We start from the raw sequence: 57,671 nt of genomic DNA, 5'->3' as shown, positions 1-57,671 counted from the left end.
CCGATAAACTCCAATTCATTATTATGACCCCACATCGCGGGGCGTTTGAGATTTTACTATGCTAATCAAATTATTAACGAAAGTATTCGGTAGCCGTAACGATCGTACGTTGCGTCGTATGCGTAAAGCGGTTGCAGTGATCAATGCCATGGAACCGGAGATGGAAAAACTCTCCGATGACGAACTGAAAGCGAAAACCGGTGAATTCCGTGCGCGTCTGGAAAAAGGCGAAAGCGTGGAAAGTCTGATCCCGGAAGCGTTTGCTGTCGTACGTGAAGCCAGTAAGCGCGTATTCGGCATGCGCCACTTCGACGTTCAGTTGCTGGGTGGTATGGTCCTTAACGATCGCTGCATCGCGGAAATGCGTACCGGTGAAGGTAAAACGCTGACCGCAACGCTGCCTGCTTACCTGAACGCGCTGAGCGGAAAAGGCGTACACGTGGTTACCGTGAACGACTATCTGGCGCAACGTGACGCCGAAAACAACCGCCCGCTGTTCGAATTCCTCGGGATGACCGTCGGTATTAACCTGCCGGGTATGCCTGCGCCAGCCAAGCGCGAAGCCTACGCTGCGGACATTACATACGGTACCAACAACGAATATGGCTTTGACTACCTGCGTGACAACATGGCGTTCAGCCCTGAAGAACGCGTACAGCGTAAACTGCATTATGCGCTGGTGGATGAGGTCGACTCCATCCTGATCGATGAAGCGCGTACGCCGCTGATCATTTCCGGCCCGGCTGAAGACAGCTCGGAAATGTACAAGAAAGTGAACAAAATCATCCCCCATCTGGTTCGCCAGGAGAAAGAAGACTCCGACAGCTTCCAGGGTGAAGGTCACTTCTCTGTGGATGAAAAAGCGCGCCAGGTTAACCTGACTGAACGTGGTCTGGTACTGATTGAAGAACTGCTGGTGAAAGAAGGCATTATGGATGAAGGCGAGTCTCTGTACTCTCCGGGCAACATTATGCTGATGCACCACGTGACCGCGGCGCTGCGCGCGCATGCGCTGTTCACTCGCGACGTTGACTACATCGTGAAAGACGGCGAAGTCATTATCGTTGACGAACACACCGGTCGTACCATGCAGGGCCGTCGCTGGTCTGATGGTCTGCACCAGGCTGTTGAAGCGAAAGAGGGCGTGGATATCCAGAACGAGAACCAGACGCTGGCCTCGATCACCTTCCAGAACTACTTCCGTCTGTATGAAAAACTGGCCGGTATGACCGGTACGGCAGATACCGAAGCGTTCGAATTTAGCTCAATCTACAAACTGGATACCGTCGTGGTGCCGACTAACCGTCCGATGATCCGTAAGGACATGCCGGATCTGGTCTATATGACCGAAGCGGAAAAGATTCAGGCCATCATTGAAGATATTAAAGAGCGTACCGCCAATGGTCAGCCGGTGCTGGTGGGGACCATCTCCATTGAGAAATCCGAAGTGGTTTCTAACGAACTAACCAAAGCGGGCATTAAGCACAACGTTCTGAACGCAAAATTCCACGCCAACGAAGCGGCTATCGTTGCGCAGGCGGGCTATCCGGCGGCAGTGACCATCGCCACCAACATGGCAGGTCGTGGTACGGATATCGTGCTGGGCGGTAGCTGGCAGGCAGAAGTGGCGGCGCTGGAAAACCCAACGCCAGAGCAGATTGCACAGATTAAAGCAGACTGGCAGGTTCGCCATGAAGCGGTGCTGGCGTCTGGTGGTCTGCACATCATTGGTACTGAGCGTCATGAATCTCGTCGTATCGACAACCAGCTGCGCGGTCGTTCCGGTCGTCAGGGGGATGCGGGTTCTTCGCGTTTCTACCTGTCAATGGAAGATGCGTTGATGCGTATTTTTGCTTCTGACCGCGTGTCCGGCATGATGCGTAAACTGGGGATGAAACCGGGTGAGGCCATTGAGCACCCGTGGGTCACCAAAGCGATTGCCAACGCGCAGCGTAAAGTGGAAAGCCGCAACTTTGATATTCGTAAGCAACTGCTGGAATACGATGATGTTGCCAACGATCAGCGTCGTGCGATTTATACCCAGCGTAACGAACTGCTGGATGTGAGCGACGTTAGCGAAACCATTAACAGCATTCGTGAAGACGTGTTCAAAGCGACCATTGACGCCTACATTCCGCCGCAGTCTCTGGAAGAAATGTGGGATATCCCGGGCTTGCAGGAACGTCTGAAAAATGACTTCGATCTGGAAATGCCGATTGCAGAATGGCTGGATAAAGAGCCAGAACTGCATGAAGAGACGCTGCGTGAGCGTATCCTGGCGCAGGCCATTGAAGTGTATCAGCGCAAAGAAGAGGTGGTTGGCGCAGAGATGATGCGTCACTTCGAAAAAGGCGTCATGCTGCAAACGCTCGACTCCCTGTGGAAAGAGCACCTGGCGGCGATGGATTATCTGCGTCAGGGTATCCACCTGCGTGGCTATGCGCAGAAAGATCCGAAGCAGGAATATAAGCGCGAATCCTTCTCAATGTTTGCCTCTATGCTGGAATCGCTGAAGTATGAAGTGATCAGTACGCTGAGCAAAGTTCAGGTTCGCATGCCAGAAGAAGTTGAAGCGATGGAGCAACAGCGTCGTGAAGAAGCTGAACGGTTAGCGCAGATGCAGCAACTGAGCCATCAGGACGACGACAGCGCCGCAGCGGCTGATTTGGCGGCACAAACCGGCGAGCGTAAAGTGGGTCGTAACGATCCGTGCCCGTGTGGTTCCGGTAAAAAATACAAACAGTGCCATGGCCGTCTGAGCTAAGGTCTGCATAATAGCGATGAGGCGCAGGAAACTGCGCCTTTTTTATGGACACGACAATATGAAAAAACTGAACATCGCTGTCGGGATTATTCGTAATCCGTATAACGAAATTTTTATCACCCAGCGTGCTGCCGACGCGCACATGGCGAACAAACTGGAATTTCCAGGCGGGAAGATTGAGGCCGGAGAGACGCCCGAGCAGGCGCTGAGCCGCGAGCTCCAGGAAGAGGTGGGCATTACACCGGTAGATGCCACGCTTTTTGAGAAACTGGAGTATCAGTTTCCGGACAGGCATATCACGCTGTGGTTCTGGCTGGTTGAAAGCTGGAAAGGCGAGCCGTGGGGGAAAGAGGGGCAACCTGGAAAATGGATTGCCGCCGGGACGTTGCAGGCGGAAGATTTCCCTCCGGCGAATGAACCCGTGATTGCGAAGCTAAAACAACATCACCAGGCAGGATAAGGTTAAGCTATTATCCGGTAAATCAAGGTGGGGGCATATTCATCCCCCACTCTGTCTCTGCTTACTCTTTCGTTTCGCTCCAGTCGTCGCTGTCGGAAAGATCGCCGCTGCTGGCAATGCGTTTCTCTTCAGCGGCCCATTCACCTAAATCGATCAACTGACAACGCTTGGAACAAAATGGGCGGAATGGACTGACTTCACCCCATACAACCGTTTTGCCGCAGGTGGGGCAATTAACGGTGATCGTTTCTGACATCTTAACTCCTTAACAGCAAGCCAGTTCGAAATCGAGGCGCTCAGGAACCACGCCATTGTCGCTATCTAGCGGCATAAAACGGATCGCAAAACGACTTTTGTGGCCGGAAATTTGCGGGTAAAGTTCTAAACCCAATGGCAACTGCAGGCGCAGTAAATCCGCGTCTTCCCCGTTGTCCTGATAAAAACCATTCAGGCTGGTTTGTTTACGAAACGGCGCCGAATTGCGAATTAGATCAAGGATTAGGGTCAACGCCTGATTGAGCGGATTCAGACTGGCCAGCCAGCTATCGACCTGCGCGTCGCGTTGTGCCTGTGGCATATGCAGCCAGATATGCAGCGTCGGTAAATCAAAGCTACAGCAACCGCCGGGAATGCTCAGACGCTGACGGACCAGGGCAATCAGTCTGTCCTCTCGCAAAAATTGACCCATCCGCGGGGCGGAAATTAAAATACTGCCGGCCGTTTTTAACTGCTGGCGTAGTGCATCAATACGGCTCTGGTCGACGCCCGGGACTTCGTTCCATGCCTGAAGTTTTCGCTGCTGGCGCTCAAGCTCTTTCAGTAATTCTGTACGCACTTCACCACGCTCGAATACGTCCAACAAATCTCCGGCATTGCGAAAGAAGTGCAGGGCATCTGAATGATCTGCAATCGGTAAACGTGCAGAGAGCTGTTGAATCAAAAACTCAATGCGCAACCACGTGCGCATCTTCTCATTGAGTGGGTGTTCAAAAAGGACCTGGGTGTGCATTACGGTTTTTCCTGTGAGACAAACTGCGACGCAAGCTGGAGATAACGTGCGTGCAGGCGGGCGACATCCGACCTGATGGAATCTGGTGCGCCATTATTATCAATAACATCGTCTGCAACGGCAAGGCGCGCTTCACGCGTCGCCTGGGCAGCGAGAATCTGTTCAACGTGCGCGCGCGAAACGTCATCGCGCTGCATCGTGCGGGAAAGCTGCGTCTCGGGGGTGACATCTACCACAAGAACGCGATTTGCCTGATGATATAGGCCATTTTCAACCAGTAATGGCACCACCCACAACACATATGCAGACGTCGCCTGTTGAAACTGACGTCGGGTCTCCTGCTGGATGAGCGGATGAAGCAAGGCATTGAGCCAGGCTTTCTCTTGCGGATCAGCAAAAATCCGTTCGCGAAGCAGTCGACGATGTAGCGTGCCGTCTGCGGCAATCAGTTCAGGGCCAAAATGTTTTTCAATCGCTTCCAGCGCAGGCTTGCCCGGTTCGACCACCTGGCGGGCAATAATATCTGCATCAATTATCTGAATTCCGAGGTCAGCAAAAGCATTCGCAACGGTGCTTTTACCACTGCCAATGCCGCCAGTTAAGGCTACTGTATACCTCATAAGCTCGGTTCCCGGGAATTCATCATGATAATCAATCGGTTGAAAGTTGAACGTACACTGGCGATGATGACTCAGGGCGTGCCCGCCATTCGCCAGGTAAATTTATGGGATTGTAGCGTAAAAAAAGAGAATTTCGCAGTCTTGCGCGGCATTGATTAGTGCGTATGATAGCGTCACTGGAGTTGCGCTCTCATACTAATAGCCCTTAACCCCAGGAATCCGCACATGCGTATTGAAGAAGATCTGAAGTTAGGTTTTAAAGACGTTCTTATCCGCCCTAAGCGTTCTACCCTTAAAAGTCGTTCCGATGTTGAGCTGGAACGTCAATTCACCTTTAAACACTCAGGTCAGACCTGGTCCGGCGTTCCTGTTATTGCTGCAAACATGGATACCGTCGGGACATTTGAGATGGCAACGGCTCTCGCCTCTTTCGATGTACTGACCGCCGTTCATAAGCATTACACTGTTGAAGACTGGACGGCCTTTGTTGGCGCGGCGTCAGCCGATGTGCTCAAGCACGTCATGGTCTCTACCGGTACGTCCGATGCGGATTTCAAAAAAACTCAACAGATTCTGGCGCTGAATCCGGCACTGAACTTTGTTTGCATCGATGTCGCAAACGGCTACTCCGAACATTTTGTCCAGTTCGTGTCGAAAGCGCGTGAAACCTGGCCGACCAAAACTATTTGCGCCGGTAACGTGGTCACGGGCGAAATGTGTGAGGAACTGGTTCTGTCTGGCGCGGATATCGTTAAAGTCGGAATTGGTCCGGGCTCCGTCTGCACCACCCGTGTGAAAACTGGCGTTGGTTATCCACAACTGTCTGCGGTGATCGAATGTGCTGACGCGGCGCACGGTCTGGGTGGGATGATTGTCAGCGATGGCGGTTGCACGATGCCTGGTGATGTGGCGAAAGCCTTCGGTGGTGGCGCTGATTTTGTGATGCTTGGCGGTATGCTGGCCGGTCACGAAGAGAGCGGCGGTAAAATCGTTGAAGAAAATGGCGAAAAATTCATGCTGTTTTATGGCATGAGCTCTGAATCTGCCATGACTCGCCATGTGGGCGGCGTTGCGCAGTATCGTGCTGCGGAAGGGAAAACCGTCAAGCTACCGTTGCGTGGCCCGGTGGAGAACACCGCGCGTGATATTCTCGGCGGTCTGCGTTCAGCCTGTACCTACGTTGGGGCCTCTCGTCTGAAAGAGCTGACCAAACGTACGACGTTTATCCGGGTTCAGGAACAAGAAAACCGCGTTTTCAATAGCCTTTAACCCTCCCAGGAACTGGCGCTATATTCCGCGCCAGTTCTGCTTTTGACCTCCCTTTGCTATCCCACGCCACTCATCGCATCGCCCAGATGGAAAATCGGTAAATACATCGCCACGACCAGTGTGCCGATGATAAGCCCGGTAATTACCAGCAGCGCCGGTTCCAGTAATGCCGCCAGGTTGTCAGCCATCGCCAGGGTATGTTCATCATGATGCCGGGCAAGGTTGTGCAACATGATATCCAGCGAACCCGAGGTTTCCCCTGTCCTGACCAGTTGCAGACATAACGGGCTAAATTCTTCCGCATTTTTGAGCGCCTGCCAGACGGGAACGCCGGTACTGATATCCTGCTGTACCTGTGACAGACGCAGTGCCCAGTAGGGACATTGAATCGTCGCTTTCACGCTCTCAAGCGCAGGTAAAAATGCGATCCCCGCCGTCTGTGTTAGCGCGAGGATGGTAAAAATTTGCGTGAGCTTCTGACCCCTAATCAACTGACCCATCACGGGCATGCGGAGTAACCCTCGCTGGCGCAGTATTTGCCAGCCGGGCTTTCGGCTCAGCAGGCTGTTGGCTGCAACCAGCATGACGAGCATCAGGACAATCAGCCCGCTCCAGCGTTGACTCCAGTCGGCAAACGCGATGATCCCTTGGGTGAGTGCAGGCAGCGGCGTGTTAAAGGTCCGGTAAATAGCGGAAAATTCCGGCAGGACAAAGTGGAGCATCGCCAGCACCACCATGACCGCCATCGTTAGAATAATGATGGGGTAACGCAGCGCTTTTTTGACCTTATCAGTTAACTGTTTTTGCGCCTTCTGCTGCCGGGCGAGTTCAAAGCAACATTCATCCAGTTTCCCGGTCAGTTCTCCGGTGCGTATCATCGCCTGATACAGCGGCGGAAAAACGTCTGGCCACTGCGCCAGTGCGCTGGAGAGCGGCGTACCGTGTTCCAGTTCGTTTGCAAGGCTCCTTAACAGGGCTTGCCATTGCTGGCTCGGCTGCTGTCCGGCAAGCAGTTCCAGTCCTTCAGATAGCGTTAACCCCGCTTTTAGCAGCGTCGCGAGCTGGTAAATCACTTCCGTAGATTTTTCACTGCGCCAGAGCGTACGCTTTACGCGTATAGGTTTTACGCGCAGAGGTATTATCTGGTGCCGTTCCAGTTCCTGCATCAACCGGAGCCGGTTTTCCGCCCAATGCGTTCCCTCTCCGGGCAGGCCATCGTGATGCATTCCCTGCCAGTGCCATAGCTTTTTAGCGATCATCTGGCATACCCAGAATACGCACCAGTTCCTCAAAGGTCGTCAGTCCTTGATCGACGGCACGACATCCGCTTTCAAAGAGTGAGCACATTCCTGCTCGTTTTGCATGAGCTTCCAGCGTTGTGGCTGAGGCATCGTTGGCAATCTGATGGCGCAGTTCAGCGGTGATCGCAAGCAGTTCAAACATCGCCGCACGGCCATAGAACCCGTGATAACAGCGTTCGCAGCCGACCGCCTGCCAGCGGGGCAGTGGCGTTGGGTACCATGCGGGCGGTAAGCGAATGGGATCATCGCCAAGTCGGCGGCAGTATGGACACAATTTTCTGACCAGTCGCTGCGCTACCACTAAGGTTAACGCCGAAGCGAGCATCCAGCGCGCCACGCCCATCTGCTGTAAGCGTATCAGCGCTTCACAGGTTGAGTTGGTATGCAGCGTGGAAAGTACCAGATGTCCGGTTTGTGCGGCCTTAATAGCAATTTCTGCGGTTTCGCCGTCGCGGATCTCACCCACCATGATGACATCCGGATCCTGACGTAGCAGTGCCCGTAAAACACCCTGAAAGGTCAACCCGGCACGCGGATGAATCTGCGTCTGATTGATACCGTCGAGAGGGATCTCCACCGGATCCTCAACGCTGCACAGATTCACCTCCGGCGCGTTTCGTGTTTGCAGCGCGCTATAAAGGGTTACCGTTTTACCGCTACCCGTAGGGCCGGTGACGAGGATCAACCCCTGTGGCTGTTGCAGGGCGTGGAGGAAGGCAGAGAGTTGCGTGTCGTGCATACCCAGCGTGGAAACATCCAGTGCCTGATTCACCTGATGCAACAACCGTAGCACCACCTTTTCGCCATAACGACAGGGAAGGGTGGCAATACGAAACGAGACGGCAGCGCCGTTAAGCTCAATCGTGAATTGCCCATCCTGTGGCAGACGGTGTTCCGCGATATCCAGATGACTTAGCACTTTCAGACGTGCGGTCAGGGCGACACCGGTCTCCCTGGCGATATCAGGTAGGCTATGCAGCACGCCGTCCACGCGTAAGCGGAGACGAACGTGATGCTCTGCAGGTTCTATGTGGATATCTGAGGCCCGTTTCGCCAGCGCGCTCTGTAATGTTTTATCCAGTAAAGCCGCTGCGCTGACACTGCTTTCAGGAACCACGGACGGCAACGTTGGTGAGGACGGATGCTGGTGTTGCTCCATTTGTTGGCGTGTCCAGCAGGCAATCTCAATACGGCGAGTCGTGGCGAAATGCAGTGCATCCAGCAGTTCATGAGAAGGGGCATCTTCGACGGCAATGTGTACCGCATCATTGTTGGCATCAAGTAATATTCCCTGGTAGCGCTGGCACAGTGCGCTGAGTTGCGTGTTGTTCATGGCGCGTCCTTAATTGGCATTAAAACGAAAGACGTCTTCGCAGGCCTGTTTTAACGTGCTGTCATTTTGGATGTTGCAGTTACGCGTCCAGCCCGTAATGCCGTCTGCTTTGTCCCACCCTGGGGTCATGATGACGCTAAGCCCGTTCAGACTTTCCTGGCCAGTAAGTGAAACCACCCCATTCTCAACACTCATTCCTGAAACATAGCGCGTTGTCGTGGGTGAGGGGATACCGTTGGCGCCTGCGTTGCAGGTATTGGTGCCGCCATGTTCAAGAGCGCAGAGTTCGACGGCGGTGCGGTAGGGGACAAAGGTTTGCAGCATATCGGTCAGCGCCGCTTTGCGTAGATAGTTCTGATAGGCAGGAATGCCGATGGCGCTGAGGATGGCAATAATGCCGATCACCACCATCAGTTCAATAAGGGTAAATCCGCGTTGTTTGTCCATTGTTCGCTCCTTGAGTGATTGGACGTCACTTTGGCAAACGTCATTACGCCAGGCGAGCGGCAAAAAATGAATCGGGAAGACGGGTTCAGAGGAATGTTATTGGTTTGCAGTGATGAACAATGAGATTGCGAGGCACGACGAGGATTTTAGCGATTGAAAAGGACAGGCAGGCCCGATAAGCAGCGCGTTATCGGGCCGTATAATGATTACGTGTTAGCGAAGCGCATAGACAGATCCAGGGCCCGGAGATGCTTGGTGAGCGCGCCAACGGAGATAAAATCGACGCCGGTTTCGGCAAATTCCCGCAGCGTTTCGTTGGTCACATTGCCGGAAACTTCCAGTCGCGCCTGACCATTGGTCCGTTTGACCGCTTCACGCATCTGCTCTGTTTCAAAGTTATCCAGCATGATGATGTCGGCGCCGGCTTTCAGCGCGTCGTCCAGTTCATCCAGATTTTCAACTTCGACTTCCACAGGCACATCCGGATGCAGCCAGAAGGCTTTCTCCACCGCCTGACGTACGGAACCGGAAGCAATAATGTGATTTTCTTTGATCAGAAAAGCATCTGAAAGCCCCAGACGATGATTCGCGCCACCGCCGCAGAGTACGGCATATTTCAGCGCAGTACGCAGTCCTGGCAGGGTTTTACGCGTGTCCAGTAGTTGAGTCTTCGTGCCTGCAAGGATATCAACGTACTTACGCACTTCGCTGGCAACACCTGACAGGGTCTGCACGAAGTTCAGCGCGGTACGCTCGCCGGTCAGTAGCACGCGAGAGGGACCGTCCAGCTCAAACAACGGCTGATTTGCCTTGATGCTGTCGCCGTCTTCCACATGCCAGTTGATGCTGACATCGTCGCCAGCCAGTTGAATAAAGACTTCTTCGACCCAGCGTTTGCCACAAAAAACGCCGTCCTCACGGGTGATGACCGTGGCATGAGAACGCGTGTTCTCCGGTAAGAGTTGAGCCGTGATATCGTTGCTGGCATCCACTTCACCGCCCAAATCTTCACGCAGCGCCTGGGCGACAACGTTTGGGATATCCAGGTTAATACGTTCCAGCAGCGCGTCACGTCGGTAGTCAGGGTTATAGCGGCGAGGCGGCATGAGAAAACTCCAAATTGCTAACGAATCATAAGGTAGAAACATGCTACTCTGAAGCGGCTATAAGCACCACTCAAAAGGAGATTCGGCATGTTGTTAGACAAGGGCTGGCTGGCAGAAGCGCGACGCGTTCCTTCTCCGCATTACGATTGCCGCCCGGATGATGAAGTCCCTTCTTTGCTGGTGGTGCACAATATCAGCCTGCCGCCCGGCGAGTTTGGCGGTCCATGGATTGACGCATTATTCACTGGAACAATTGATCCCAATGCCCATCCCTTTTTTGCCGAAATCGCCCATCTTCGCGTTTCCGCCCATTGTCTGATTCGCCGCGATGGCGAAATCGTTCAGTATGTTCCTTTTGATAAGCGTGCGTGGCATGCCGGCGTGTCGAGTTATCATGGGCGTGAACGCTGTAATGATTTTTCGATTGGCATTGAGCTGGAAGGGACCGATATGCTGGCCTACACCGATGTTCAGTACCAACAACTGGCTGCCATCACGCGTGCATTAATAAAGATTTACCCGGCCGTTGCCGAAAACATAACCGGACACTGCGATATTGCGCCTGAGCGTAAGACCGATCCCGGTCCGGCTTTTGACTGGGCAAGGTTTCGCGCCCTGGTCACCGCCTCGTCAGATAAGGAGATGACATGACGCTGTTTACGACATTACTGGTGCTGCTCGTTGAGCGCCTGTTTAAGCTGGGCGAACACTGGCAGTTCGATCACCGGTTAGAAGCTTTTTTCCGCCGGGTCAAACGCTTCTCGATGGCGCGTACGCTCGGGATGATGCTCATCGCGATGCTGATCACGTTTCTGTTACTGCGCGCATTGGAGGGGCTGCTGTTTAATGTGCCGACGATCGTGGTGTGGATCCTGATTGGACTGCTGTGCATTGGCGCAGGAAAAGTGCGGATGCACTATCACGCTTACCTTAACGCGGCGGCGCGCGATGATACGCATGCCCGAACGGCAATGGCCAGCGAACTGACGATGATCCACGGTGTTCCGCCGGATTGCAATGAGCGAGATTTTTTGCGTGAGCTGCAAAACGCGCTGTTGTGGATTAACTTCCGCTTCTATATCGCGCCGCTGTTCTGGCTGATCGTCGGCGGTCCATGTGGACCGGTACTGCTGGTGGGCTATGCTTTCCTGCGCTCGTGGCAGTCCTGGCTGGCGCGTTACCAGACGCCGCATGAGCGTTTACAGTCTGGCATCGATGCCATTCTTCATGTTCTCGACTGGATCCCGGTGCGTCTGGCGGGCGTGGTGTATGCCCTGATCGGTCATGGTGAAAAAGCGCTGCCCGCATGGTTTGCCTCGCTGGCAGATCTGCGTACTTCTCAATATCAGGTGTTAACACGTCTGGCGCAGTTCTCGCTGGCGCGTGAGCCGCATACTGATAAGGTTGAAACGCCGAAAGCGGCGGTTTCCATGGCGAAGAAAACGTCGTTTGCTTTAGTGGTGGTGATTGCCGTGCTGACCATTTATGGCACGTTGATTTAACGTACCGGCAGAGCGCCCGGTAAGTAGCGTGTTACCGGGCGGCGATGTCAAAACGTCTCTGCGGGCGGAATGCCGAAGTCCGGCATTCCGTTGTCATCCCAGCGAATCAGCTTCAGACGGGTATGGCGATTAGGATCGTAGAGCGGATCGCCTTCAATTTCGGTGTAGTTACGCGCGTGATACACCAGCACGTCATCACCTTCCGGCGTTTGGGTAAAGCTGTTGTGCCCGGGGCCATACTGACGATTTTCATTGCTGCTGGTAAACACCGGACGCGGGGATTTATGCCAGTTTGCCGGATTCAGCGGATCGGCGTGGATATCAATCCATAACAGTCCCATGCAGTAGTTTTCGTCCGTGGCGCTGGCGGAGTAGCTGATAAACAGCCTGTCACCGTGGGTTAATACAGCCGGACCTTCATTGACCCAAAAGCCCCGACACTCCCAGTCGTACTCCGGTTTGCTGAGCATCACCGGCTGGCCTTTAATCGTCCAGGGATTTTCCAGCTCCGCCAGATAAATGTTGGAGTTTCCGGCGATATCCGGGGATTTTTGCGCCCACAGATACCACTGTTTTCCCTGATGGTGGAACGTTGTGGCATCGAGTGCAAAGGTATCAAACGGCGTTTTCACCTGACCCTTTTCGACCCAGTTGCCGGTGAGCGGATCGGTTCCGGTGCACTCCAGCGCGTACATTCGATGCTGAAACATGCCCTGTTTATCGAGCGCCTGAGTATGCGCGGCGGCAAAGTAGATGATCCATCTGCCGTCGAGGTGATGAATTTCCGGTGCCCAGATCAGCTCGCTCATCGGGCCGTGTTCGGGTTTGCGCCAGACGACAACGGGTGGCGCCGTACGTAATCCTTCCAGCGAATCCGCCCGCCGGATTTCCAGTCGGTCGTATTCTGGCACTGAGGCAATAAAGTAATAGTCGCTGCCGTCGCGCAGGATAAACGGATCGGCGCGTTGTTCAATAAACGGGTTAGGCCAGTTTTGCATCAGGCTTTCCTTACGGTTTCAGTGGCTTTCAGTTCCTGATATTCATTGAGTTCGCGGTAGTTAGCGCGGCGTTTTTCCAGATCGCTCTGAATCTGTTTCATCATTTCGCGATCGACTTTCAACAGACGCACCACGCCGGCGGTAATCAGGTAGCCGACTCCCGGAATCACGCTAAAGAGCAACACGATGCCGTTGATCGCGGAATCGCTTTGCGCCTTCGCCCCGGCATCGTAGCCGTACCACGAGAGCAGGAAGCCGACCATCGCCCCGGCTATCGCCAGACCGAGTTTCAGGAAGAACAGGTTGCCGGAAAAGCTGATGCCGGTTATGCGCTTGCCGGTTTTCCATTCGCCGTAGTCGTCAACGTCGGCCATCAGCGACCAGTGCAGCGGCGACGGGATTTGGTGCAAAATATTGAGCAGGAAGTAGAGCACGACAATCATCATCGTAGCTTTGGGATCGAAGACGTAAAACGCGCAGGAGAAAATAGCCAGCGCGATGTTGGTCCAGAAGAAGACCTTCAGCTTGCACCAGCGGTCGGTCAGCACTTTTGCCAACACGCTACCAATCATCATGCCGACCACGCCGAGACTGATAAAGATCGTGGCGAAATGGGTGCTTTGTTCCATGACCCAGGTGACGTAGTACATGGTTGCCGCCATACGGATAAAGCCTGGGCAGACGTTGCACAGCGTCAGCAGCAGTATGCGTACCCACTGGTCGTTCTTCCACACGTCTTTGAAGTCATTTTTCATGTCGTCGTGCGTAGGAACGGCAGGGCGCACACGTTCACGAACGGTGGCAAAGCAGAACAGGAACATGCACATGCCGATAATGGCCAGCACGGTCATCGCCAGCTGATAGCCCTTCGCTTTGTTATCGCCGCCAAACCAGTCCACCATCGGCAGTAGAGTGAGTGACAACAGCAACGTTGCGATACCGACCAGTACAAAGCGGTAAGACTGACAGGCCACACGTTCTTTCGGGTCGTTGGTGATCACGCCGCCCAGGGAGCAATAGGGAATGTTGATCGCCGTGTAGGTAATCGACAGCAGGAAGTACGTGACGAACGCATAGATAACCTTGCTGCTATAAGTCCACTCCGGGGTGGTGAACATCAGAATACTGAACAGCGCGTAAGGGAAGGCAATCCAGAGTAACCATGGTCGAAAACGGCCATATTTGCTTTGGGTCCGGTCAGCAATAGCGCCCATAATGGGGTCAGTGACGGCGTCGATAACGCGTACTGACAGTAATAACACCCCTACCAGGGCCGGGGCGAGACCAAAAATATCCGTATAAAAATAGTTCACAAACAGCATGATAGCGCCAAAGATGATATTGCATCCGGCATCGCCCATGCCGTAGCCAATCTTTTCTCTTACCGACAGCTTACCTGTATCCATTGAGATGTCTCCCCATCAAGATGATGGAAAGAATTATTCGTCTGTAAGCCATTAATTGCGTTGCAGGATAGCGCCGCTGATATGGACGAAATGGTTGTTGGGGGAAAAGTGTGAGGCAGGTAACAACCCTCACCCAGGACGGGTGAGGGTTCAAGGAATTAATGTGCTTTCGCCGTCTTCGCGGATTTCTGTTTGCACAGATAACCGATGCCCAGGACAACCAGCCAGACCGGGATCAGGTAAACCGAAATCGCCATACCCGGCGTCATCAGCATAATCACCAGTACTGCCGCCATGAAGGCCAGACAGACCCAGTTGCCCAACGGGTAGAACAGCGCCGGGAAGCGGGTTTTCACTCCCTGCTGCTGCTTCGCGCGGCGGAACTTGATATGCGCAAGGCTAATCATCGCCCAGTTGATTACCAGTGCGGAGACCACCAGCGCCATCAGCAGACCGAAGGCGGATTCTGGTGCCATGTAGTTGATTAACACACACATTGCCGTCACCAGCGCCGAGACGATGATGGTATTCACCGGCACACCACGCTTATCGACGGATAGCAGTAATTTCGGCGCGTTGCCCTGTTGAGCCAGGCCGAACAACATGCGGCTGTTACAGTACACGCAGCTGTTGTACACCGACAGCGCCGCCGTCAGAACCACGATATTCAGCGCGTTTGCCACGAAAGTATCGCCCAGTTCGTGGAAGATCAGGACGAACGGGCTGGTGTCGGCGGTGACGCGCGTCCACGGTAGCAGGGAAAGCAGAACGGCAAGTGAACCCACATAGAAAATCAGAATACGGTAGATAACCTGATTAGTGGCTTTGGGAATGCTCTGCTCCGGGTTATCGGCTTCGGCAGCGGTGATACCGACCAGTTCAAGCCCGCCGAAAGAGAACATGATGATCGCCATCATCATGACCAGCCCGGTCATACCGTGAGGCAGGAAGCCGCCCTGTTCCCACAGGTTACGCACGGTCGCCTGCGGGCCACCGTTGCCGCTGAACAGCAGCCAGCCGCCGAAGATGATCATCGCGACTACCGCGATAACTTTGATGATGGCAAACCAGAACTCCATTTCACCGAACACTTTTACATTGGTCAGGTTAATGGCGTTGATCGCGATAAAGAAGACGGCAGCCGAAACCCAGGTGGGGATCTCTGGCCACCAGAACTGAATGTACTTGCCGACGGCGGTCAGTTCCGCCATTGCAACCAGTACATACAGCACCCAATAGTTCCAGCCCGACGCAAAACCCGCAAAACTCCCCCAGTACTTGTAGGCAAAGTGACTGAACGAACCGGCGACCGGCTCCTCAACCACCATCTCACCCAACTGACGCATAATAAGGAAGGCAATAAAACCAGCTATCGCATAACCCAGAATAATACCGGGGCCCGCGGACTGAATTACAGAGGCGCTTCCCAGGAACAGGCCTGTTCCTATCGCGCCGCCCAGCGCGATAAGCTGGATATGGCGGTTCTTAAGGCCGCGCTTTAGCTGCTCGCCGTGCTGCTGACTGTCCATCATGAAACCTCGTGTGTGGTTTACCCTTCAACACTCGGCCGCGTGAGGGCGACCGGGCAATTTGAGTAATTATTATTTGTCTTACGCAGTAATGCGTGTAAGTTTGCAATTCCGTCTGTTGTATTATTATGTTTACAGCAATGATTGTTAAAATGTCGCCGAAACTCTTTTGTCCGGAACAGAATAATGATATGCGGCAGGGAATGCACCTGCTTTGTGAATGGATGATGACGAGTTGACTAAAAAGAGAGCAGTTGTTTATCCCTTCTTTACCTCCTTATAACACTTCGCTCAGTCAGGAATTGAATTTTTATTTTCAATTCTTGCATTAACATTCATCTGAATCGGTTCAACCAGGATTTTTCTTCGTTTCAATAAGGTTAAAATTACCTCGAGGGTGGTAAATTTAACATTTGTGCATAGTTACATGTTTGAAACGTTATTTCTGTGATGTTGTTAAAATGTGCCTGGTTTACTGATTTCAATCAAAACCTGTATGGACATAAGGTGAATACTTTGTTACTTTAGCGTCACAGATATGAAATTGGTAAGACCAATTGACTTCGGGCAAATGGCTTAAGACAGGACATCATGGCCTACAGCAAAATCCGCCAACCAAAATTATCCGATGTGATTGAGCAACAGCTGGAGTTTTTGATCCTTGAGGGCACACTGCGCCCGGGCGAAAAGCTCCCACCGGAACGCGAACTGGCGAAACAGTTCGACGTCTCCCGTCCCTCCTTGCGTGAGGCGATTCAACGTCTCGAAGCGAAGGGATTGCTGCTTCGTCGCCAGGGCGGTGGCACTTTTGTTCAGAGCAGCCTGTGGCAGAGCTTTAGCGATCCACTGGTAGAATTGCTCTCCGACCATCCTGAATCCCAGTTTGACCTGCTTGAGACGCGCCACGCGCTGGAAGGCATTGCTGCATACTACGCAGCGCTGCGCAGCACGGATGAAGACAAAACGCGCATTCGCGAACTGCACCATGCCATCGAACTGGCGCAAGAGTCAGGTGACCGCGATGCCGAGTCTGATGCCGTCCTCCAGTATCAAATTGCTGTTACCGAAGCGGCACACAATGTGGTTTTGCTCCATCTGCTAAGGTGTATGGAGCCCATGCTGGCCCAGAACGTTCGTCAGAACTTTGAATTGCTCTATTCGCGTCGCGAGATGCTTCCGCTGGTGAGTGGTCACCGCACCCGTATTTTCGAAGCGATTATTGCCGGTAAGCCGGAAGAGGCGCGTGAAGCATCACATCGCCATCTGGCGTTTATCGAAGAGATTCTCCTTGACCGCAGCCGTGAGGAGAGTCGTCGTGAACGCGCCTTACGTCGTCTGGAGCAGCGAAAGAATTAGTGATTTTTCTGGTAGCTCGTTAGCCAGAAGATGTTGTAAATCAAGCGCTAACTTAAAGCGCGGCAACTAAACGCAGAACCTGTCTTATTGCGTTCTCTGGCGAGAACCCAATGGGACAGGTTCCAGATAACTCAACGTATTAGATAGATAAGGAATACCCCCATGTCAGAACGTTTCCCAAATGACGTGGATCCGATCGAAACTCGCGACTGGCTACAGGCGATCGAATCGGTCATCCGTGAAGAAGGTGTTGAGCGCGCTCAGTATCTGATTGACCAGCTTCTTTCTGAAGCCCGCAAAGGCGGCGTGAAAGTAGCGGCAGGTACAGGGGCAAGCAATTACATCAACACTATTGCCGTTGAAGATGAGCCGGAATATCCGGGCAATCTGGAGCTGGAGCGTCGCATTCGTTCTGCAATCCGTTGGAACGCCATCATGACCGTGCTGCGTGCGTCTAAAAAAGACCTCGAGCTGGGCGGTCACATGGCATCTTTCCAGTCTTCTGCGACGGTATACGATGTTTGCTTCAACCACTTCTTCCGCGCCCGCAATGAGCAGGATGGCGGCGACCTGGTTTACTTCCAGGGTCACATTTCCCCGGGCATTTACGCTCGCGCATTCCTGGAAGGTCGTCTGACTGAAGAGCAGATGGACAACTTCCGTCAGGAAGTACATGGCAATGGCCTGTCTTCTTACCCGCACCCGAAACTGATGCCGGAGTTCTGGCAGTTCCCGACCGTTTCTATGGGGCTGGGTCCAATCGGTGCTATCTATCAGGCTAAATTCCTGAAATATCTGGAACACCGTGGCCTGAAAGACACCTCCAAACAGACCGTGTACGCCTTCCTGGGCGACGGTGAAATGGACGAACCGGAATCCAAGGGTGCTATCACTATCGCCACCCGTGAAAAACTGGACAACCTGGTCTTCGTCATCAACTGTAACCTGCAGCGTCTGGATGGCCCGGTCACCGGTAACGGCAAAATCGTTAACGAACTGGAAGGCATCTTCGATGGCGCTGGCTGGAACGTGATCAAAGTGATGTGGGGCGGTCGTTGGGATGAGCTGCTGCGTAAAGATACCAGCGGTAAACTGATCCAACTGATGAACGAAACCGTTGACGGCGATTACCAGACCTTCAAATCCAAAGATGGCGCGTATGTTCGTGAACACTTCTTCGGTAAATACCCGGAAACCGCTGCACTGGTTGCAGACTGGACTGATGAGCAGATCTGGGCGCTGAACCGTGGTGGTCACGATCCGAAGAAAGTCTACGCTGCACTGAAAAAAGCGCAGGAAACCAAAGGCAAAGCCACCGTAATCCTGGCCCATACCATCAAAGGTTATGGCATGGGTGACACCGCTGAAGGTAAAAACATCGCGCACCAGGTGAAGAAAATGAACATGGACGGCGTGCGCTATATCCGCGACCGCTTCAATGTTCCGGTCACCGACGAGCAGGTTGAGAAACTGTCCTACATTACCTTCCCGGAAGGTTCTGAAGAGCACAAATATCTGCACGAACGCCGCCAGGCACTGCATGGCTACCTGCCGAGTCGCCAGCCGAACTTCACTGAGAAGCTGGAACTGCCGACCCTGGAAGACTTCGGTGCGCTGCTGGAAGAGCAGAACAAAGAGATCTCCACCACTATCGCTTTCGTGCGTGCCCTGAACGTGATGCTGAAGAACAAATCGATCAAAGATCGTCTGGTTCCGATCATTGCTGACGAAGCGCGTACTTTCGGTATGGAAGGTCTGTTCCGTCAGATCGGTATTTACAGCCCGAACGGCCAGCAGTACACCCCGCAGGACCGCGAGCAGGTTGCTTACTACAAAGAAGACGAGAAAGGCCAGATTCTGCAGGAAGGGATCAACGAGCTGGGCGCAGGTTCTTCCTGGCTGGCGGCGGCGACCTCTTACAGCACCAACGATCTGCCGATGATTCCGTTCTACATCTACTACTCCATGTTCGGGTTCCAGCGTATTGGCGACCTGTGCTGGGCAGCAGGTGACCAGCAGGCGCGTGGCTTCCTGATTGGCGGAACGTCTGGTCGTACAACACTGAACGGTGAAGGTTTGCAGCACGAAGATGGTCACAGCCATATTCAGTCTCTGACTATCCCGAACTGTATCTCTTACGATCCGTCTTACGCGTACGAAGTTGCGGTCATCATGCATGATGGTCTGCAGCGTATGTACGGTGAGAAACAAGAGAACGTTTACTACTACATCACCACGCTGAACGAAAACTACCACATGCCAGCCATGCCGGAAGGTGCTGAGGAAGGTATCCGTAAAGGTATCTACAAACTCGAAACCCTGGAAGGTAGCAAAGGTAAAGTACAGCTGCTGGGCTCCGGTTCTATCCTGCGTCACGTTCGTGAGGCCGCACAGATCCTGGCGAAAGACTATGGCGTGGGCTCTGACGTCTACAGCGTGACCTCCTTCACTGAACTGGCGCGTGACGGCCAGGATTGCGAGCGCTGGAACATGCTGCACCCGCTGGAAACCCCGCGCGTTCCGTATATCGCTCAGGTGATGAACGACGCGCCGGCTGTAGCATCAACTGACTATATGAAACTGTTTGCTGAACAGGTTCGTACTTATGTACCGGCTGATGATTATCGCGTACTGGGTACCGACGGTTTCGGTCGCTCTGACAGCCGTGAAAACCTGCGTCACCACTTCGAAGTGGATGCTTCCTACGTGGTGGTAGCGGCACTGGGCGAACTGGCTAAACGTGGCGAAATCGATAAGAAAGTGGTTGCGGATGCAATTACCAAATTCAACATCGATGCAGAAAAAGTTAACCCGCGTCTGGCGTAAGAGGTAAAAGAATAATGGCTATCGAAATCAAAGTACCGGACATCGGGGCAGATGAAGTTGAAATCACCGAGATCCTGGTCAAAGTGGGCGACAAGGTTGAAGCTGAACAGTCGCTGATCACCGTAGAAGGCGATAAAGCCTCTATGGAAGTCCCGTCTCCGCAGGCTGGCGTTGTTAAAGAGATCAAAGTCTCTGTTGGCGACAAAACCGAGACTGGCGCACTTATCATGATATTCGATTCCGCTGACGGTGCAGCAGACGCTGCACCTGCTCCGGCAGAAGAGAAGAAAGAAGCGGCTCCGGCAGCGGCGCCGGCTGCAGCGGCTGCGAAAGAAGTACACGTACCGGATATCGGCGGCGACGAAGTTGAAGTCACTGAAATCATGGTCAAAGTGGGCGACACCATCGCCGCTGAGCAGTCCCTGATCACCGTGGAAGGCGACAAAGCGTCCATGGAAGTACCGGCCCCGTTCGCGGGTACCGTGAAAGAGATCAAAATCAACACCGGCGACAAAGTGTCTACCGGTTCTCTGATTATGGTCTTTGAAGTCGCAGGCGCAGCGCCTGCTGCCGCGCCTGCTCAGGCAGCCGCTCCAGCTGCCGCTGCGGCTCCTGCAGCCACTGGCGCGAAAGATGTTAACGTACCGGACATCGGCGGTGACGAAGTTGAAGTGACCGAAGTGATGGTGAAAGTGGGCGACAAAGTGGCCGCTGAACAATCACTGATCACCGTTGAAGGCGATAAAGCTTCTATGGAAGTCCCGGCGCCGTTCGCGGGTACCGTTAAAGAAATCAAAATCAGCACCGGCGATAAAGTGAAAACCGGCTCTCTGATTATGGTCTTCGAAGTGGAAGGCGCAGCACCTGCTGCTGCCGCGTCACAGCCAGCAGCCGCACCGGCTGCGGTCGCTGCACCTGCGCCAGCTGCCGCAGCTCCGGCAGCGAAAGCCGAAGGCAAATCTGAGTTTGCTGAGAACGACGCTTATGTTCATGCGACCCCGCTGATTCGCCGTCTGGCGCGCGAGTTCGGTGTGAACCTGGCGAAAGTGAAGGGCACAGGCCGTAAAGGTCGTATCCTGCGCGAAGACGTTCAGACTTACGTGAAAGACGCTATCAAGCGTGCGGAAGCCGCTCCGGCCGCCGCAGCAGGTGGCGGTATCCCGGGCATGCTGCCGTGGCCGAAAGTCGACTTCAGCAAGTTTGGTGAAATTGAAGAAGTGGAACTGGGTCGCATCCAGAAAATCTCTGGTGCTAACCTGAGCCGTAACTGGGTGATGATCCCGCACGTTACCCACTTCGACAAAACCGATATCACCGACCTGGAAGCGTTCCGTAAACAGCAGAACGCTGAAGCTGAGAAGCGCAAACTGGATGTGAAATTCACCCCAGTGGTCTTCATCATGAAAGCGGTTGCTGCGGCGCTTGAGCAGATGCCTCGCTTTAACAGTTCGCTGTCTGAAGACGGCCAGCGCCTGACGCTGAAAAAATACATCAACATCGGTGTGGCGGTTGATACGCCAAACGGTCTGGTGGTTCCGGTCTTTAAAGACGTGAACAAGAAGAGCGTTACCGAGCTGTCTCGTGAACTAACGGCTATCTCTAAGAAAGCGCGTGACGGTAAGCTGACCGCGGGCGAAATGCAGGGCGGTTGCTTCACCATCTCCAGCATCGGCGGCCTGGGTACCACCCACTTTGCACCGATTGTGAACGCGCCTGAAGTGGCGATCCTCGGTGTGTCCAAGTCGGCGATGGAGCCGGTGTGGAACGGTAAAGAGTTTGTACCGCGTCTGATGATGCCGATCTCTCTGTCCTTCGACCACCGCGTGATTGACGGTGCTGATGGTGCGCGTTTCATTACCATCATCAACAATATGCTGTCTGACATTCGCCGCCTGGTGATGTAAGCAAAAAAGCCGGCCCGACGGCCGGCTTTTTTCTGGTAATCTCATGATGGTTTTGGGGTTATTAGTGCTAAAGATAAATCGTTGCCGTTTTGTTGTTTCAAAATTGTTAACAATTTTGTAAAATACGGACGGATAGAACGACCCGGTGGACGATGGGCGACAAGACCAGGGATCGCCGGAAATAAATTAAGAGGTCATGATGAGTACTGAAATCAAAACTCAGGTCGTGGTACTTGGGGCAGGCCCCGCAGGTTACTCTGCAGCCTTCCGTTGCGCTGATTTAGGTCTGGAAACCGTAATCGTAGAACGTTACAGCACCCTCGGTGGTGTTTGTCTGAACGTCGGCTGTATCCCTTCTAAAGCACTGCTGCACGTTGCAAAAGTTATCGAAGAAGCCAAAGCATTGGCGGAACACGGTATCGTCTTCGGCGAGCCGAAAACCGATATCGACAAGATTCGTACCTGGAAAGAAAAAGTAATCACTCAGCTGACCGGCGGTCTGGCGGGTATGGCGAAAGGCCGTAAAGTGAAAGTGGTTACCGGTCTGGGTAAATTCACCGGGGCGAACACCCTGGAAGTGGAAGGCGAGAACGGCAAAACCGTGATCAACTTCGACAACGCAATCATCGCGGCGGGTTCCCGTCCGATCCAGTTGCCGTTCATTCCGCATGAGGATCCGCGCGTGTGGGATTCCACCGACGCCCTGGAACTGAAATCCGTACCGAAGCGTCTGCTGGTCATGGGTGGCGGTATCATCGGTCTGGAAATGGGTACCGTGTACCACGCGCTGGGTTCAGAGATTGACGTGGTTGAAATGTTCGACCAGGTTATCCCGGCCGCTGACAAAGATATCGTTAAAGTCTTCACCAAACGCATCGGTAAGAAATTCAACCTGATGCTGGAAACCAAAGTGACTGCCGTTGAAGCGAAAGAAGACGGTATTTACGTTTCCATGGAAGGCAAAAAAGCACCGGCTGAAGCGCAGCGTTATGATGCCGTGCTGGTGGCCATCGGTCGTGTACCGAACGGTAAAAACCTTGACGCGGGCAAAGCGGGCGTGGAAGTGGACGATCGTGGCTTCATCCGCGTTGACAAGCAGCTGCGCACCAACGTGCCGCACATCTTTGCTATCGGCGATATCGTCGGTCAGCCAATGCTGGCGCACAAAGGTGTCCACGAAGGTCACGTTGCCGCTGAAGTTATCGCCGGCATGAAGCACTACTTCGATCCGAAAGTGATCCCATCCATTGCCTACACTGAACCAGAAGTGGCATGGGTTGGTCTGACGGAGAAAGAAGCGAAAGAGAAAGGCATCAGCTTTGAGACCGCCACCTTCCCGTGGGCTGCTTCTGGTCGTGCTATCGCTTCCGACTGCGCAGACGGTATGACCAAACTGATTTTCGACAAAGAAACTCACCGCGTTATCGGTGGGGCGATTGTCGGCACCAACGGCGGTGAGCTGCTGGGTGAAATCGGTCTGGCGATCGAAATGGGCTGTGACGCAGAAGACATCGCGCTGACCATCCACGCGCACCCGACTCTGCACGAGTCCGTGGGCCTGGCGGCAGAAGTGTTCGAAGGTAGCATCACTGACCTGCCGAACGCGAAGGCGAAGAAGAAGAAGTAAGCTTCAGCCTTCCAGCGACAAAAAAGCGGCGTAAATGCCGCTTTTTTTATGCCTGTTACTCCACCGGTTTCCAGGGATCGTGTGGCGTAAATTTATCTATGGCGATGGCTTTTAGCCCACTATCTTCCCCTAAATCCGTCTGATACACGCGGTCATCCTGGCTAACCATAAAGCTCATCACGCCCGTTTCGCCCCAGGTAACCGGCCATGCCAGCAACGCAAAGCCTTTCGCGTTGTCGCTGGCAATAATGCGGAAATAGTAGCCGTGATACCCTTCACCCGGTGAGACAGGGCTAAAGGCTGGGCCTAATGGGCTGGGGAGCTCACCCGGTTTTACCGGCCAGTACAACCCATCCTGTTGCCCATTATGACTGATAATCCGCGTCGCAAAGGTCTGCTTACGCTGCCAGTAGTCATACTGGGCATCGACATAGGCGCGCATGGCCTGAATCGCTGATAATTCGTTGCGACCAATCGCGCGTGTCAGGATCTCATCTTGCGCCGCTGGCATATCGAAATGCCAGCCGTTGTGCGTTTTCACGATAGGGATAGGCAACTGCCAGTTTTCCTGACCAACGTTCAGATGCGCCACGTTACCTTGCTGGATAATCTGATGGTGCACCTTCCAGTCACGATTAAAACGTGCGACGGCTTCCGGATCCGCGCCTTCCGGAGGTAAAAACTGACGCCAGTCATCGCCAAGCACAATAGCAAGCTCTGCGTCGTTATTTCCGGCAACCGCTTTCGCAAACGCGCTTGCGGCGGCATCGGGTGTGGCGAACATTTGCTGGGCATAGCCCATAAGCGGGGTCGAGAGCAGCAGGACGCTAAGCATGATTTTCTTCATTATGGGCTCCGGTTAACGACGGCGAAATTCGTGGTGTTCTGATACGCGATCGCGCGCGGGGGCAGGTTGCCCATGGCTGACATTACTCAGACGACGGCTTTCCTGACCGCGCTGTTGCTGCGATTGCCAGTTCGGCGAGCGACTGTCATTGCCGCTAAAGGCATTCGCCCGGTTTTGCTGGAATACCTGCTGACGCTGCTGTGGCGTGGAAGACTCGACACGTTGGCGTACCGTTTCCCGCTGCTGTTGTGAGATCGGGTGTTGCTGCGCTTTGGCCCTGAGATCGTCACGATACTGTTGTTGTGCCGGCGTGGTCGATTGTTTCAACGTCTGCTGCGCACTCTGACGACGTGTGTTGTCGTCGTCGTAGCCGCGATAGTTATTGCGCCGGGCAACCTGATTCAACTGTTGAGATGCCGCTTTACGCTGGGCATCACGCGTTGTGGCAGAGGGGGGCTGAGGCAGCGTTTTAGACGCTTCCGGATGACGCTGTTGCAGTTGTGCCATCGCTGCCTGACGCTGGCTGTCGCGGGAAGTGGTCGCTGCAGGTTGCTGTGTGGCACTGCGACCGCCGCTGACGTTGGTCGGACGGAAACGCTGCGCCGTCGCATCATTCTGATACGGAACTCCACCACGATAAGCCGGGTTGTGCTGCCAGGTCATATTCTGCGTTTTCAGATTCTGCCCGGAAATGCGGTTGAAGTTATCGACGTTGATATTGATGTTATCGCCATTGTGCTGATAACCATGACCGCCATGACGATCGTCGTCATGATGGTGATCGTCATCGTGGTGATGATCATCGTCATCCCAGTCGATATTGCTGAACAGCGCATAGGTGGTGGCGACGCCAAGGCTGTAACCGAATCCCTTAACAAAACTGCCGGCAAACTGTTCGCCAGGCGTCGGCGGTAGATACACCGGCGGATAGGCGGTGTTGGGCCAGGTCCCGTAAACCGTAGAGGGGTTATAGCTGGGGACGTACACCACCTGCGGATCTGCGGGCTCAATTTTAATCACCGTAGAGGCTGGGGCAGTGGTGACGGCGCTGGACGTTGTCGCAGAGGCCATGGTTGAGGAAGCTGCCGCGACGCTCTTTTTCGGCGTGCTGGTCACCGTCTGCTGCGGGGTGGATTTCAGCGAGCCGGTTTGCTGGGCCAGTAAGCGCAGGCGCTGCACTGAATCCATCACATCCTGCGGTTGCGCCAGAAATGCATCACCGAGGTTTTGCACCCACTCCGGGTTTTCCCCCATCAGCGTCATGAGTTGCGGAAAAGCGACCAGCGACTTCACGCTGGGATCCCACGGCTGCTTTGCGACGGCCTGAATGGCGGCATCGCCTTGCTGTGTCGGATTATCGCGCGACCATTGTACCGCCTGGACGACGCTAACCGGATAGGTCGAGGCCATCAGTACCTGAGAAAGCAGTGGATCCGGATAAAGGGCAATCGGCGCGACCCATTGATCGATTTGCGCGGTGGTAAAGCTCGTTTTCGCGACCTGAGAGGCGTCGGCAGGCGCGGGCGGTTGCGCCGCGACGGGCGTCGCGGGTAGCGCTGGGGCTTCCGGTGTGCGGCTTTTGACATACAGCACGCCTGAAGCCGCGAGTAGCCCGGCGCTACAGATCAACGCAAGCACATGGGGTTTAAAGGGCAACGTCATATTCTTACTCCCGATTTCATGGAAATCGCAATGGTCGAAGTGCTGCCACCCGCAGGTGCAGTGTTGCGTGAGTATAAAGAGACGATAGTTTAATTTTTGACGAATCTTGGGATCGGTACAGCAGAGTGATTATAAGAATGCGAAATAGTGTGACGATTCGTAACAGCGATTAATTCCCCGCTTCTGAAATCGAAAAGGGCATTAGACCATCCTTAACGATTCAGCCACTTTTTTATGTTGCTTTTTTGTAAACAGATTAACACCTCACTAAAATCCTGTTATTCTGCCCATTGCGGTACCGGGCATTTACCCTACAAACTGCTGTCTCACAGGAGCGTGAAGAGAATCGCCCATCGATAAAGCGCCGCACTATGACAATGAGAGCGAGGAGAACCGTCGTGCTAGAAGAATACCGTAAGCACGTAGCAGAACGTGCCGCCGAGGGGATTGTGCCCAAACCTTTAGATGCAACCCAAATGGCCGCGCTCGTCGAGCTGCTGAAAGCACCGCCTGCGGGCGAAGAAGAATTCCTGTTAGATCTGTTGATCAACCGCGTTCCCCCGGGCGTCGATGAAGCCGCCTATGTCAAAGCCGGTTTCCTCGCTGCCATCGCGAAAGGCGAAACGACCTCCCCACTGATTACGCCTGAAAAAGCGATTGAACTGCTCGGCACCATGCAGGGTGGTTACAACATCCATCCGCTGATTGACGCCCTGGACAATGCGAAACTGGCACCGATTGCCGCCAAAGCACTCTCCCATACGCTGCTGATGTTCGATAACTTCTATGACGTAGAAGAAAAAGCCAAAGCAGGTAACGAATATGCGAAGCAGGTGATGCAGTCCTGGGCGGAGGCCGAATGGTTCCTGAGCCGTCCGCCGCTGGCTGAAAAAATGACCGTCACTGTTTTCAAAGTTACCGGTGAAACTAACACCGATGACCTGTCTCCGGCACCTGATGCGTGGTCTCGTCCGGATATCCCGCTGCACGCGTTAGCGATGCTGAAAAACGCCCGTGAAGGCATTGAGCCGGATCAGCCGGGTGTCGTTGGCCCGATCAAACAGATCGAAGCCCTGGCGAGCAAAGGTTACCCGTTGGCTTACGTCGGTGACGTCGTCGGGACGGGTTCTTCACGTAAATCCGCCACCAACTCCGTGCTGTGGTTCATGGGCGATGACATTCCGTATGTGCCTAACAAGCGTGGCGGCGGTCTTTGCCTCGGCGGTAAAATCGCCCCTATCTTCTTCAACACCATGGAAGATGCGGGCGCACTGCCGATCGAAGTGGATGTATCAAACCTGAACATGGGTGATGTGATTGACGTTTACCCGTTCAAAGGTGAAGTCCGTAACCATGAAACCGGTGAACTGCTGGCAAGCTTCGAACTGAAAACCGACGTGCTGGTTGATGAAGTCCGTGCGGGCGGTCGTATTCCGCTGATCATTGGTCGCGGTCTGACCACCAAAGCGCGTGAAGCGCTGGGCCTGCCGCACAGCGACGTGTTCCGTCAGGCGAAAGACGTAGCGGAAAGCAGCCGTGGTTATTCACTGGCACAGAAAATGGTTGGCCGTGCGTGCGGCGTCGCCGGTATCCGTCCGGGCGCGTACTGCGAACCGAAGATGACCTCCGTGGGTTCTCAGGACACCACCGGCCCAATGACCCGTGACGAACTGAAAGACCTGGCGTGCCTGGGCTTCTCTTCCGACCTGGTGATGCAATCTTTCTGTCACACTGCGGCTTATCCGAAACCGGTTGACGTCACCACGCACCACACGCTGCCGGACTTCATTATGAACCGTGGCGGCGTGTCGCTGCGTCCGGGCGATGGCGTGATCCACTCCTGGCTGAACCGTATGCTGCTGCCGGATACCGTCGGTACCGGTGGTGACTCTCATACCCGTTTCCCAATTGGTATCTCTTTCCCGGCAGGCTCCGGTCTGGTCGCGTTTGCTGCGGCGACCGGCGTTATGCCGCTGGACATGCCGGAATCGGTGCTGGTGCGATTCAAAGGCAAAATGCAGCCGGGTATTACCCTGCGCGATCTGGTTCACGCCATTCCGCTGTATGCGATCAAGCAGGGCCTGCTGACCGTTGAGAAGAAAGGCAAGAAGAACATCTTCTCTGGCCGCATCCTGGAAATTGAAGGTCTGCCGGATCTGAAAGTTGAGCAGGCGTTCGAGCTGACCGATGCGTCAGCAGAGCGTTCCGCTGCCGGTTGCACCATTAAGCTCAACAAAGAGCCAATCATTGAATACCTGACTTCCAACATCGTACTGCTGAAGTGGATGATTGCGGAAGGTTACGGTGACCGTCGTACGCTGGAACGTCGTATTCAGGGCATGGAAAAATGGCTGGCGGAACCTGAACTGCTGGAAGGCGATGCGGATGCAGAATATGCCGCAGTGATCGACATCGATCTGGCCGATATCAAAGAGCCTATCCTGTGTGCACCGAACGATCCGGACGATGCGCGTCTGCTCTCCGATGTGCAGGGCGATAAAATCGACGAAGTGTTCATTGGTTCCTGTATGACCAACATCGGTCACTTCCGTGCGGCCGGCAAGCTGCTGGATGCGCATAAAGGCCAGTTGCCGACGCGTCTGTGGGTCGCGCCGCCAACCCGTATGGATGCGGCACAGCTGACTGAAGAGGGCTACTACAGCGTCTTTGGTAAGAGCGGGGCGCGTATTGAAATCCCGGGCTGTTCACTGTGTATGGGTAACCAGGCGCGCGTCGCAGACGGCGCGACGGTGGTATCGACCTCTACGCGTAATTTCCCGAACCGTTTAGGTACCGGTGCGAACGTTTATCTGGCCTCTGCGGAGCTGGCTGCCGTTGCTGCGCTTCTCGGCAAACTGCCGACGCCGGAAGAGTACCAGACCTATGTGGCGCAGGTTGATAAAACGGCAGTCGACACCTACCGTTATCTGAACTTTGACCAGCTCTCTCAGTACACTGAGAAAGCGGACGGTGTGATTTTCCAGACAGCGGTGTAATGCGCTAACGCATTTCGCGTGAAAAAGCATCAATGCCCGGTGAAGCGTGCTTCTCCGGGCATTTTTATTTCCATTCCTTATACGCGATCCGCTTTTTTTCTGCGTCCAGGCTGCGATAATTATGACAAGGCGCAATGCGGTAATGGCGCATTGCCGGGAGCAGAGGACTACATTATGGATTACGAATTTCTGCGCGATGTTACCGGGCGGGTTTTGGTGCGCATGTCCATGGGTCACGAAGTGGTCGGGCACTGGTTTAATGAAGAAGTGAAAGAAAACCTGGCTCTGCTGGACGAAGTGGAACAGGCGGCACACGCGGTGAAAGGCAGCGAGCGTTCCTGGCAACGGGCGGGGCACGAATATACGCTCTGGATGGATGGCGAAGAGGTGATGATCCGTGCCAATCAGCTGGAGTTTACCGGCGACGAAATGGAAGAAGGGATGAACTACTACGATGAAGAGAGCCTGTCGCTGTGCGGCGTCGAGGATTTTTTACAGGTAGTAAACGCCTACCGGAAATTTCTGCGTCAATCCTGAATGTTTTCAATCATCAATGGAGCCGGGCGTCTGCGTCCGGCTTTTTTTTTACCCGTAAAATGAGCGTTTGATTTTTATTAGTCATTTTAAAACTGTGATCTGCCCCATTTGTGATCTAGAATTGATTAAATATAATCGTTATGATTTTATTTAATCACAACATAACAACAGGCGGGAAGACCATGAACATCAAGAAGGCAATAGAACGCGTACCCGGCGGCATGATGGTCGTGCCATTGGTTATCGGTGCCATTATCAATACCTTTGCCCCGCAGGCGCTGGAGATCGGCGGATTTACTACCGCGCTGTTTAAAAACGGCGCTGCGCCGCTGATCGGTGCATTCCTGCTGTGCATGGGCGCAGGGATCAGCGTCAAGGCGGCACCTCAGGCGTTATTGCAGGGCGGTACCATCACCCTGACCAAACTGCTGATCGCCATTGCGATTGGTCTCGGTGTTGAACACCTGTTCGGGGCTGAAGGGATCTTTGGCTTAAGTGGACTGGCGATTATTGCTGCCATGAGCAACTCGAATGGAGGGCTGTACGCGGCGTTAGTCGGCGAGTTCGGTAACGAGCGTGACGTCGGCGCAATCTCTATTCTGTCTCTAAATGACGGTCCTTTCTTTACAATGATCGCGCTGGGCGCCGCGGGAATGGCCAACATTCCGATCATGGCGCTGGTGGCGGTACTGGTTCCGCTGGTGGTTGGCATGATCCTCGGCAACCTCGATCACAACATGCGTGATTTCCTGACCAAGGGCGGGCCGCTGTTGATTCCGTTCTTTGCCTTTGCGCTGGGTGCCGGCATCAACCTCGAAATGCTGTTGCAGGGCGGTCTGGCGGGTATCCTGCTGGGAGTGTTGACTACATTCGTTGGTGGTTTCTTTAACATCCGCGCTGACCGACTGGTGGGCGGTACCGGAATTGCCGGAGCGGCAGCCTCCAGTACCGCCGGTAATGCCGTCGCAACGCCGCTGGCGATAGCCCAGGCTGACCCTTCGCTGGCGGAAGTCGCTGCCGCCGCCGCGCCATTGATTGCCGCTTCGGTGATCACCACCGCGATTCTGACGCCGATCCTAACCTCTTGGGTCGCAAAAAAGCAGGCCCGTCAGGTTGCTCAGGAGAATAAAGCATGAAAATGATCGTCATTGCCGATGATTTTACGGGCTCTAACGATACCGGCGTGCAACTGGCGAAAAAAGGCGCGCGTACGGAAGTGATGCTCACCCCGGCGCAGAAGCCTTCCCGTCGTGCTGATGTGCTGGTGATCAACACCGAGAGCCGGGCCGTTCCGGCGGAGCACGCTGCGCAGGCGGTTCAACAGGCGTTAGCGCCCTGGTGTGAAGGGGTCACTACGCCGCTGGTGTATAAAAAAATTGATTCTACATTTCGTGGCAACGTGGGCGCAGAGGTGACGGCGGCGATGCGTGCTGCTAACCGGACGCTGGCCGTGATTGCCGCGGCGATCCCCGCCGCAGGACGCACAACACGTGATGGACTGTGCCTGGTCAACGGCACCCCTTTACTGGAGACTGAATTTGCCAGCGATCCCAAAACGCCGATTATCTCTTCGCGCATTGCGGAACTGGTCACGCTACAAAGTGACATTCCGGTGCATGAAGTGGCGCTCGATGATGTCCGCCGTGGACGACTGAGCGCGCTGTTAGCTGCTTTCGCGGCAGAAGGCGAGTGCATGGTGGTGGTGGATGCAGTTGAAGACCGTGATTTGTCGATAATTGCGCATGCCATCTGCGAGCAGAAGGTACTGCCGTTGCTGGTCGGTGCAGCCGGACTCGCCAATGCGCTGCCGGTTAGTCTGTTCATGCAGGAAAAACAAGAGTTGCCGGTGCTGGTGGTCGCGGGTTCGATGAGTGAAGCCACGCGACGTCAGGTAGACAAGGCGCTGTGTCAGGACAGGGCAAAGGTTGTCGATATCGATGCCGCGCGGCTGGTTTCTGCCGATGTCGAGCTGGAGGTGGCGTCGGTGGTGGAGCAGGCCTGCGCGCTACTGAGCCGCCAGCATCATACGATTTTACGTACCAGCCGCAGCGCGGAAGACCGACAGATGATCGACACGCTGTGTGCCAGCGTGGGGATGAGCCGTCAGGCGCTTGGCGAACGGTTAAGCCAGCGTCTTGGCCTCATCACATTACGCATTATTGAGCAGGCGCGTATTGGCGGCCTGTTCCTGACAGGAGGGGATATTGCGACCGCCGTTGCCAGTGCGCTGGGGGCGGAAGGCTATCGCATTCAGAGCGAGGTGGCGCCGTGCATTCCGTGTGGAACGTTTGTGAACAGCGAGATTGACGATCTGCCGGTGATCACCAAAGCGGGAGGATTCGGCTCCGATAGCACCCTTTGTGATGCGCTTTATTTTATTGAGGAGATGTACAGTGGTAACTAAAACCGTCGCGATTACGATGGGCGATCCTGCGGGGATCGGCCCGGAAATTATTGTTAAAGCGCTCAGTGAAGATGAACTTAGCGGTGCGCCGCTGGTGGTGGTGGGGTGCCTGCAAACCCTGAAGCGGTTACAGGCCAACGGTCTGGCGGAAGGCGTGACGTTTCGCGCCATTACCCAGGTGGCGGATGCTCGATTTGCACCAGGCGTGATTCATGTAATTGATGAACCGCTGGCGCACCCGGAGGCGCTGGAGCCGGGTAAAGTACAGGCACAGGCGGGCGATCTGGCCTATCGTTGCGTAAAACGGGCAACGGAACTGGCGATGAAAGGCGACGTCCATGCCATTGCCACCGCGCCGTTGAACAAAGAAGCCCTGCACCTTGGCGGACACCATTTCCCGGGACATACCGAGCTGCTGGCGACGCTGACGGAAAGCCGCGACTACGCGATGGTGCTTTACACCGATAAGCTGAAAGTCATTCACGTTTCCACCCATATCGCCCTGCGTAAGTTCCTCGATACCCTGAACGGTCAGCGCGTGGAAACCGTCATTGGTATCGCCGATACCTTCCTGAAGCGCGTGGGTTATGCGCAGCCGCGTATAGCCGTGGCTGGGGTGAATCCGCATGCCGGTGAGAACGGGCTGTTTGGCGACGAGGAGATCCGCATCGTCGGTCCGGCGATTGAGAACATGAAAGCAAAGGGAATGGATGTTTACGGCCCATGCCCGCCGGACACGGTGTTTTTGCAGGCGTATGAAGGTCAGTATGACATGGTGGTGGCGATGTACCACGATCAGGGCCATATCCCGCTGAAGCTGCTGGGTTTTTATGATGGCGTCAACATCACCGCAGGTTTGCCGTTTATTCGCACCTCTGCCGATCACGGAACGGCATTTGATATCGCCTGGACGGGAAAAGCAAAATCTGAGAGCATGGCCGTATCGATTAAACTGGCAATGCAACTGGCATAATTCCCTGTTATGAAAGGACAACACCGTCTGGATCAGATTGTGGCGTATTTGAAAAATCATACGCTGGTTACCGTGGAACAACTGGTGGACGCCGTTGACGCCTCTCCGGCAACGATCCGCCGCGATCTGATCAAACTGGATCAACAGGGAGTGATCAGTCGCAGCCACGGCGGTGTGGCATTACGGCGCTTTGAAGCGGTGCAACCGACGACCAACGAGAAGCAACTGCGATCGCCCGCCGAAAAACGGGCGATTGCGCGTTATGCGGCCTCGATGGTACATGCGGGCGATGCCGTCGTTCTCGATGCCGGCACCACGATGCTGGAGCTGGCAAAATGTTTAACCCATCTTCCCCTCAGAGTCATTACCGTTGATCTGCACATCGCCCTGTTTTTATCCGAGTTTCGCCAGATAGAGGTGACCATTGTCGGTGGGCGAATTGATGACAGCAGCCAGTCATGTATCGGCGAGTTTGGCCGCAAAATGCTGCGCAGCGTCTATCCCGATATCGCGTTTATGAGCTGTAATACCTGGAGTATGGAAAAGGGCGTGACCACGCCGACAGAGGACAAAGCGGGACTGAAGCAGGAAATTATTGCCAATGCGCAGCGGAAAGTGCTACTGGCCGACAGCAGCAAATACGGGGCGCATTCGCTATTCAACGTCGCTTCTCTCAGTCGCTTTACCGACGTCATTACCGATGTTAATTTACCGCAAGCCGTGCAGGCCGAACTGAAAGCGCAATCCGTCGCCCTGACGCTGGTACAGCCTGAGTAACTAACGTTGGGATAACCCCAGGAGATGAGTGATGGGTAATGAAATACCACTGAAATATTATGACATTGTGGATGAGTATTCGACGGAGTGTGCGAAACCCGTAGAGGATTCAGAACACGAGCCTCTGGCGCGCTATTTTCAGTTACTGATTACGCGTTTGATGAATAACGAAGAGATCAGCGAAGAGGCGCAGCAAGAGATGGCCAGCGAAGCGGGCATTGACGCGCAACGCATCGATGAGATCGCGGAATTCCTCAATCGATGGGGAAATGAATAGTCTCTGCTCAGGAGCGCTGACGCGCTCCTGAGCGTTTTGCTTACACGCCCGGGATATTGCGCCCGTAGTAAATCTCACGCATCTCTTTCCACAGCGCAGCGGTAATCTCTTTACGCTCGGCTTCCGTTAAGTCTTCCGGTCTGGTGTGGAACATGTAGTGCTTAAGGTCGAACTCTTTAAGCAGCATTTTGGTATGGAAGATATTTTCCTGATACACGTTCACATCCACCATGTCATACAACGACTTCATATCCTCGGACATAAAGTTCTGGATGGAGTTAATCTCATGATCGATAAAGTGCTTCATTCCGTTGATATCACGGGTAAAGCCACGCACGCGATAATCGATGGTCACGATGTCGGATTCAAGCTGGTGGATCAGGTAATTCAGCGCCTTCAATGGGGAGATCACACCGCAGGTTGAAACCTCAATATCGGCGCGGAAGGTGCATAATCCGCCTTCCGGGTGGCTTTCCGGATAGGTATGCACGCAAATATGGCTCTTATCAAGATGGGCGACCACCGTTTCCGGCAGCGGGCCGGGATGCTCGGTCTTATCAATTAACTGTGGATCGACAGGTTCTTCGCTCACCAGAATGGTGACGCTGGCACCCTGAGGTTCGTAATCCTGACGGGCGATATTCAGGATATTGGCGCCGATGATAGAGCAGGTTTCTGACAGAATTTCGGTCAGGCGGTTGGCGTTATAGAGTTCGTCGATATAGGCGATGTATCCGTCGCGCTCTTCGGCGGTTTTGGCATAGCAGATATCGTAAATACAAAAACTCAGACTTTTAGTCAGGTTGTTAAAGCCATGTAGTTTCAGTTTTTTCAATTTCTTATCTTCTCCTTAGGACGATGCTGTCGCCAGCGCGTCTTGCAGATACTGAGGTAAGGCAAACGCTGCCGTGTGGATTGCCGGGTTGTAATAGCGGCACGCCAGACCGGAGGTGTGAAAACGTGCCTGAATGATTTCAGTCGACAGGTGGCGCAAGGCTGCATTATCGGTCGCCCATGCGAAGGTCATGATACCGCCGAAGTAAGTGGGGATCGCCGCCTGGTAGAAGCCGACGTCGGCGAAGTAATGGCTGAGCTTACGATGGCTGTCGAGGGCTTCATCCTGTTGCAGGAAGCAGACGCCGTTTTGGGCGACAAAGATCCCACCCGGATTCAGGCAGCGTTTACAGCCTTCGTAAAAGGCCGAGGTGAACAGACTCTCACCGGGACCGATCGGATCGGTGCAATCTGAGATGATCACATCAAAGGTTTTCTGCGTCTGATTAACGAAGTTCACGCCGTCGTCAATCACCAGCGTAAAGCGTGGATCGTCATAGCTACCGGCGTTGTGGTTGGGCAGATACTTGCGGCAGAACGAGACCACGCCAGCATCGATTTCCACCATCGTGATGGTTTCAACGTTTTTGTGCCGGGTGACTTCGCGCAGCATTGCACCGTCGCCACCGCCGATAATCAGTACGTGCTTCGCATGGCCATGAGCCATCAACGGAACGTGCGTCATCATTTCATGATAGATAAACTCATCGCGCTCGGTGGTCTGCACCACGCCATCCAGCGCCATTACGCGGCCAAAGGCGGCGTTTTCAAAGATGATGAGATCCTGATGCGCGGTTTTCTCGTGATAAAGAACGTTATCGACGGCAAAGTACTGCCCAAACTGGTCGTGTAGCGTTTCATGCCACTGTGGTTTTTCGGCCATAGGGTGATGCCTCCTTTGTTAACACCCGTAAAAAAAGGGCGCAACATCATAGCTAACAATGACCGCTGATGCACGGTCATTATTTCAGCAATATGGCCGGAGGTTATTTGACGTAAGCCAGCAGGCTAAGGGAGTCGCGCGCCAGCGCTTTGCATTTTTTGGCAACAGGGATACCGATACCGCTGAGATCGCGATAGCTGTCTTCGCCGAGGGATTTCATATCGAAGGTGTCGTAATTGCTGAGGTCCCACTGATTTTGTTGAGCAAAAAAGACCAGCGCGCGACGAATCTGCCCATTGGGTAAATTCTGGTAGCCGCAGTCATTTTTCAGAAAGACAAAAACGGCCGTCAAATCGGCCATATCTTCGGCTTCAGATTCACTGAGCGCATAGCTGTTTGCGCATACGGCCATCAGGCTGCCGAACAACACGGTTCTGAAAAACGTCTTCATTGCTTCTACCACTGCATCACGGAAAGTCAACGTTAGCATACTGGAGACGATGCGACGACTTTTATTATCTATTAAGTGATGTCACTGGCTTGACCTTGCCGTAAGGGGAGGGTCTATGCTCAGGGATTAGCGTTATTTCGCCTGCAGCAAAATAAGGAAATAAATATGCAACGTCGTGATTTCTTAAAATATTCTGTGGCTATGGCGGTGACGTCTGCCTTGCCGCTCTGGAGCCGCGCTGTCTTTGCCGCCGAACGCCCTGCATTGCCCATTCCCGAGCTTCTCACCGCCGACGCGCGTAACCATATCTCGCTGATGGCGAAAGCCGCCCAGTCGACCTTCTCCGGAAAAACGGCAACCACCTGGGGTTATAACGGTAATCTGCTCGGGCCCGCGCTGAAGCTGCAAAAAGGTAAAGCGGTCACGGTGGATATCCACAACCAGCTTCAGGAAGAGACCACGCTGCACTGGCATGGACTCGAAGTGCCGGGTGAGGTGGATGGTGGGCCGCAGGGGATTATCCCGGCGGGCGGGAAACGTACCGTTACGTTTACGCCGGATCAGCGGGCGGCGACCTGCTGGTTTCACCCCCATCAGCATGGGAAAACCGGGCATCAGGTGGCGATGGGCTTAGCGGGTCTGGTTCTGATTGAAGATGAAGAGATTCATAAGCTGCTGTTGCCGAAACAGTGGGGGATCGACGATGTGCCGGTCATCGTGCAGGACAAACGGTTTAACGCCGACGGGCAGATTGATTATCAGCTTGATGTAATGACGGCTGCCGTAGGCTGGTTTGGCGACACGCTGCTGACCAACGGCGCCATTTATCCGCAACATGCCGCGCCGCGCGGCTGGTTACGCCTGCGTTTGCTTAACGGCTGTAACGCCCGCTCACTCAATTTCGCCGCCAGCGATAAGCGTCCGTTGTATGTCGTTGCCAGTGACGGCGGACTGCTGGCGGAACCGGTCAAAGTTAACGAACTGCCTGTGCTGATGGGGGAGCGTTTTGAAGTGCTGGTGGACGTCAGTGACGGTAAACCGTTTGATTTGGTTACCCTGCCGGTCAGCCAGATGGGGATGGCGATTGCGCCATTTAATGAGCCGCATCCCGTTTTGCGTATTCAGCCAATTGCGGTGAACGCTTCCGGGACGCTGCCTGACACGCTGACGTCAATGCCTGCGCTGCCTTCCGTTGATGGGCTGACGGTACGTAATCTGCAACTGTCGATGGATCCGATGCTCGATATGATGGGCATGCAGATGCTGATGAAAAAGTATGGCGACCAGGCGATGAGCGGAATGGCGCACGGGCAGATGCAGGGACATAGGGGCAACATGCAGCACGGTGACATGGGGCATATGAATCACGGTGGGTCATTCGATTTCCACAACGCCAATAAGATCAACGGTGTGGCTTTTAATATGAACAAACCGATGTTCGCGGCGAGCAAAGGGAAGATTGAACGCTGGGTGATTTCCGGTGTGGGCGATATGATGCTGCATCCGTTCCATATTCACGGCACGCAGTTCCGCATCCTGTCTGAAAACGGCCAGACGCCAGCGGCACATCGTGCGGGCTGGAAAGATACCGTTCGGGTGGAAGATGGCATCAGCGAGGTGTTAGTGAAATTTGATCATGCCGCGCCCGAAGAGCATGCCTATATGGCTCACTGTCATCTGCTGGAACATGAAGATACCGGAATGATGTTAGGCTTTACGGTATAAGCGACCCTGAGGGCGATTCCGGCTTTCCCGGAGTTCGCCCTCCATCAGAGATGAGATTAATACCATTCTCATCTGTAATCTCTGAAAATAGATTTTGGGTGGTACATTTATTCATGTCACCGGATATACTCGCGAAATCGAATCATTAAACCTGAGGTGAAAAATGGATATTTTCCGTAAAATTGTAGCGGCGTCTTTTGCTATGTTAGTGGCGATTTCTGCTCATGCCGGAATGGACATGGAGCGAAAAAACTTTCCTGAGCTGAAGTTAAGCATCGAAATTCCGCAAACGCTGACACCTATGTCGGCGGAAATGGCGAAAATTAAGTACCCGTCCGAGAATCGTCCGCAGATCATTTATGGCGATGAGAGAGGTAAAGCCTCACTGGGGGTGACGGCGGGTCGCAACGCACTGCCTGCCGCGCAGTTGGATATGATGAAAGATGCGTTGCTAAAAATGTTAGCTAACTACAAACCGGAGGCGGAAGCCGTTACGGTGGACGGGCATAAAGCATGGTTACTGACGTTCCGCTCTCAGGCTGCGGATAGCGAAATTCTGAATCTGATGCTGATTACCAGCGAAGACAATAAAGCCGTCCAGGTTGCCTTTAATATGACTAAGGATTTAGTTGACCAGTATCAGGATGTTGCAAAAGCATCATTAATGTCGCTGAAGTTTGACTAATCATTATCGCTGAATATCAACATGCGCCCGCAGCTATCGCGGGCGTTTTGCTTTTTTCTGTATATTAATTTCTGCTAATAATCTTCTTTCGACTGCACATTCATTATATTTATCATTCATCGGCATAAAAAACGTGAAGCTTGTGAATGGGGATTCCCCCCGTTATTTTATTTCTCTATCCGATAAATCGTGGACCAGCGCGGGAAAGGGAAGCGACGCTGAATAATTCAGTGGCATCAGCCCTTCACGCCATAAGTGAGAGAGGGATTGCATTCATGTCCGTACAACTTGATGTCAAAGATTTTGGCGCGACGGGCGATGGCCTCGTCAAAGACACTCAGGCGCTGCAAAGCGCCATCGATAGCGGGGCGGCACAGGGGGTTCCGGTTGTTATTTCTCCGGGGACTTACCTGGTCGGCTCGTTATTCCTGAAGGAAGGCAGCCAACTCCATTTCGCGCAGGGCGCGACGCTACTGGGGTCGACGGATATTGCCGACTATCCGGAGATCCCAACGCGTGTGGCGGGTGTTGAAATGATATGGCCTGCGGCGATAGTGAATGCCATTGAGGTGAACAACATTGCTATTTCAGGACATGGCAGGATCGATGGTCAGGGCGCGCACTGGTGGGATCTCTACTGTGGCGCAGATAAAGTGAGCGGGCTGCGCGTTGACTATGACAATAAAGGATTGCGCTGGATAGCGGACTATCTCATTAAGCGACCGCGCGCCTGCCTGATTTACAAAGCCGAAAACGTCTCGATTACCGATTTAACCTTTGAACGCGCCGGGTTCTGGAATTTACAGATAACCTATGCCAATAACGTGGTCGTCAGCGGGGTGACTATTCGGGATAACCATGGGCCGAGCACAGATGGCATTGACATTGACTCCTCCCGCCATGTCCGCGTCACGCAATGCGATGTATCGTGCGGCGACGATTGCATCGTGATCAAGTCGGGTCGCGATGGGGATGGATACCAGGTTGGGCGAATAGCCGAAGATATTGAAATCGACCACTGCATTATTCGCTCGGGCTACGGTGTGACGCTGGGCAGTGAAGTTAGCGGCGGAATACGCAACGTCTACGTGCACGATATTACCTTCGAAAACTCTGACTGTGGGTTGCGCATGAAGTCGTCGAAGGAGCGGGGTGGGTTTGTTGAAAATGTGGTCGTGGAAAACCTACGGATGCGTAATGTGCAATTTCCTTTCTCCTGGATTATGGACTGGCACAACGCCTATAACCGCAAACGGTTCGACAATATTGCTGAGTTGCCCGAAGCCTGGCAGGCGGTGGCGAGGCAGATCCCGGAACATTTACAGATGACCAAAGTGCGTAATATCCGTATCAGCCATGTCGATGCCACGCTGGAGGCGGATTATCGCTTACCGGCGCGCGCGTTTGATCTGGTAGCCTTTGCGGAGAAACCGATGGAGGATATTCGGTTTAGCCATTGCCGGATCGAGGCGAAAGAGTTTGGGCGTATTGTGGCGGTCAATCATTTGCGCTTTGATGACGTTGTTGTCTCTGTAGCGGGTGAAAATGACGGCGTGAATGATACGTTTGACAATCGCTAAAGTAAAAAAGACAGCGTGGGATCTCCACGCTGTCTTTGCTGCAAAATAGGCCGTGTTACTTCGCGTCGTCAGGTAGCGTGTAAGCCACAATATAATCGCCCATCTTCGTACCAAACGAGCCGTGGCCGCCGGCCGAAATCACGACATACTGTTTGCCGTTCACTTCATAGGTCATTGGCGTAGCTTGCCCACCAGCCGGTAGACGGCCCTGCCACAGCTTTTCACCGTTGCTCATGTCATAGGCGCGCAGGTAGTTATCCGCCGTGGCGGCAATAAACAGCACGTTGCCCGCCGTTGAGATAGGGCCGCCCAGCATCGGCATCCCCATATTGAACGGTACCGGAACCGGCATCGGGAACGGCATGCTGTCCTGCGGTGTGCCAATACGTTTTTTCCAGACCACGTCGTTAGTCTTCAGATCCAGCGCGGAGATGTAACCCCAGGCCGGCTGTTTACACGGCAGACCAAATGGAGAAAGGAATGGGTTCAGCGTCACGCCAAACGGCACACCATACTGTGGCTGAATGCCGGATTCGCTACCAGTGCCTTGTGCGTCTTTCGGCTGTTCCATCGGATTACCCGGACCGCGTGGGATCAGCTTAGAGACGAACGGCAGTGCCATTGGGTTAGCAATTGCTACCTGGCGGTTAGGATCGACCGAAATACCTCCCCATTCGAACATCCCGAGGTTACCCGGGAATACCAGCGTGCCTTGCTCAGACGGCGGGGTAAAAATGCCTTCATAACGCAACTGGTGGAACATCACGCGGCACACCAGCTGGTCGAACATGGTGGCGCCCCACATATCCGCGCCGGTCAGATCTTTTTTCGGGCGGAAACTCAGGTCAGAGAACGGCTGCGTTTTGCTGACATAATCGCCCTTTGCGGCACCCTGGGGCACCGGTTTTTCCGGTGCCGGAACCACCAGTTCACCCGTACGGCGATCGAGAACAAAAATATTACCGGTTTTCGCGGGCGCATAGATGACCGGGACTTTTTCACCTTTGACGGTGATATCCGCCAGCGTCGGCTGGGACGGCATATCCATATCCCACAGATCGTGGTGAACGGTCTGGTAGCTCCAGGCAAGCTTACCGGTGGTGGCGTTCAGCGCCACAATTGAACTGGCATAGCGTTCCTGCTCTGGCGTCCGGTTGCCCCCCCAGATATCTGGCGTGGTCACGCCCATCGGCAGATAAACCAGATCCAGTTTTGCGTCATAGGCCGCTGGTGCCCAGGAATTGGGAGAGTTAAAGGTAAAGGTGTGCTCATCGGAAGGGATCGCATTCGGGTCTTTCGCACCCGGATCGAAGGCCCACAGCAGTTTACCGTTATTCACGTCAAAACCACGAATCACACCGGAGGTTTCACGGGTGGAGAAATTATCCGTGACCGAACCGGCAATCACAATGGTGGTGTCGGTGATAATCGGCGGCGACGTCGGTTCATACAGCCCCGGCGTGGTGTCCGGCATATTGGTCTGCAGATTCAGAATACCTTTGTTGGCAAAGGTTTCGCACAGCTTGCCGGTTTCCGCATTCAGCGCAAACAGACGACCATCGTTGACCGGCAGGATGATACGACGCGGACAGTCGGCAATCACCTCCGCAGAGGCGTTATCGACTTTCGCTTCATGATACGACACGCCGCGACAGGTCACGTGCTGGAAACTGGTGTTGGTATTGAGTTGCGGATCGAAATGCCACTTTTCTTTACCGGTAGCGGCATCGAGCGCGAACAGACGCTGGTGCGCGGTACAAAGATACAGCGTGTCGCCGACTTTAATGGGCGTCACTTCATTGGTGATTTCACCCGGATCGTTCGGCTGCTTCAGGTCGCCGGTGCGGAACACCCACGCTTCTTTCAGACGGTGAACGTTATCAGCGTTGATCTGCTTGAGCGGCGAGAAGCGTTGGCCTTCCTGATTGCGACCATACGCAGGCCAGTCATTATCGGAGATCGTGGAGATGGGGTCGGCTGGCGTCGCGTCGGCGCTCAGCGTACCGTGGATTTCCTGCGGGTCATTGAAGCCCGCCCAGGTCAGGATCCCCCCGCTAATCAGCAGGGCCACCACCAGTGCTGCCACTGCACCCCGGGAAGGGACAATCAGGCGATGCCAGACGAACGGTAAAATCAGCCAGATGCCGAAGAAGACCAGGATGTCACTGCGCGGCGTGAGCGCCCAAAAGTCGAACCCAACTTCCCAGACGCCCCAGATCAGGGTGGCAAGGAGCAGCGCGGCATAGAGCCACAGCGCAGAACGCTGGCTGCGCCAGAGCATGACGGCGACGCCCAACATGACAAGACCGGCGATCGGATAGTACCAGGAGCCGCCGATGGCGACCAGCCAGCCTCCGCCGATCAGGAGATACAGCCCGCTAAGTGCTGCAAAGAGGGCCGTTAACACCACGAGGAGTCGTGGTGAACGTGCGTTGTTATCTGCCATAAAAATACACCATCTCAATTTGTTAATTTTTTAGTAGCAATTAATTATAGGATTTAACAAGTGTGACCGTCATCACAAAATGAGCTTTATTAAGAGATGCCGCGAATAAATACTTTTACTGGTATACTGCGTGCCTTGCGCTTCGATGCTGTCCTGGTAAGAGCAGGCATGGAGTGATTTGTTTTTAAATCATATGGTTAGAGATATGAAACATACTGTAGAAGTCATGATCCCCGAAGCGGAGATCAAAGCGCGGATTGCCGAACTGGGTCGTCAGATTACTGAACGTTATAAAGACAGCGGCAGTGACATGGTGCTGGTGGGTCTGCTGCGGGGTTCATTCATGTTTATGGCGGATCTGTGCCGTGAAGTGCAGGTATCTCATGAAGTCGATTTTATGACCGCCTCCAGCTACGGTAGCGGCATGTCCACCACCCGTGACGTCAAGATCCTCAAGGATCTCGATGAAGACATTCGCGGCAAAGACGTGCTGATTGTGGAAGACATCATCGACTCCGGCAACACACTGTCGAAAGTGCGTGAAATCCTGAGCCTGCGTGAACCGAAATCTCTGGCGATTTGCACCCTGCTGGATAAACCTTCCCGTCGTGAAGTGAATGTACCTGTGGAATACGTCGGTTTCTCTATTCCGGATGAGTTTGTGGTGGGCTACGGTATTGACTACGCTCAGCGCTATCGTCATCTGCCGTATGTCGGCAAAGTGGTGCTGCTGGACGAGTAAGCGTAAAAAGCCGGTAACATCCCGGCGTTGACTGGATACATCCCCGATGCCTGATCGGGGATGTTTTTATTTGTGGTTGATGTGTTTCTGGCTGAGGTTAGAAACGCCCTGGCGATAACGCTGCTCCAGGGTGGCACGGCTGGTCGCGGTCACTTCCAGATCGCGCAGCAGGCCATCGTGAATACCGTATGCCCAACCGTGGATAGTCACTTTCTGACCCCGTTTCCAGGCTGATTGCATAATGGTGGAGTGGCCCAGGTTATACACCTGTTCCATGACGTTCAGTTCACACAGCGTATCCATACGACGCTCTTGCGGCATTTCACCAAGCAATGAGCTATGTTTGAACCAGATATCACGGATGTGCAGTAACCAGTTGTCGATGAGACCCAGTTCCGGGTTTTCCACCGCCGCCTGAACACCACCACACCCATAGTGACCACAGATAATAATGTGTTCAACTTCGAGGACATCAACGGCATACTGAACAACAGAGAGACAGTTGAGATCGGTGTGGATGACCAGGTTGGCCACGTTACGGTGTACAAATAATTCGCCCGGTTCGAGACCGGTTAAACGTTCTGCGGGAACGCGACTGTCGGAACATCCAATCCATAGAAAGCGCGGTTTTTGCGCTTGCGCCAGTTTCTCAAAAAATCCGGGATCCTCTTCCACCAGCATTTTTGACCATAGTGCATTGTTGCTGATGAGTGTATCTATGTCTTTCATGGAGGTTAACGACCTGTAACCAAATAAGTGCGTTGGGCTAATATAGGGCAACTCCGGGATTATTTAAACCACATATAAAGTGTAAGAACGTAAGGTAAGCAGAAATTTATGACCATTGCACTGGAACTTCAACAACTTAAAAAAACCTATCCGGGTGGCGTTCAGGCGCTTCGCGGGATAGATTTGCAGGTCGAAGCGGGTGATTTTTACGCACTTCTGGGACCGAACGGGGCAGGAAAGTCGACCACGATTGGCATCATCAGCTCGCTGGTGAACAAATCTTCCGGGCGCGTCAGCGTCTTTGGCTACGATCTCGAAAAAGATGTCGTCAACGCCAAACGTCAGTTGGGACTGGTGCCGCAGGAATTTAACTTTAACCCGTTTGAGACCGTGCAACAGATTGTAGTTAATCAGGCGGGCTACTACGGCGTGGAGCGCAAAGAAGCGATTGAGCGTAGCGAAAAGTATTTAAAACAGCTCGATCTATGGGAAAAACGCAACGAACGCGCACGTATGTTATCCGGTGGGATGAAGCGCCGTTTGATGATCGCCCGTGCGCTGATGCATGAGCCGAAGCTGCTGATCCTTGATGAACCGACTGCGGGTGTCGATATTGAACTACGCCGCTCAATGTGGGGTTTTTTGAAGGATTTAAACGACAAAGGCACCACGATCATACTGACTACTCACTATCTGGAAGAGGCAGAAATGCTCTGTCGCAACATAGGGATTATTCAGCACGGCGAGCTGGTCGAAAACACCTCAATGAAAAATCTGCTTTCTAAGCTCAAATCCGAAACCTTCATTCTCGATCTGGCGGCGAAAAGCCCTCTGCCTAAGCTTAATGGCTACCAGTATCGTCTGGTTGATACGTCAACGCTGGAAGTAGAAGTCCTGCGTGAGCAGGGGATCAACAGCGTGTTCAGCCAGTTAAGCGAGCAGGGCATCCAGGTACTGAGTATGCGTAACAAAGCGAACCGCCTTGAGGAGCTGTTTGTATCACTGGTTCATGAAAAACAAGGAGATCGCGCATGATGCAGCTTTACTGGGTCGCACTAAAAAGCATCTGGGCGAAAGAGATTAACCGCTTTATGCGGATCTGGGTGCAGACGCTGGTGCCGCCCGTCATCACCATGACGCTCTATTTTATTATCTTTGGTAACCTGATTGGCTCACGCATTGGCGAGATGCACGGTTTCAGCTATATGCAGTTTATCGTGCCGGGTCTGATCATGATGGCGGTGATCACCAATGCGTACGCCAACGTCGCGTCGTCATTCTTTAGCGCCAAGTTCCAGCGCAACATTGAAGAACTGCTGGTTGCGCCGGTACCGACACACGTGATTATCGCCGGTTTTGTCGGTGGTGGGGTAGCGCGTGGACTGTGCGTCGGGATTCTGGTGACGGCGATTTCACTGTTCTTTGTTCCGTTTCAGGTGCATTCGTGGCTGTTTGTGGCGCTGACGCTGGTTCTGACGGCGATTCTCTTTTCGCTGGCGGGTCTGTTGAACGCCGTGTTTGCGAAAACCTTTGATGACATCAGCCTGATCCCGACCTTTGTGCTGACGCCGCTGACCTATCTTGGCGGGGTATTCTATTCCCTGACGCTGCTGCCGCCGTTCTGGCAGGGCTTATCGCAACTGAACCCGATCGTCTATATGATAAGCGGCTTCCGCTACGGCTTCCTCGGCATACACGACGTCCCGCTGGTGACCACGTTTGGCGTGCTGGTGGTCTTTATTGTGGCGTTCTATCTATTGTGCTGGTCCTTAATCCAGCGCGGACGCGGGTTGCGTAGCTGAGTGTTTCACCCTCTTCTCCCTGTGAGGAGAGGGCGATTTTTGACCATTGTCATCATTCTCTATTTGTCACTCTGATAAACTACTTGCCTGCTAATGAGGTGAGAAATGCTAGGCTGGGTCATTACCTGTCATGACGATAAGGCTGAAGAACTGCTGAGCCTTATGGAAAAAAAACACGGCCCGTTGGCGCAATGCCGGGCGGTGAATTTTTGGCGCGGATTGAGTGCGAACATGCTGAGTCGGATGATGTGTGACGCGTTGCACGCTACCGATTCCGGTGATGGCGTCATCTTTCTGACCGACTTGCCTGGTGCGGCGCCATACCGTGTGGCATCGCTCATGAGCCATAAACATCCGCAGTGTGAAGTGATCTCTGGCGTGAATGCGACGCTGCTGGGACACATGATTTCATCACGGGAATCTATGAGTAGTCAGGCGTTTCGCGACCAGATCGTTGCCCTTGGTGGGCCAGAGGTGACCAGCCTTTGGCATCAGCAACAGAAAAATCCCCCCTTTGTTTTGCTGCATGATTTGTATGAGTATTAAACTTTCTTATTAATGTGGTGAATTGATACAATCGCCGCGTTGCTTCTTGCCCGGTCATTGTTAATGATGAAATATTTGCTCCTGTTGTTGCTGTCTCTCTCTACAGTCGTCAGTGCGACGTTGCCTGCTCGCTATATGCAAACGACTGAAGATGCGGCCATTTGGGCACAAATTGGCGATGACATGGTGACCGTGGGAAACATTCGCGCCGGGCAGATTATTTCGGTCATTCCGGTCGTGGCGGACTATTACGAATTCAAATTCGGCTTCGGCACCGGGTTCATTGATAAGGGGCATCTGGAACCTGTACAGGGTAAACAACGCGTTGAGGACAGCCTCGGCGATCTCAATAAACCGCTCAGTAATCAGAATCTGATCACCTGGCAAGCCACTCCCGTGTATAACGCACCGAATGTTGGCAGTGCGCCGTTTGGCGTACTGGCTGATAACCTGCGTTACCCGATCATCAGCAAACTGAAAGATCGGCTAAATCAAACCTGGTATCAGATCCGCATTGGCGATCGGCTGGCATGGATCAGTGCCCTCGACGCCCAGGAAGACCGTGGATTGCCGGTGCTGACCTATCACCACATTCTACGCGATGAAGAGAACACCCGTTTTCGCCATACCTCCACCACCACATCCGTTCGCGCCTTCAGCAACCAGATGACCTGGTTGCGCGATCGTGGTTACAGCACGCTGACGATGGCGCAACTGGAAGGCTATGTGCGTAACAACATGAACCTGCCCGCGCGGGCGGTGGTGATTACCTTTGATGACGGCCTGAAATCGGTGAGCCGATATGCTTATCCGGTGCTGAAACAGTATGGGATGAAGGCCACGGCGTTTATTATCTCGTCGAGAATTAAAGTTCACCCGCAAAAATGGGATCCCAAATCGTTGCAGTTCATGAGCATTTCAGAGCTTAAGGGCATTCGCGACGTGTTTGATTTTCAATCGCATACGCACTTTTTACATCGGGTCGACGGCTATCACCGCCCCATTCTGCTCAGTCGCAGCCATCACAATATTCTGTTTGATTTCGAACGCTCCCGGCGTGCGCTAACCCCGTTTAATCCACAGGTGCTTTATCTCTCTTATCCGTTTGGCGGTTATAACGCGACGGCGGTCAAAGCCGCAGAAGAGGCAGGGTTCCATCTGGCGGTGACGACAGTGAAAGGGAAGGTGAAGCCGGGGGATAACCCGTTCTTGCTTAAACGCTTATACATCTTAAGAACGGATTCACTGGAGACCATGTCGCGGCTGATCAGCAATCAGCCGCAGGGGTAGTTCGCTTACGCAACCTGAACCGGAATCGCTTTTGCGGTGCGTTTCATTTCGTTGTCGCCTTCGAAGTAAGCGACCTTAGGCTGCCAGCGGCGCGCTTCTTCATCAGACATGGTCACGAAGCTGGCGATGATCACAATGTCGCCCACGCTGGCACAGTGTGCCGCAGCGCCGTTGACGGAGATGATTCTGGAGCCGCGTTCGGCGGCAATCGCGTAAGTGGAGAAGCGTTTGCCGTTGCTCACGTTCCAGATATCGATGGCTTCATTTTCGAGGATCCCCGCGGCATCCAGAAAATCCTGATCGATGGCGCAGGAACCTTCATAGTGCAGGTCCGCCTGAGTTACTTTCACGCGGTGGAGTTTGCCCTGCAGCATAGTGCGAATCATAACGTCTACCTTAAACTCGTATCGATAACGAAGCAGATCGAAATCTGCTTTGAGAAATTTCTCAGGCAGTATTGCCCGATTTTTAACCCCTGTCTACTGGGTTAATACAACCGTCTGATTGTCAATTAACCGTGCCTGACCGAGCCAGGCGGCAACCAGAATCACCGCACGCTGGCTGCTTTCAGTCAGCTCAAGCAGCGTGTCAGCATCGCGGATCTGAATGTCATCGGGGCGGAAGCCTTTTTCCGTCAGCTCCTGTTCAGCGATGGTAATAATTTCTTCCAGTTCACGCTCGCCGGCCTGCAGTTTTTCGCCAATGCGGCTCATCACTTTATACAAACCCGGGGCAATTTTTCGTTGTTCGGCCGTCAGATAACCGTTGCGCGAACTCAGGGCTAAACCGTCCTTGGCGCGAATAATTGGCACGCCAACGATCTCAATGTCGTAACCCATATCGGCAACCATTTTGCGGATGAGCGCCAGTTGCTGGAAGTCTTTCTCGCCAAAGCAGGCGACGTCCGGCTGTACCAGATTGAACAACTTGCTGACGATGGTTGAAACCCCACGGAAATGGCCCGGGCGGCTGGCGCCTTCCAGCATCGTCGAGAGGCCGGGGACATCCACGTATGTCTGCCCGTCGGTGCCCTGCGGATAGATTTGGTCCGGCGCGGGAGCAAAGACGAAATCCACTTTACGCTTGTTCAGTTTTTCGCAGTCTTCCTGCAACGTGCGCGGGTAACGCACCAGATCGTCCGGACGGTCAAACTGCATCGGGTTAACGAAAATACTCACCACCACGATATCCGCGCGGGCTTTGGCTTCATCAACCAGCTTCATATGGCCATCATGCAGGTTGCCCATCGTCGGGACCAGCGCAATGCGTTTCCCTTCCTGACGGGCTCTGCGGATATGCTGGCGCAGCAGCGGCAGGGTTTCAATAATCAGCACAACAAGACTCCTTAATGGAAACTGTGTTCTTCGCCCGGATAGACGCCGGACTCAACTTCAGCAATATACTGCCGTACCGCAGCGCGCATGTCGCCTGCTTGCGTAAGGAAATTTTTGGCAAATTTCGGAATATGACCACCGGTAATGCCAAAGGCATCGTGCATGACTAAGATTTGTCCGTCGGTTACGTTGCCAGCACCGATGCCGATAACCGGAATGGAGAGCGCGTCAGTCACGCGTTTGGCAAGCTCAACCGGAACGCATTCCAGCACAATGAGCTGCGCGCCCGCAGCTTCCAGCGCCAGGGCATCATCTAACAAAATTTGTCCGGCATCGCCACGCCCCTGAATTTTATAGCCACCGAAGATATTGACCGACTGCGGGGTCAATCCCAAATGTCCGCAAACCGGCACTGCACGATCGGTGAGCATTTTTACGGTCTCGACCAGCCAGGCCCCGCCTTCAATCTTGACCATGTTCGCGCCTGCGCGCATGACGATAGCCGAATTTTCAAAGGCCTGTTCCGGCGTCGCGTAAGCCATAAACGGCAGATCGGCGAGCAGCAGGCAATTTGGTGCGCCACGACGCACCGCCCGCGTGTGGTAAGCGATATCTTCCACGGTAACGGGCAGGGTGGAGTCATGCCCTTGTACCGTCATCCCTAGGGAATCTCCGACCAGCATCACATTGATTCCTTCGTCGGCAAATAGTCTGGCGAAACTGAAGTCATAGGCAGTAATGGTGGCGAAGCGCTTTTTCTCTTGTTTGCACTTCTGCAACAGGGAGATGGTGGTCGGTTTCATAACATTTCCTGATGGTGAACGTCATATTTACCGGCATTCTAACAGTCACATTCAGGGGGGCAATTGTTTTAAGCAACTGTTTGCGCGAAAGCAATAAACAGGAAATGAGGTGAGGGTCATTACCAGCGTGCGGGTTTTTCTGCACCAAGGTGAGCGAGTATCTGTTGCAGTGAGGTACCGTCAGGGAAGTGCAGGTCAGGGGCGATTTCAAACAGCGGCCAGAGCATAAAACCGCGATTTTTCATATCGTAGTGTGGCACGGTCAGCCGTTCGCTGTTAATGACGCGATCGCCAAACAGCATGATATCCAGATCTAACGTGCGCGGTCCCCAGCGTTCGGCCTTACGTACCCGGCCCTGCTGGAGTTCGATGCGCTGGGTGTGGTCGAGCAGAGCGTCCGGCTCGAGCGTCGTTTCCAGCGCCACGGCGGCGTTCAGATAATCAGGCTGATCCTGCGGACCCAGCGGTGGGGTTCGATAAAAAGAAGAGATAGCGACAATCTGGCTGTCGGGGATTTCGCCTATCGCGTTGACGGCAGCATTGACCTGCTCCAGCGGAGAGGCCAGATTGCTGCCCACTGCGATATAAACGAGGGTCATGCTGTTCCTTCACGACGCGGTGCCCGTTTGCGCGGACGACGGTGACGGCGGCGCGGCGACGGATCTTCATCCAGCTCGTTCAGCATGCCTTTTTGCTCTGGTGGCGCAGAAACCTGGAATTCGCCCCACCACTGCGCCAGACGCTGAAGTTCGGCATTGTTTTCCACTTCGGCACGCAGAGCGAGTAAATCATACGCGGCGCGGAATTTCGGATGCTCCATCAGCTTCCACGCACGTTTACCCTGACGACGGGACATACGCAGTTGCAACTGCCAGATATCGCGGGTCAGCGAAGTGAGACGTTTCGGGATCGCCAGCGAACGGCAGGCTTCATCAAGCACTTCATTCATTGCCAGCGCAAACGCGTCATAATAGGCCAGACCGCTTTCCTGGGCGATTTTCTGCGCCATTTCCAGCAGCGGATACCAGAACATCGCGGCAAACAGGAAGGCCGGATTAACGCGCATATCGTTATGAATGCGGTTATCGGTGTTTTTCAGTACCTGCGCGATGATACGTTCCATTGCGCTATCGCCATTCTCGGTGAAATAGCGAGTGATGGTCGGAAACAGCGGCTGGAACAGGCTGTATTCGCGCAGCTTTTTATAGGTTTCATAGCCATAGCCCGCCTGTAGCAGCTTAAGCGCTTCTTCAAACAGACGTGCGGGCGGGATATCGTTAAGCAGCGTTGCCAGGCGAGGGATTGGTTCTGCCGTTTCCGGGCTGATCTTCATATCGAGCTTGGCGGCGAAACGCACGGCGCGCAGCATCCGCACCGGATCTTCGCGATAGCGGGTTTCCGGGTTGCCGATCAGCCGAATCACGCCATCTTCCAGATCCTGCATGCCGCCGACATAGTCGCGAACGGTGAAATCGGCGACGCTGTAATAAAGGCTGTTAATGGTGAAGTCACGGCGCTGAGCGTCTTCTTCGATGGAGCCGAAAATGTTATCGCGCAGCAGCATGCCGTTTTGTCCGCGCTGGGAGGTCGTGCGGTCGCTTTCGCTGCCTTCGTGGTGACCACGGAAGGTGGCGACTTCAATAATTTCCGGGCCAAACATAACGTGTGCAAGACGGAAACGGCGGCCTACAAGGCGGCAGTTGCGAAACAGTTTGCGCACCTGATCAGGCGTCGCATTGGTCGTGACGTCAAAATCCTTCGGTTTTTTGCCGAGCAGAAGGTCACGGACGCCACCGCCAACCAGCCAGGCTTCATAGCCCGCTTTATTGAGCCTGTACATTACCTTCAGGGCGTTTTCACTGATATCTTTGCGTGAAATAGCGTGCTGCTCGCGCGGGATGACCGTCATACGTGGACGGGCGACGGCAATTTCGGCCTCGCTCTCCTCGCGGCTTAGCACCTTGCGGCAAAAATTAGCGACTCGGGTAAAAATAGTGCACCTCGGTAGTGTCAAACAATATTCAGAATTCAGTTCAAATCATGTGCTGTGTAAAAATAGCGGCTAATCATAGCTCAGCACGACGTATTTGAGAATGCCGGATTTACAATCGCCGAGTCGGGCACCGTCGAAAGCGTCCAGTTGGCAACGGCTGACGCCAGAATCTCGTCTACACGCATCTCCTGCCACAGGAAATCGGTCTGTTGGCCGAGAAACCGTAGCGCGTCAATGAGAACAGGGCGCGGATCGCCTTTCGGCAACGCTGGGGCATGATTCTGTTTGGAAAGTTTAGCGCCCTGCGCATTGAGCGCCAGCGGCAGATGAATATAGTCCGGTGGCGTCCAGCCGAACTGCTGGTAAAGCGAAATTTGTCGTACCGTCGGTTCAATCAAATCGGCACCGCGCACGATTTCGCTCACGCCCTGAAAATGGTCATCCACCACCACCGCCAGGTTGTAAGCGAATAAGCCATCACGGCGATGGATAATAAAATCTTCTCTCGCCAGTCGCTCGTCAGCCTGTATGTCTCCGCGCAGCCGATCGCAAAAATGGGTGACGGGATGCTGCTGTTTAATCCGCACCGCCGCCCGTTCCGGGCCGTGATGCAGCTCGCGGCAATGACCATCATAAATTCCGCCGATGCTCTGGATCCGTGCGCGGGTACAGGTGCAGTAGTAGCTCAGCCCACGGTCGTATAACCAGGCGAGCGCTTCGCGGTAGGCATCATGGCGCTGTGATTGCCATACTATGTCGCCATCCCAGTAGAGGCCGTAATGTTCCAGTTGACGCAGAATAGTGTCAGCGGCACCGGGAACTTCACGAGGGGGATCAATATCTTCTATACGTACTCGCCATATACCCTGACGGGCGCGAGCCTGTAAGTAGCTGCCCAGCGCTGCAATGAGGGAGCCAAAGTGCAGTTCGCCGGACGGTGAGGGGGCGAATCGGCCAATATAGTGTGAGTCAGTCATCTTTGCGTAAAAATGAACAGGCGGGGAAAGCCCCGCCTGTTGTAAACGTTTCAAACGCCAGGCCTTAGCCGGCCATTTGTTTTTCGCGAATTTCAGCTAGCGTTTTGCAGTCGATACACAGATCGGCTGTTGGACGCGCTTCCAGGCGACGAATACCGATTTCCACACCGCAGGATTCGCAGTAGCCGAAATCTTCGTCTTCAACCTTCTTCAGCGTTTTCTCGATCTTTTTGATCAGTTTGCGCTCACGGTCACGGTTACGCAGTTCGAGGCTGAACTCTTCTTCCTGTGCGGCACGGTCCACCGGATCCGGGAAGTTGGCAGCTTCGTCCTGCATATGAGTAACGGTGCGATCGACTTCATCCCTAAGTTGATTACGCCATGCTTCAAGAATACGCCTGAAGTGCGACAGCTGGGCTTCGTTCATATACTCTTCGCCCGGTTTCTCCTGGTACGGCTCCACCCCAGCGATGGCGAGAATACTCAGGGACGATGTTTTACGGTTTTGCCCTTCTTGCATGTTGCTTCTCCTTAACACGCACTATCGATCCCCATGTTCGGGGGAAAAATCAGGTCGCTATAAATAGCAGATGCTTTTCAGGATAGCAATTAACTAAACGTAACACTTGACAACCCTGTGAGGAAAAGCGTATTTGCGCACGCGACCAGAATACTAAATAACCAGTTCTTTACGACACGATAAAGTGACAGTTAATGGCTCTATCAGAGTCATACTATCGGCAGAAAGTTCCGCTTTATAAACCAGAATTTCTACCCCCTTACGCTGTGCTTCGAACAATAGTTGCGCATATTTCGCGTCAATATGGCGCGCGGGTGAAAACCGTGTAATGGCGGAGTGCAGGACGGCAAAGAAAATCACTGCGCGTTTGCCCTCAGCCGCTACGCTCATCAGTTCCCGAAGATGTTTCTGACCTCGTTCAGTGATGGCATCGGGAAAATAACCAAAATCCTTTTCCGCTAACGTTACCGATTTCACTTCAATATAGCAGTCAGGCCGTGAATCTGCCTGTAACATAAAATCAATGCGGCTTCGTTCGGCGCCGTATTTTACTTCGCTTTTCAGCGTGGAATAGCCTGAAAGTTCTGAAACTCGCCCCTGTTCAATGGCCTCTTTCGTCAGCCTGTTCGCCCATAATGTATTCACACAAATTAACGCGCCCGTCTGGGTTTGCGTTAATTCCCAGGTGTGCGGATATTTGCGTTTACTATTGTCTGACGTCGAATACCAGACCGTATCACCAGGCGTTGCACACCCGGTCATCGCCCCCGTGTTGGGGCAGTGTAGCGTGAGTTCAGTCCCGTCAGGTGTGATCACATCGGCTAAAAAGCGTTTATACCGCTGAACCAGCGTCGCGCGCTGGAGAGGGGGAGTAAATTGCATCACGCATTTCCTTAAATTAGTCGGTGAGCGTCCAGCGCTGAAGTTTGGTGTAACGCGTGCGTCCTCGGGAAAAAGAAGAGGCATACAGGGCAAATTCCGTCACCGGAAATGACCAGCCAAAGCCAGGCGGCGGGATCGCCACGGCGTGGCTGGCATCGCGAAGCAGCGTTACGTGAGGGTGAAACGGCTGCGGACTCTGATAACAACCGCTGCGCGCCGCCTGGGCTCGCAGAATATTGGCCAGTTGCAACAGCCCACGCGGAGACTGACGCGTCCCCAGCCAGACCACGCGAGAGCGTAACCACTGTCCGGCATCATCGAGATTGAGCGTAAAACCGGGCTGACGAATGCGTCCGGCAAGGGCGATCAGCGCCTGTTGTTTGTCAGCGCTCACATCGCCTAAAAACGCCAGCGTTAAATGCAGGTTTTCAGCCGCGACGAGGCGCCCCGCTTCTGGAGGAAAATGAGTCGCCCGCCACGAGATAATTTGCTCACGTACAGTTGCAGGCAGTTCGATGGCAAAGAATAGCCGTTTCGGCTCAGACATCTTAGGTACTCGGTTATGAATTAACGCGATGCTACAATGCGGCGCGAAGAATGTTAACCCTCTGGAGCCATTTGTGACGTCGTTACCTGTTGCCGCTGTACTGCCTGAACTGCTTACTGCCCTGGATTCTGCGCCGCAGGTTCTGCTGAGCGCACCAACCGGTGCAGGTAAGTCAACCTGGTTGCCGCTGCAATTTCTGACGCATAAAGGTATCGAAGGGCGGATTATCCTGCTGGAACCGCGTCGTCTGGCGGCACGAAACGTGGCGCAAAGGCTTGCGGAACTGCTCAATGAAAAGCCCGGCGAGACGGTCGGTTACCGGATGCGGGCGCAGTCCTGCGTCGGGCCTGCAACACGGCTTGAGGTCGTCACCGAAGGGGTTCTGACGCGAATGATCCAGCGCGATCCGGAGCTCAGCGGTGTGGGGCTGGTGATCCTTGATGAATTTCACGAACGCAGTTTGCAGGCGGATCTCGCGCTGGCGCTGCTGCTGGACGTGCAGCAAGGGTTGCGCGACGATCTCAAACTGCTGATCATGTCCGCCACGCTGGATAACGATCGCCTGCAACAGTGCCTGCCGGATGCGCCGGTAATCGTTTCCAAAGGACGCGCTTTTCCCGTTGAGCGTCGTTATCAGCCGCTGGCGCCACAATTGCGTTTCGATGAAGCCGTGGCGGTCGCGACAGCGGAACTGTTACGTAAAGAATCCGGCTCGCTGCTGTTGTTTTTACCCGGTGTCGCGGAGATCCTGCGCGTACAGGAACAATTAAGTTCGCGAGTCGCCAGCGATGTGCTGCTGTGTCCGCTCTATGGCGCGCTGTCGCTCAACGATCAGCGCAACGCGATTCTGCCGGCTCCGCAAGGGATGCGCAAAGTGGTGCTGGCAACCAATATTGCCGAGACCAGTCTGACCATTGAGGGGATTCGACTGGTGGTGGATTGCGCGCAGGAGCGGGTGGCGCGATATGATGCACGTACCGGGTTGACCCGGCTTATCACCCAGCGCATTAGCCAGGCTTCAATGACCCAGCGCGCCGGGCGTGCCGGGCGTCTGGAGCCTGGGATCTGTTTGCATCTGCTGGCGAAAGAGCAGGCGGAACGCGCGGCGGCGCAGGGGGAACCTGAGATATTGCACAGCGATCTCTCCGGTTTGCTGATGGAGTTGTTGCAATGGGGATGTCGCGATCCCGCTCAACTCACCTGGTTGGATCTGCCGCCCGCCGTCAACTTACAGGCGGCGAAACGATTATTGCACATGCTGGGCGCGCTGGAGGGCGAACAACTCAGTGCGACGGGACAAAAAATGGCGGCGCTGGGTAACGATCCGCGTCTGGCCGCAATGTTAGTCAGTGCCTCCACACCCGACGATGCGGCCACCGCGGCAACGCTGGCAGCCATTCTTGAGGAGCCGCCGCGGATGGGCAATACCGATCTTGGTGTGGCGTTTTCCCGCCATCAGCCCGCCTGGCAGCAGCGCAGTCAGCAACTTCTTAAACGTCTGAACGTTCGTAACGGCGAGGCGGATACGTCGCGTATCGCCCCGTTGCTGGCCCGGGCCTTTGCCGATCGCATCGCACGTCGACGCGGCCAGGATGGGCGTTATCAACTGGCCAATGGCATGGGTGCGGCGCTGGACGTCGATGATGCACTTGGGCGGCACGAATGGCTGATTGCGCCGCTGTTGTTGCAGGGCAGCGCTTCGCCAGATGCCAGGATCCTGCTGGCGCTGCCGCTCGATATCGACGCGCTTATCTCGCGTTGTCCTGAACTGTTACAGCAGTCTGATACCATTGAGTGGGATGAGGCGCAGGGGACGCTGAAAGCATGGCGCAGAATGCGGATCGGTGAACTGACGGTCAAAGTCCAGCCGCTGGCAAAACCGTCCGAAGACGAGTTACATCTGGCGATGCTTAACGGTATCCGTGATAAAGGCCTGAGCGTGCTCAACTGGACGCCTGCGGCGGAACAACTGCGTTTGCGTCTGCACTGTGCGGCGAAATGGCTGCCGGAGTATGACTGGCCTGCGGTGGACGATCGGACTTTGCTGGCGACGCTGGAAACCTGGTTATTACCACACATGTCTGGCGTACATTCGCTACGCGACCTGAAATCGCTGGATGTTCATCAGGCATTGAGCGGATTACTGGATTATTCCCTACAGCTTCGTCTGGTGAGTTCGCTACCCACACATTACACTGTGCCGACGGGAAGCCGGATCGCCATTCGTTATCACGAAGATAACCCGCCGGCGCTGGCGGTCAGAATGCAGGAGATGTTTGGCGAGGCCAGTACACCGACTCTCGCCGAGGGCCGCGTGCCGCTGGTGCTGGAGCTTTTATCCCCCGCGCAGCGACCATTGCAGATTACCCGGGATTTAGCGGCGTTCTGGCAGGGGTCGTATCGCGAGGTGCAAAAAGAGATGAAAGGGCGTTACCCCAAACACGTCTGGCCGGACGATCCGGCGAACACTGCGCCGACGCGGCGAACCAAAAAGTATTCATAGGATGGATAAGACGTTTATGCCGTATCCGGCAAAAGCGCAGTAAAATTGAGAGATTTCTTCTTCTGTCTTTTGACGGAAGAACAGAGAATCAGGCCTTTGCGCCTGAATGTTGCGGAGAAAAAGCATGGCCGGGAATGACCGCGAGCCAATTGGACGCAAAGGGAAACTCACGCGTCCGGTGAAACAAAAGGTGAGCCGTCGCCAACTCAGAGATGATGAGTACGACGACGATTATGATGATGACTATGAGGATGAAGAACCGATGCCGCGTAAAGGTAAAGGCAAAGGGCGCAAGCCTCGTGGTAAGCGCGGCTGGTTGTGGCTGCTGCTGAAAATTGCGATTGTTTTTGCAGTACTGCTTGCCATCTACGGTGTCTATCTGGATCAAAAAATCCGTAGCCGTATCGACGGCAAAGTCTGGCAGTTGCCGGCGGCGGTGTATGGCCGGATGGTCAATCTTGAGCCGGAA

At 54.1% G+C, this 57,671-nt stretch carries 52 protein-coding genes (1 of these 52 only partly in view); 26 read left to right on the top strand and 26 right to left on the bottom strand.

Features of this window, described 5'->3' with window-relative positions; genetic code table 11:
* Nucleotides 1-58: 58 nt before the first annotated feature.
* Entirely contained in the window at nucleotides 59-2,764 is a 2,706-nt protein-coding gene (gene secA / locus KE671_RS10290) for a preprotein translocase subunit SecA (protein ID WP_206162874.1), read from the top strand.
* 58 nt (nucleotides 2,765-2,822) lie between these two features.
* On the top strand, nucleotides 2,823-3,224 hold the full coding sequence (gene mutT / locus KE671_RS10285) for an 8-oxo-dGTP diphosphatase MutT (protein WP_206162873.1): 402 nt from the start codon (nucleotides 2,823-2,825) through the stop codon (nucleotides 3,222-3,224).
* A gap of 61 nt (nucleotides 3,225-3,285) precedes the next feature.
* Here the strand turns inward: mutT and yacG are convergent, their stop codons facing one another.
* The 3 genes from yacG to coaE are packed head-to-tail and all read right to left on the bottom strand — an operon-like array spanning nucleotide 3,286 to nucleotide 4,853.
* The gene (yacG, locus tag KE671_RS10280) at nucleotides 3,286-3,480 is read right to left on the bottom strand and encodes a DNA gyrase inhibitor YacG (RefSeq protein WP_042323837.1); all 195 of its coding nucleotides are present in this window, start codon (nucleotides 3,478-3,480) and stop codon (nucleotides 3,286-3,288) included.
* Nucleotides 3,481-3,489: 9 nt separating this feature from the next.
* Nucleotides 3,490-4,233, bottom strand: a complete 744-nt coding sequence (gene zapD / locus KE671_RS10275; RefSeq protein ID WP_206162872.1) for a cell division protein ZapD — start codon at nucleotides 4,231-4,233, stop codon at nucleotides 3,490-3,492.
* Nucleotides 4,233-4,853 carry a dephospho-CoA kinase gene (gene coaE / locus KE671_RS10270; RefSeq protein WP_206162871.1) on the bottom strand — a complete coding sequence of 207 codons (621 nt, stop codon included), beginning with the start codon at nucleotides 4,851-4,853 and terminating at the stop codon, nucleotides 4,233-4,235. Before coaE ends, zapD begins: the two co-directional genes overlap by 1 nt.
* Nucleotides 4,854-5,078: 225 nt before the next feature.
* Between coaE and KE671_RS10265 the strand changes: the two genes are divergently transcribed.
* Nucleotides 5,079-6,122 carry a GMP reductase gene (locus tag KE671_RS10265; RefSeq protein ID WP_206162870.1) on the top strand — a complete coding sequence of 348 codons (1,044 nt, stop codon included), beginning with the start codon at nucleotides 5,079-5,081 and terminating at the stop codon, nucleotides 6,120-6,122.
* Between the two features lie 56 nt (nucleotides 6,123-6,178).
* Here the strand turns inward: KE671_RS10265 and hofC are convergent, their stop codons facing one another.
* The 4 genes from hofC to nadC form a co-directional block, all read right to left on the bottom strand.
* Nucleotides 6,179-7,381, bottom strand: coding sequence for a protein transport protein HofC (hofC, locus tag KE671_RS10260; RefSeq protein WP_206162869.1), 1,203 nt, complete (start codon nucleotides 7,379-7,381; stop codon nucleotides 6,179-6,181).
* The gene (gene gspE / locus KE671_RS10255) at nucleotides 7,371-8,756 is read right to left on the bottom strand and encodes a type II secretion system protein GspE (protein ID WP_206162868.1); all 1,386 of its coding nucleotides are present in this window, start codon (nucleotides 8,754-8,756) and stop codon (nucleotides 7,371-7,373) included. The genes hofC and gspE overlap by 11 nt, the downstream gene beginning before the upstream one ends.
* Before the next feature lie 9 nt (nucleotides 8,757-8,765).
* A complete protein-coding gene (gene ppdD / locus KE671_RS10250; RefSeq protein WP_206162867.1) occupies nucleotides 8,766-9,203 on the bottom strand; it encodes a prepilin peptidase-dependent pilin in 438 nt (145 codons plus the stop codon).
* A gap of 206 nt (nucleotides 9,204-9,409) precedes the next feature.
* Nucleotides 9,410-10,309 (bottom strand): carboxylating nicotinate-nucleotide diphosphorylase, encoded by a 900-nt coding sequence (gene nadC / locus KE671_RS10245; RefSeq protein WP_206162866.1) that lies wholly within the window; start codon nucleotides 10,307-10,309, stop codon nucleotides 9,410-9,412.
* A gap of 87 nt (nucleotides 10,310-10,396) precedes the next feature.
* Here nadC and ampD point away from each other — a divergent pair, with 87 nt between their 5' ends.
* Both ampD and ampE read left to right on the top strand, forming a co-directional pair.
* Entirely contained in the window at nucleotides 10,397-10,960 is a 564-nt protein-coding gene (gene ampD, locus KE671_RS10240) for a 1,6-anhydro-N-acetylmuramyl-L-alanine amidase AmpD (protein ID WP_206162865.1), read from the top strand.
* On the top strand, nucleotides 10,957-11,811 hold the full coding sequence (ampE, locus tag KE671_RS10235; protein ID WP_206162864.1) for a beta-lactamase regulator AmpE: 855 nt from the start codon (nucleotides 10,957-10,959) through the stop codon (nucleotides 11,809-11,811). The genes ampD and ampE overlap by 4 nt, the downstream gene beginning before the upstream one ends.
* A gap of 47 nt (nucleotides 11,812-11,858) precedes the next feature.
* On the opposite strand, the gene KE671_RS10230 is transcribed toward ampE, so the two are convergent.
* From KE671_RS10230 to aroP, 3 genes are all read right to left on the bottom strand, one after another.
* On the bottom strand, nucleotides 11,859-12,809 hold the full coding sequence (locus KE671_RS10230; RefSeq protein WP_206162863.1) for a glycoside hydrolase family 43 protein: 951 nt from the start codon (nucleotides 12,807-12,809) through the stop codon (nucleotides 11,859-11,861).
* Entirely contained in the window at nucleotides 12,809-14,215 is a 1,407-nt protein-coding gene (locus tag KE671_RS10225) for a glycoside-pentoside-hexuronide (GPH):cation symporter (protein WP_206162862.1), read from the bottom strand. Before KE671_RS10225 ends, KE671_RS10230 begins: the two co-directional genes overlap by 1 nt.
* Before the next feature lie 158 nt (nucleotides 14,216-14,373).
* Nucleotides 14,374-15,747, bottom strand: a complete 1,374-nt coding sequence (aroP, locus tag KE671_RS10220) for an aromatic amino acid transporter AroP (RefSeq protein WP_206162861.1) — start codon at nucleotides 15,745-15,747, stop codon at nucleotides 14,374-14,376.
* A gap of 588 nt (nucleotides 15,748-16,335) precedes the next feature.
* Here aroP and pdhR point away from each other — a divergent pair.
* From pdhR to lpdA, 4 genes are all read left to right on the top strand, one after another.
* Complete coding sequence (gene pdhR, locus KE671_RS10215; protein WP_042997914.1) at nucleotides 16,336-17,100, top strand: pyruvate dehydrogenase complex transcriptional repressor PdhR; 765 nt, start codon at nucleotides 16,336-16,338, stop codon at nucleotides 17,098-17,100.
* Nucleotides 17,101-17,262: 162 nt separating this feature from the next.
* A complete protein-coding gene (aceE, locus tag KE671_RS10210; protein ID WP_206162860.1) occupies nucleotides 17,263-19,926 on the top strand; it encodes a pyruvate dehydrogenase (acetyl-transferring), homodimeric type in 2,664 nt (887 codons plus the stop codon).
* 14 nt (nucleotides 19,927-19,940) lie between these two features.
* The gene (aceF, locus tag KE671_RS10205; protein WP_206162859.1) at nucleotides 19,941-21,830 is read left to right on the top strand and encodes a pyruvate dehydrogenase complex dihydrolipoyllysine-residue acetyltransferase; all 1,890 of its coding nucleotides are present in this window, start codon (nucleotides 19,941-19,943) and stop codon (nucleotides 21,828-21,830) included.
* Nucleotides 21,831-22,029: 199 nt separating this feature from the next.
* Entirely contained in the window at nucleotides 22,030-23,457 is a 1,428-nt protein-coding gene (gene lpdA, locus KE671_RS10200) for a dihydrolipoyl dehydrogenase (RefSeq protein WP_042323808.1), read from the top strand.
* Between the two features lie 55 nt (nucleotides 23,458-23,512).
* Here the strand turns inward: lpdA and KE671_RS10195 are convergent, their stop codons facing one another.
* Entirely contained in the window at nucleotides 23,513-24,304 is a 792-nt protein-coding gene (locus KE671_RS10195) for a DUF2950 family protein (protein ID WP_206162858.1), read from the bottom strand.
* 12 nt (nucleotides 24,305-24,316) lie between these two features.
* The gene (locus KE671_RS10190; protein ID WP_206162857.1) at nucleotides 24,317-25,966 is read right to left on the bottom strand and encodes a DUF3300 domain-containing protein; all 1,650 of its coding nucleotides are present in this window, start codon (nucleotides 25,964-25,966) and stop codon (nucleotides 24,317-24,319) included.
* 398 nt (nucleotides 25,967-26,364) lie between these two features.
* Between KE671_RS10190 and acnB the strand changes: the two genes are divergently transcribed.
* From acnB to KE671_RS10155, 7 genes are all read left to right on the top strand, one after another.
* A complete protein-coding gene (acnB, locus tag KE671_RS10185) occupies nucleotides 26,365-28,962 on the top strand; it encodes a bifunctional aconitate hydratase 2/2-methylisocitrate dehydratase (protein WP_206162856.1) in 2,598 nt (865 codons plus the stop codon).
* A 174-nt stretch (nucleotides 28,963-29,136) separates the two neighbouring features.
* Nucleotides 29,137-29,499 carry a protein YacL gene (gene yacL, locus KE671_RS10180; RefSeq protein WP_206162855.1) on the top strand — a complete coding sequence of 121 codons (363 nt, stop codon included), beginning with the start codon at nucleotides 29,137-29,139 and terminating at the stop codon, nucleotides 29,497-29,499.
* Nucleotides 29,500-29,681: 182 nt separating this feature from the next.
* Nucleotides 29,682-30,635, top strand: a complete 954-nt coding sequence (locus KE671_RS10175; RefSeq protein WP_061076447.1) for a 2-keto-3-deoxygluconate permease 1 — start codon at nucleotides 29,682-29,684, stop codon at nucleotides 30,633-30,635.
* Nucleotides 30,632-31,903 carry a D-threonate kinase gene (gene dtnK, locus KE671_RS10170; RefSeq protein WP_206162854.1) on the top strand — a complete coding sequence of 424 codons (1,272 nt, stop codon included), beginning with the start codon at nucleotides 30,632-30,634 and terminating at the stop codon, nucleotides 31,901-31,903. The genes KE671_RS10175 and dtnK overlap by 4 nt, the downstream gene beginning before the upstream one ends.
* Nucleotides 31,893-32,876: a D-threonate 4-phosphate dehydrogenase gene (locus KE671_RS10165; protein WP_206162853.1), complete on the top strand. Its 984-nt coding sequence runs from the start codon at nucleotides 31,893-31,895 to the stop codon at nucleotides 32,874-32,876. Before dtnK ends, KE671_RS10165 begins: the two co-directional genes overlap by 11 nt.
* A 9-nt stretch (nucleotides 32,877-32,885) precedes the next feature.
* Nucleotides 32,886-33,653, top strand: a complete 768-nt coding sequence (locus tag KE671_RS10160) for a DeoR/GlpR family DNA-binding transcription regulator (protein WP_206162852.1) — start codon at nucleotides 32,886-32,888, stop codon at nucleotides 33,651-33,653.
* A 31-nt stretch (nucleotides 33,654-33,684) separates the two neighbouring features.
* Nucleotides 33,685-33,930 (top strand): YmjA family protein, encoded by a 246-nt coding sequence (locus KE671_RS10155; RefSeq protein ID WP_206162851.1) that lies wholly within the window; start codon nucleotides 33,685-33,687, stop codon nucleotides 33,928-33,930.
* Between the two features lie 40 nt (nucleotides 33,931-33,970).
* Here the strand turns inward: KE671_RS10155 and speD are convergent, their stop codons facing one another.
* The 3 genes from speD to KE671_RS10140 form a co-directional block, all read right to left on the bottom strand.
* The gene (speD, locus tag KE671_RS10150) at nucleotides 33,971-34,765 is read right to left on the bottom strand and encodes an adenosylmethionine decarboxylase (protein WP_206162850.1); all 795 of its coding nucleotides are present in this window, start codon (nucleotides 34,763-34,765) and stop codon (nucleotides 33,971-33,973) included.
* A gap of 15 nt (nucleotides 34,766-34,780) precedes the next feature.
* The gene (gene speE, locus KE671_RS10145; RefSeq protein WP_206162849.1) at nucleotides 34,781-35,647 is read right to left on the bottom strand and encodes a polyamine aminopropyltransferase; all 867 of its coding nucleotides are present in this window, start codon (nucleotides 35,645-35,647) and stop codon (nucleotides 34,781-34,783) included.
* A 103-nt stretch (nucleotides 35,648-35,750) separates the two neighbouring features.
* Entirely contained in the window at nucleotides 35,751-36,098 is a 348-nt protein-coding gene (locus KE671_RS10140; RefSeq protein ID WP_000846617.1) for a YacC family pilotin-like protein, read from the bottom strand.
* Nucleotides 36,099-36,263: 165 nt separating this feature from the next.
* On the opposite strand from KE671_RS10140, the gene cueO reads away from it, so the two are divergent.
* From cueO to KE671_RS10125, 3 genes are all read left to right on the top strand, one after another.
* Nucleotides 36,264-37,823 carry a multicopper oxidase CueO gene (gene cueO / locus KE671_RS10135; protein ID WP_206162848.1) on the top strand — a complete coding sequence of 520 codons (1,560 nt, stop codon included), beginning with the start codon at nucleotides 36,264-36,266 and terminating at the stop codon, nucleotides 37,821-37,823.
* Nucleotides 37,824-37,986: 163 nt separating this feature from the next.
* Entirely contained in the window at nucleotides 37,987-38,508 is a 522-nt protein-coding gene (locus KE671_RS10130) for a hypothetical protein (protein WP_102602596.1), read from the top strand.
* A 275-nt stretch (nucleotides 38,509-38,783) separates the two neighbouring features.
* The gene (locus tag KE671_RS10125; protein WP_206162847.1) at nucleotides 38,784-40,088 is read left to right on the top strand and encodes a glycoside hydrolase family 28 protein; all 1,305 of its coding nucleotides are present in this window, start codon (nucleotides 38,784-38,786) and stop codon (nucleotides 40,086-40,088) included.
* Between the two features lie 55 nt (nucleotides 40,089-40,143).
* Here the strand turns inward: KE671_RS10125 and KE671_RS10120 are convergent, their stop codons facing one another.
* On the bottom strand, nucleotides 40,144-42,534 hold the full coding sequence (locus KE671_RS10120; protein ID WP_206162846.1) for a glucose/quinate/shikimate family membrane-bound PQQ-dependent dehydrogenase: 2,391 nt from the start codon (nucleotides 42,532-42,534) through the stop codon (nucleotides 40,144-40,146).
* Nucleotides 42,535-42,739: 205 nt separating this feature from the next.
* Here KE671_RS10120 and hpt point away from each other — a divergent pair, with 205 nt between their 5' ends.
* Nucleotides 42,740-43,276 carry a hypoxanthine phosphoribosyltransferase gene (gene hpt / locus KE671_RS10115; protein WP_181683154.1) on the top strand — a complete coding sequence of 179 codons (537 nt, stop codon included), beginning with the start codon at nucleotides 42,740-42,742 and terminating at the stop codon, nucleotides 43,274-43,276.
* A 66-nt stretch (nucleotides 43,277-43,342) separates the two neighbouring features.
* On the opposite strand, the gene can is transcribed toward hpt, so the two are convergent.
* Entirely contained in the window at nucleotides 43,343-44,005 is a 663-nt protein-coding gene (gene can / locus KE671_RS10110) for a carbonate dehydratase (RefSeq protein ID WP_206162845.1), read from the bottom strand.
* Between the two features lie 108 nt (nucleotides 44,006-44,113).
* On the opposite strand from can, the gene KE671_RS10105 reads away from it, so the two are divergent.
* The 4 genes from KE671_RS10105 (at nucleotide 44,114) to KE671_RS10090 (ending at nucleotide 47,643) form a co-directional block, all read left to right on the top strand.
* Complete coding sequence (locus KE671_RS10105) at nucleotides 44,114-45,040, top strand: ABC transporter ATP-binding protein (RefSeq protein ID WP_206162844.1); 927 nt, start codon at nucleotides 44,114-44,116, stop codon at nucleotides 45,038-45,040.
* Complete coding sequence (locus KE671_RS10100) at nucleotides 45,037-45,807, top strand: ABC transporter permease (RefSeq protein WP_195295301.1); 771 nt, start codon at nucleotides 45,037-45,039, stop codon at nucleotides 45,805-45,807. Before KE671_RS10105 ends, KE671_RS10100 begins: the two co-directional genes overlap by 4 nt.
* A gap of 105 nt (nucleotides 45,808-45,912) precedes the next feature.
* On the top strand, nucleotides 45,913-46,353 hold the full coding sequence (locus KE671_RS10095) for a PTS sugar transporter subunit IIA (protein ID WP_206162843.1): 441 nt from the start codon (nucleotides 45,913-45,915) through the stop codon (nucleotides 46,351-46,353).
* A 63-nt stretch (nucleotides 46,354-46,416) separates the two neighbouring features.
* Entirely contained in the window at nucleotides 46,417-47,643 is a 1,227-nt protein-coding gene (locus KE671_RS10090; RefSeq protein WP_206162842.1) for a polysaccharide deacetylase family protein, read from the top strand.
* Nucleotides 47,644-47,648: 5 nt separating this feature from the next.
* Here KE671_RS10090 and panD read toward each other — a convergent pair whose 3' ends face one another.
* The 9 genes from panD to thpR form a co-directional block, all read right to left on the bottom strand.
* Nucleotides 47,649-48,029 carry an aspartate 1-decarboxylase gene (gene panD, locus KE671_RS10085; RefSeq protein WP_042323756.1) on the bottom strand — a complete coding sequence of 127 codons (381 nt, stop codon included), beginning with the start codon at nucleotides 48,027-48,029 and terminating at the stop codon, nucleotides 47,649-47,651.
* A gap of 93 nt (nucleotides 48,030-48,122) precedes the next feature.
* Nucleotides 48,123-48,977, bottom strand: coding sequence for a pantoate--beta-alanine ligase (gene panC / locus KE671_RS10080; RefSeq protein ID WP_206162841.1), 855 nt, complete (start codon nucleotides 48,975-48,977; stop codon nucleotides 48,123-48,125).
* A gap of 11 nt (nucleotides 48,978-48,988) precedes the next feature.
* Entirely contained in the window at nucleotides 48,989-49,780 is a 792-nt protein-coding gene (gene panB, locus KE671_RS10075) for a 3-methyl-2-oxobutanoate hydroxymethyltransferase (RefSeq protein ID WP_206162840.1), read from the bottom strand.
* Between the two features lie 119 nt (nucleotides 49,781-49,899).
* A complete protein-coding gene (gene folK / locus KE671_RS10070; protein ID WP_206162839.1) occupies nucleotides 49,900-50,379 on the bottom strand; it encodes a 2-amino-4-hydroxy-6-hydroxymethyldihydropteridine diphosphokinase in 480 nt (159 codons plus the stop codon).
* Entirely contained in the window at nucleotides 50,376-51,773 is a 1,398-nt protein-coding gene (gene pcnB / locus KE671_RS10065; RefSeq protein WP_205685287.1) for a polynucleotide adenylyltransferase PcnB, read from the bottom strand. The genes folK and pcnB overlap by 4 nt, the downstream gene beginning before the upstream one ends.
* Nucleotides 51,774-51,853: 80 nt before the next feature.
* Nucleotides 51,854-52,750 carry a tRNA glutamyl-Q(34) synthetase GluQRS gene (gene gluQRS / locus KE671_RS10060; RefSeq protein ID WP_206163235.1) on the bottom strand — a complete coding sequence of 299 codons (897 nt, stop codon included), beginning with the start codon at nucleotides 52,748-52,750 and terminating at the stop codon, nucleotides 51,854-51,856.
* 64 nt (nucleotides 52,751-52,814) lie between these two features.
* On the bottom strand, nucleotides 52,815-53,270 hold the full coding sequence (gene dksA, locus KE671_RS10055; RefSeq protein WP_003829221.1) for an RNA polymerase-binding protein DksA: 456 nt from the start codon (nucleotides 53,268-53,270) through the stop codon (nucleotides 52,815-52,817).
* Between the two features lie 153 nt (nucleotides 53,271-53,423).
* Nucleotides 53,424-54,152, bottom strand: coding sequence for a DNA/RNA nuclease SfsA (sfsA, locus tag KE671_RS10050; protein ID WP_206162838.1), 729 nt, complete (start codon nucleotides 54,150-54,152; stop codon nucleotides 53,424-53,426).
* Nucleotides 54,153-54,168: 16 nt separating this feature from the next.
* A complete protein-coding gene (thpR, locus tag KE671_RS10045) occupies nucleotides 54,169-54,699 on the bottom strand; it encodes an RNA 2',3'-cyclic phosphodiesterase (protein WP_206162837.1) in 531 nt (176 codons plus the stop codon).
* Between the two features lie 73 nt (nucleotides 54,700-54,772).
* On the opposite strand from thpR, the gene hrpB reads away from it, so the two are divergent.
* Nucleotides 54,773-57,202, top strand: coding sequence for an ATP-dependent helicase HrpB (gene hrpB / locus KE671_RS10040; RefSeq protein ID WP_206162836.1), 2,430 nt, complete (start codon nucleotides 54,773-54,775; stop codon nucleotides 57,200-57,202).
* 124 nt (nucleotides 57,203-57,326) lie between these two features.
* Nucleotides 57,327-57,671: the beginning of a bifunctional glycosyl transferase/transpeptidase gene (gene mrcB, locus KE671_RS10035; RefSeq protein WP_206162835.1), read on the top strand. Its footprint extends 2,184 nt past the window's final position; only the first 345 of its 2,529 coding nucleotides appear in the window; its start codon is at nucleotides 57,327-57,329; the stop codon falls past the right edge of the window.

Source organism: Citrobacter amalonaticus (assembly GCF_018252635.1).
Taxonomy (GTDB): Bacteria; Pseudomonadota; Gammaproteobacteria; order Enterobacterales; family Enterobacteriaceae; genus Citrobacter_A; species Citrobacter_A amalonaticus_E.
This window is presented reverse-complemented; position numbering and strand designations above follow the sequence as displayed.

Coding starts and splice junctions, on each gene's coding strand:
- secA (WP_206162874.1), top strand. CDS start 59: ATGCTAATCAAATTATTAACGAAAGTATTCGGTAGCCGTAACGATCGT.
- mutT (WP_206162873.1), top strand. CDS start 2,823: ATGAAAAAACTGAACATCGCTGTCGGGATTATTCGTAATCCGTATAAC.
- yacG (WP_042323837.1), bottom strand. CDS start 3,480: ATGTCAGAAACGATCACCGTTAATTGCCCCACCTGCGGCAAAACGGTT.
- zapD (WP_206162872.1), bottom strand. CDS start 4,233: ATGCACACCCAGGTCCTTTTTGAACACCCACTCAATGAGAAGATGCGC.
- coaE (WP_206162871.1), bottom strand. CDS start 4,853: ATGAGGTATACAGTAGCCTTAACTGGCGGCATTGGCAGTGGTAAAAGC.
- KE671_RS10265 (WP_206162870.1), top strand. CDS start 5,079: ATGCGTATTGAAGAAGATCTGAAGTTAGGTTTTAAAGACGTTCTTATC.
- hofC (WP_206162869.1), bottom strand. CDS start 7,381: ATGATCGCTAAAAAGCTATGGCACTGGCAGGGAATGCATCACGATGGC.
- gspE (WP_206162868.1), bottom strand. CDS start 8,756: ATGAACAACACGCAACTCAGCGCACTGTGCCAGCGCTACCAGGGAATA.
- ppdD (WP_206162867.1), bottom strand. CDS start 9,203: ATGGACAAACAACGCGGATTTACCCTTATTGAACTGATGGTGGTGATC.
- nadC (WP_206162866.1), bottom strand. CDS start 10,309: ATGCCGCCTCGCCGCTATAACCCTGACTACCGACGTGACGCGCTGCTG.
- ampD (WP_206162865.1), top strand. CDS start 10,397: ATGTTGTTAGACAAGGGCTGGCTGGCAGAAGCGCGACGCGTTCCTTCT.
- ampE (WP_206162864.1), top strand. CDS start 10,957: ATGACGCTGTTTACGACATTACTGGTGCTGCTCGTTGAGCGCCTGTTT.
- KE671_RS10230 (WP_206162863.1), bottom strand. CDS start 12,809: ATGCAAAACTGGCCTAACCCGTTTATTGAACAACGCGCCGATCCGTTT.
- KE671_RS10225 (WP_206162862.1), bottom strand. CDS start 14,215: ATGGATACAGGTAAGCTGTCGGTAAGAGAAAAGATTGGCTACGGCATG.
- aroP (WP_206162861.1), bottom strand. CDS start 15,747: ATGATGGACAGTCAGCAGCACGGCGAGCAGCTAAAGCGCGGCCTTAAG.
- pdhR (WP_042997914.1), top strand. CDS start 16,336: ATGGCCTACAGCAAAATCCGCCAACCAAAATTATCCGATGTGATTGAG.
- aceE (WP_206162860.1), top strand. CDS start 17,263: ATGTCAGAACGTTTCCCAAATGACGTGGATCCGATCGAAACTCGCGAC.
- aceF (WP_206162859.1), top strand. CDS start 19,941: ATGGCTATCGAAATCAAAGTACCGGACATCGGGGCAGATGAAGTTGAA.
- lpdA (WP_042323808.1), top strand. CDS start 22,030: ATGAGTACTGAAATCAAAACTCAGGTCGTGGTACTTGGGGCAGGCCCC.
- KE671_RS10195 (WP_206162858.1), bottom strand. CDS start 24,304: ATGAAGAAAATCATGCTTAGCGTCCTGCTGCTCTCGACCCCGCTTATG.
- KE671_RS10190 (WP_206162857.1), bottom strand. CDS start 25,966: ATGACGTTGCCCTTTAAACCCCATGTGCTTGCGTTGATCTGTAGCGCC.
- yacL (WP_206162855.1), top strand. CDS start 29,137: ATGGATTACGAATTTCTGCGCGATGTTACCGGGCGGGTTTTGGTGCGC.
- KE671_RS10175 (WP_061076447.1), top strand. CDS start 29,682: ATGAACATCAAGAAGGCAATAGAACGCGTACCCGGCGGCATGATGGTC.
- dtnK (WP_206162854.1), top strand. CDS start 30,632: ATGAAAATGATCGTCATTGCCGATGATTTTACGGGCTCTAACGATACC.
- KE671_RS10160 (WP_206162852.1), top strand. CDS start 32,886: ATGAAAGGACAACACCGTCTGGATCAGATTGTGGCGTATTTGAAAAAT.
- KE671_RS10155 (WP_206162851.1), top strand. CDS start 33,685: ATGGGTAATGAAATACCACTGAAATATTATGACATTGTGGATGAGTAT.
- speE (WP_206162849.1), bottom strand. CDS start 35,647: ATGGCCGAAAAACCACAGTGGCATGAAACGCTACACGACCAGTTTGGG.
- KE671_RS10140 (WP_000846617.1), bottom strand. CDS start 36,098: ATGAAGACGTTTTTCAGAACCGTGTTGTTCGGCAGCCTGATGGCCGTA.
- cueO (WP_206162848.1), top strand. CDS start 36,264: ATGCAACGTCGTGATTTCTTAAAATATTCTGTGGCTATGGCGGTGACG.
- KE671_RS10130 (WP_102602596.1), top strand. CDS start 37,987: ATGGATATTTTCCGTAAAATTGTAGCGGCGTCTTTTGCTATGTTAGTG.
- KE671_RS10125 (WP_206162847.1), top strand. CDS start 38,784: ATGTCCGTACAACTTGATGTCAAAGATTTTGGCGCGACGGGCGATGGC.
- KE671_RS10120 (WP_206162846.1), bottom strand. CDS start 42,534: ATGGCAGATAACAACGCACGTTCACCACGACTCCTCGTGGTGTTAACG.
- hpt (WP_181683154.1), top strand. CDS start 42,740: ATGAAACATACTGTAGAAGTCATGATCCCCGAAGCGGAGATCAAAGCG.
- can (WP_206162845.1), bottom strand. CDS start 44,005: ATGAAAGACATAGATACACTCATCAGCAACAATGCACTATGGTCAAAA.
- KE671_RS10105 (WP_206162844.1), top strand. CDS start 44,114: ATGACCATTGCACTGGAACTTCAACAACTTAAAAAAACCTATCCGGGT.
- KE671_RS10100 (WP_195295301.1), top strand. CDS start 45,037: ATGATGCAGCTTTACTGGGTCGCACTAAAAAGCATCTGGGCGAAAGAG.
- KE671_RS10095 (WP_206162843.1), top strand. CDS start 45,913: ATGCTAGGCTGGGTCATTACCTGTCATGACGATAAGGCTGAAGAACTG.
- KE671_RS10090 (WP_206162842.1), top strand. CDS start 46,417: ATGATGAAATATTTGCTCCTGTTGTTGCTGTCTCTCTCTACAGTCGTC.
- panD (WP_042323756.1), bottom strand. CDS start 48,029: ATGATTCGCACTATGCTGCAGGGCAAACTCCACCGCGTGAAAGTAACT.
- panB (WP_206162840.1), bottom strand. CDS start 49,780: ATGAAACCGACCACCATCTCCCTGTTGCAGAAGTGCAAACAAGAGAAA.
- folK (WP_206162839.1), bottom strand. CDS start 50,379: ATGACCCTCGTTTATATCGCAGTGGGCAGCAATCTGGCCTCTCCGCTG.
- gluQRS (WP_206163235.1), bottom strand. CDS start 52,750: ATGACTGACTCACACTATATTGGCCGATTCGCCCCCTCACCGTCCGGC.
- dksA (WP_003829221.1), bottom strand. CDS start 53,270: ATGCAAGAAGGGCAAAACCGTAAAACATCGTCCCTGAGTATTCTCGCC.
- sfsA (WP_206162838.1), bottom strand. CDS start 54,152: ATGCAATTTACTCCCCCTCTCCAGCGCGCGACGCTGGTTCAGCGGTAT.
- thpR (WP_206162837.1), bottom strand. CDS start 54,699: ATGTCTGAGCCGAAACGGCTATTCTTTGCCATCGAACTGCCTGCAACT.